The sequence below is a fragment of the Pseudomonas sp. BF-R-26 genome (genome assembly GCF_019947395.1).
Classification (GTDB): Bacteria; Pseudomonadota; Gammaproteobacteria; order Pseudomonadales; family Pseudomonadaceae; genus Aquipseudomonas; species Aquipseudomonas farris.
The window spans coordinates 169954-227294 of the sequence record NZ_JAGYGK010000011.1 but is presented as its reverse complement, the minus strand read 5'-3'; the positions used below and the strand labels follow the sequence as shown (position 1 = coordinate 227294).

At 59.3% G+C, this 57341-nt stretch carries 56 protein-coding genes (2 of these 56 only partly in view); 18 read left to right on the top strand and 38 right to left on the bottom strand.

Annotated features, from left to right (window positions below; all coding sequences use genetic code 11):
* From KGB18_RS18520 to trmJ, 14 genes are all read right to left on the bottom strand, one after another.
* Positions 1-694, bottom strand: partial view of a helix-turn-helix domain-containing protein gene (locus KGB18_RS18520; RefSeq protein ID WP_223570327.1) — the 5' portion only. Its footprint begins 326 nt before the window's first position; 694 of the gene's 1020 nt are visible here — the first part of the coding sequence; it begins with the start codon at positions 692-694; the stop codon falls past the left edge of the window.
* Positions 694-1452 carry a type IV pilus biogenesis/stability protein PilW gene (pilW, locus tag KGB18_RS18515; RefSeq protein ID WP_007903601.1) on the bottom strand — a complete coding sequence of 253 codons (759 nt, stop codon included), beginning with the start codon at positions 1450-1452 and terminating at the stop codon, positions 694-696. The genes KGB18_RS18520 and pilW overlap by 1 nt, the downstream gene beginning before the upstream one ends.
* A 12-nt stretch (positions 1453-1464) precedes the next feature.
* On the bottom strand, positions 1465-2613 hold the full coding sequence (gene rlmN, locus KGB18_RS18510; RefSeq protein WP_007903600.1) for a 23S rRNA (adenine(2503)-C(2))-methyltransferase RlmN: 1149 nt from the start codon (positions 2611-2613) through the stop codon (positions 1465-1467).
* 28 nt (positions 2614-2641) lie between these two features.
* Positions 2642-3067 (bottom strand): nucleoside-diphosphate kinase, encoded by a 426-nt coding sequence (ndk, locus tag KGB18_RS18505; protein WP_007916882.1) that lies wholly within the window; start codon positions 3065-3067, stop codon positions 2642-2644.
* Between the two features lie 92 nt (positions 3068-3159).
* Positions 3160-3360 carry a Fe-S cluster assembly protein IscX gene (iscX, locus tag KGB18_RS18500; protein ID WP_050681789.1) on the bottom strand — a complete coding sequence of 67 codons (201 nt, stop codon included), beginning with the start codon at positions 3358-3360 and terminating at the stop codon, positions 3160-3162.
* 14 nt (positions 3361-3374) lie between these two features.
* Entirely contained in the window at positions 3375-3716 is a 342-nt protein-coding gene (gene fdx, locus KGB18_RS18495) for an ISC system 2Fe-2S type ferredoxin (RefSeq protein WP_123719422.1), read from the bottom strand.
* Complete coding sequence (gene hscA, locus KGB18_RS18490) at positions 3716-5581, bottom strand: Fe-S protein assembly chaperone HscA (RefSeq protein WP_123358115.1); 1866 nt, start codon at positions 5579-5581, stop codon at positions 3716-3718. Before hscA ends, fdx begins: the two co-directional genes overlap by 1 nt.
* Positions 5582-5632: 51 nt before the next feature.
* Complete coding sequence (gene hscB, locus KGB18_RS18485; RefSeq protein ID WP_030129844.1) at positions 5633-6154, bottom strand: co-chaperone HscB; 522 nt, start codon at positions 6152-6154, stop codon at positions 5633-5635.
* A gap of 8 nt (positions 6155-6162) precedes the next feature.
* On the bottom strand, positions 6163-6486 hold the full coding sequence (iscA, locus tag KGB18_RS18480) for an iron-sulfur cluster assembly protein IscA (protein WP_093426158.1): 324 nt from the start codon (positions 6484-6486) through the stop codon (positions 6163-6165).
* Between the two features lie 34 nt (positions 6487-6520).
* Positions 6521-6907, bottom strand: a complete 387-nt coding sequence (gene iscU / locus KGB18_RS18475; protein WP_003443374.1) for a Fe-S cluster assembly scaffold IscU — start codon at positions 6905-6907, stop codon at positions 6521-6523.
* Positions 6908-6991: 84 nt separating this feature from the next.
* The gene (locus tag KGB18_RS18470; protein ID WP_123719423.1) at positions 6992-8206 is read right to left on the bottom strand and encodes an IscS subfamily cysteine desulfurase; all 1215 of its coding nucleotides are present in this window, start codon (positions 8204-8206) and stop codon (positions 6992-6994) included.
* A 50-nt stretch (positions 8207-8256) separates the two neighbouring features.
* Entirely contained in the window at positions 8257-8748 is a 492-nt protein-coding gene (gene iscR / locus KGB18_RS18465; RefSeq protein WP_007903581.1) for a Fe-S cluster assembly transcriptional regulator IscR, read from the bottom strand.
* A gap of 240 nt (positions 8749-8988) precedes the next feature.
* Complete coding sequence (gene cysE, locus KGB18_RS18460) at positions 8989-9765, bottom strand: serine O-acetyltransferase (RefSeq protein ID WP_007903579.1); 777 nt, start codon at positions 9763-9765, stop codon at positions 8989-8991.
* Positions 9766-9767: 2 nt separating this feature from the next.
* On the bottom strand, positions 9768-10538 hold the full coding sequence (trmJ, locus tag KGB18_RS18455) for a tRNA (cytosine(32)/uridine(32)-2'-O)-methyltransferase TrmJ (RefSeq protein ID WP_223570326.1): 771 nt from the start codon (positions 10536-10538) through the stop codon (positions 9768-9770).
* A gap of 146 nt (positions 10539-10684) precedes the next feature.
* Between trmJ and suhB the strand changes: the two genes are divergently transcribed.
* Positions 10685-11503 (top strand): inositol-phosphate phosphatase, encoded by an 819-nt coding sequence (gene suhB / locus KGB18_RS18450; protein WP_064679568.1) that lies wholly within the window; start codon positions 10685-10687, stop codon positions 11501-11503.
* A gap of 280 nt (positions 11504-11783) precedes the next feature.
* Here the strand turns inward: suhB and rplS are convergent, their stop codons facing one another.
* From rplS to ffh, 5 genes are all read right to left on the bottom strand, one after another.
* Positions 11784-12134, bottom strand: a complete 351-nt coding sequence (rplS, locus tag KGB18_RS18445) for a 50S ribosomal protein L19 (RefSeq protein ID WP_003175895.1) — start codon at positions 12132-12134, stop codon at positions 11784-11786.
* A 45-nt stretch (positions 12135-12179) separates the two neighbouring features.
* Positions 12180-12953, bottom strand: coding sequence for a tRNA (guanosine(37)-N1)-methyltransferase TrmD (trmD, locus tag KGB18_RS18440; RefSeq protein ID WP_177409327.1), 774 nt, complete (start codon positions 12951-12953; stop codon positions 12180-12182).
* Entirely contained in the window at positions 12935-13471 is a 537-nt protein-coding gene (gene rimM / locus KGB18_RS18435) for a ribosome maturation factor RimM (RefSeq protein ID WP_123719424.1), read from the bottom strand. Before rimM ends, trmD begins: the two co-directional genes overlap by 19 nt.
* A gap of 5 nt (positions 13472-13476) precedes the next feature.
* The gene (gene rpsP / locus KGB18_RS18430; protein WP_003198088.1) at positions 13477-13728 is read right to left on the bottom strand and encodes a 30S ribosomal protein S16; all 252 of its coding nucleotides are present in this window, start codon (positions 13726-13728) and stop codon (positions 13477-13479) included.
* Between the two features lie 249 nt (positions 13729-13977).
* The gene (ffh, locus tag KGB18_RS18425) at positions 13978-15354 is read right to left on the bottom strand and encodes a signal recognition particle protein (RefSeq protein WP_223570325.1); all 1377 of its coding nucleotides are present in this window, start codon (positions 15352-15354) and stop codon (positions 13978-13980) included.
* 210 nt (positions 15355-15564) lie between these two features.
* Between ffh and KGB18_RS18420 the strand changes: the two genes are divergently transcribed.
* From KGB18_RS18420 to KGB18_RS18410, 3 genes are all read left to right on the top strand, one after another.
* Complete coding sequence (locus KGB18_RS18420; protein WP_123719425.1) at positions 15565-16377, top strand: inner membrane protein YpjD; 813 nt, start codon at positions 15565-15567, stop codon at positions 16375-16377.
* A gap of 12 nt (positions 16378-16389) precedes the next feature.
* Positions 16390-17634 carry a transporter associated domain-containing protein gene (locus KGB18_RS18415; RefSeq protein ID WP_123719426.1) on the top strand — a complete coding sequence of 415 codons (1245 nt, stop codon included), beginning with the start codon at positions 16390-16392 and terminating at the stop codon, positions 17632-17634.
* 343 nt (positions 17635-17977) lie between these two features.
* Positions 17978-19294, top strand: a complete 1317-nt coding sequence (locus KGB18_RS18410) for an MFS transporter (protein ID WP_223570324.1) — start codon at positions 17978-17980, stop codon at positions 19292-19294.
* A gap of 127 nt (positions 19295-19421) precedes the next feature.
* On the opposite strand, the gene purT is transcribed toward KGB18_RS18410, so the two are convergent.
* The 5 genes from purT to KGB18_RS18385 form a co-directional block, all read right to left on the bottom strand.
* Positions 19422-20603, bottom strand: coding sequence for a formate-dependent phosphoribosylglycinamide formyltransferase (gene purT / locus KGB18_RS18405; RefSeq protein ID WP_123719429.1), 1182 nt, complete (start codon positions 20601-20603; stop codon positions 19422-19424).
* Positions 20604-20692: 89 nt separating this feature from the next.
* Positions 20693-21160, bottom strand: a complete 468-nt coding sequence (locus KGB18_RS18400) for a VUT family protein (RefSeq protein WP_008014742.1) — start codon at positions 21158-21160, stop codon at positions 20693-20695.
* Between the two features lie 232 nt (positions 21161-21392).
* Positions 21393-21608, bottom strand: a complete 216-nt coding sequence (locus tag KGB18_RS18395) for a DUF1289 domain-containing protein (protein WP_007897551.1) — start codon at positions 21606-21608, stop codon at positions 21393-21395.
* Positions 21605-22129: a gamma carbonic anhydrase family protein gene (locus KGB18_RS18390; RefSeq protein WP_007954617.1), complete on the bottom strand. Its 525-nt coding sequence runs from the start codon at positions 22127-22129 to the stop codon at positions 21605-21607. The genes KGB18_RS18395 and KGB18_RS18390 overlap by 4 nt, the downstream gene beginning before the upstream one ends.
* 68 nt (positions 22130-22197) lie before the next feature.
* Positions 22198-22797: a CoA pyrophosphatase gene (locus KGB18_RS18385; RefSeq protein WP_052966546.1), complete on the bottom strand. Its 600-nt coding sequence runs from the start codon at positions 22795-22797 to the stop codon at positions 22198-22200.
* Positions 22798-22943: 146 nt separating this feature from the next.
* Here KGB18_RS18385 and KGB18_RS18380 point away from each other — a divergent pair, with 146 nt between their 5' ends.
* From KGB18_RS18380 to nagE, 7 genes are all read left to right on the top strand, one after another.
* The gene (locus tag KGB18_RS18380) at positions 22944-23495 is read left to right on the top strand and encodes an NUDIX hydrolase (protein ID WP_123719431.1); all 552 of its coding nucleotides are present in this window, start codon (positions 22944-22946) and stop codon (positions 23493-23495) included.
* Positions 23496-23560: 65 nt separating this feature from the next.
* Positions 23561-24064 carry a murein L,D-transpeptidase family protein gene (locus tag KGB18_RS18375; protein WP_123719432.1) on the top strand — a complete coding sequence of 168 codons (504 nt, stop codon included), beginning with the start codon at positions 23561-23563 and terminating at the stop codon, positions 24062-24064.
* A 474-nt stretch (positions 24065-24538) separates the two neighbouring features.
* Positions 24539-25270, top strand: coding sequence for a GntR family transcriptional regulator (locus KGB18_RS18370; protein ID WP_038981696.1), 732 nt, complete (start codon positions 24539-24541; stop codon positions 25268-25270).
* A gap of 70 nt (positions 25271-25340) precedes the next feature.
* A complete protein-coding gene (gene nagA / locus KGB18_RS18365; protein ID WP_223570323.1) occupies positions 25341-26447 on the top strand; it encodes an N-acetylglucosamine-6-phosphate deacetylase in 1107 nt (368 codons plus the stop codon).
* A complete protein-coding gene (locus KGB18_RS18360; protein ID WP_223570322.1) occupies positions 26428-27450 on the top strand; it encodes an SIS domain-containing protein in 1023 nt (340 codons plus the stop codon). The genes nagA and KGB18_RS18360 overlap by 20 nt, the downstream gene beginning before the upstream one ends.
* Positions 27451-27606: 156 nt before the next feature.
* The gene (gene ptsP / locus KGB18_RS18355) at positions 27607-30123 is read left to right on the top strand and encodes a phosphoenolpyruvate--protein phosphotransferase (RefSeq protein WP_223570321.1); all 2517 of its coding nucleotides are present in this window, start codon (positions 27607-27609) and stop codon (positions 30121-30123) included.
* A 42-nt stretch (positions 30124-30165) separates the two neighbouring features.
* On the top strand, positions 30166-31881 hold the full coding sequence (nagE, locus tag KGB18_RS18350) for an N-acetylglucosamine-specific PTS transporter subunit IIBC (protein WP_223570320.1): 1716 nt from the start codon (positions 30166-30168) through the stop codon (positions 31879-31881).
* 189 nt (positions 31882-32070) lie between these two features.
* Here the strand turns inward: nagE and KGB18_RS18345 are convergent, their stop codons facing one another.
* The 5 genes from KGB18_RS18345 to purL all read right to left on the bottom strand — a co-directional run bounded on the left by KGB18_RS18345 (position 32071) and on the right by purL (position 38758).
* Positions 32071-32469, bottom strand: a complete 399-nt coding sequence (locus tag KGB18_RS18345) for a DUF6124 family protein (protein ID WP_123719436.1) — start codon at positions 32467-32469, stop codon at positions 32071-32073.
* A gap of 260 nt (positions 32470-32729) precedes the next feature.
* Positions 32730-33182, bottom strand: a complete 453-nt coding sequence (locus KGB18_RS18340; RefSeq protein WP_038981687.1) for a hypothetical protein — start codon at positions 33180-33182, stop codon at positions 32730-32732.
* On the bottom strand, positions 33166-33804 hold the full coding sequence (locus tag KGB18_RS18335) for a DUF6036 family nucleotidyltransferase (RefSeq protein WP_223570319.1): 639 nt from the start codon (positions 33802-33804) through the stop codon (positions 33166-33168). The genes KGB18_RS18340 and KGB18_RS18335 overlap by 17 nt, the downstream gene beginning before the upstream one ends.
* A gap of 740 nt (positions 33805-34544) precedes the next feature.
* Complete coding sequence (locus tag KGB18_RS18330) at positions 34545-34856, bottom strand: YqfO family protein (RefSeq protein WP_007905538.1); 312 nt, start codon at positions 34854-34856, stop codon at positions 34545-34547.
* A gap of 5 nt (positions 34857-34861) precedes the next feature.
* On the bottom strand, positions 34862-38758 hold the full coding sequence (purL, locus tag KGB18_RS18325) for a phosphoribosylformylglycinamidine synthase (protein WP_123719437.1): 3897 nt from the start codon (positions 38756-38758) through the stop codon (positions 34862-34864).
* A gap of 274 nt (positions 38759-39032) precedes the next feature.
* Between purL and mltF the strand changes: the two genes are divergently transcribed.
* Positions 39033-40493 carry a membrane-bound lytic murein transglycosylase MltF gene (gene mltF, locus KGB18_RS18320; protein WP_123719438.1) on the top strand — a complete coding sequence of 487 codons (1461 nt, stop codon included), beginning with the start codon at positions 39033-39035 and terminating at the stop codon, positions 40491-40493.
* Positions 40494-40621: 128 nt separating this feature from the next.
* Here mltF and pdxJ read toward each other — a convergent pair whose 3' ends face one another.
* The 8 genes from pdxJ to lptF all read right to left on the bottom strand — a co-directional run bounded on the left by pdxJ (position 40622) and on the right by lptF (position 49100).
* The gene (gene pdxJ / locus KGB18_RS18315) at positions 40622-41368 is read right to left on the bottom strand and encodes a pyridoxine 5'-phosphate synthase (RefSeq protein WP_008004962.1); all 747 of its coding nucleotides are present in this window, start codon (positions 41366-41368) and stop codon (positions 40622-40624) included.
* Positions 41369-41466: 98 nt separating this feature from the next.
* Positions 41467-42156 carry a DNA repair protein RecO gene (gene recO / locus KGB18_RS18310; protein ID WP_123358192.1) on the bottom strand — a complete coding sequence of 230 codons (690 nt, stop codon included), beginning with the start codon at positions 42154-42156 and terminating at the stop codon, positions 41467-41469.
* 171 nt (positions 42157-42327) lie between these two features.
* Positions 42328-43230: a GTPase Era gene (gene era, locus KGB18_RS18305; RefSeq protein ID WP_008073130.1), complete on the bottom strand. Its 903-nt coding sequence runs from the start codon at positions 43228-43230 to the stop codon at positions 42328-42330.
* Positions 43223-43912: a ribonuclease III gene (gene rnc / locus KGB18_RS18300; RefSeq protein WP_052966248.1), complete on the bottom strand. Its 690-nt coding sequence runs from the start codon at positions 43910-43912 to the stop codon at positions 43223-43225. Before rnc ends, era begins: the two co-directional genes overlap by 8 nt.
* 184 nt (positions 43913-44096) lie before the next feature.
* Entirely contained in the window at positions 44097-44951 is an 855-nt protein-coding gene (gene lepB / locus KGB18_RS18295; RefSeq protein WP_123719440.1) for a signal peptidase I, read from the bottom strand.
* A 5-nt stretch (positions 44952-44956) separates the two neighbouring features.
* The gene (lepA, locus tag KGB18_RS18290; RefSeq protein WP_038981674.1) at positions 44957-46756 is read right to left on the bottom strand and encodes a translation elongation factor 4; all 1800 of its coding nucleotides are present in this window, start codon (positions 46754-46756) and stop codon (positions 44957-44959) included.
* Positions 46757-46927: 171 nt separating this feature from the next.
* Positions 46928-47989: an LPS export ABC transporter permease LptG gene (lptG, locus tag KGB18_RS18285; RefSeq protein WP_123719441.1), complete on the bottom strand. Its 1062-nt coding sequence runs from the start codon at positions 47987-47989 to the stop codon at positions 46928-46930.
* Positions 47982-49100: an LPS export ABC transporter permease LptF gene (lptF, locus tag KGB18_RS18280; protein WP_123719442.1), complete on the bottom strand. Its 1119-nt coding sequence runs from the start codon at positions 49098-49100 to the stop codon at positions 47982-47984. The genes lptG and lptF overlap by 8 nt, the downstream gene beginning before the upstream one ends.
* 295 nt (positions 49101-49395) lie before the next feature.
* On the opposite strand from lptF, the gene KGB18_RS18275 reads away from it, so the two are divergent.
* From KGB18_RS18275 to rlmF, 5 genes are all read left to right on the top strand, one after another.
* Positions 49396-50886, top strand: coding sequence for a leucyl aminopeptidase (locus KGB18_RS18275; protein ID WP_123719443.1), 1491 nt, complete (start codon positions 49396-49398; stop codon positions 50884-50886).
* Positions 50887-50944: 58 nt separating this feature from the next.
* Positions 50945-51373 (top strand): DNA polymerase III subunit chi, encoded by a 429-nt coding sequence (locus KGB18_RS18270; RefSeq protein WP_008072051.1) that lies wholly within the window; start codon positions 50945-50947, stop codon positions 51371-51373.
* An 8-nt stretch (positions 51374-51381) separates the two neighbouring features.
* Positions 51382-51771, top strand: a complete 390-nt coding sequence (locus tag KGB18_RS18265; protein WP_008072054.1) for a hypothetical protein — start codon at positions 51382-51384, stop codon at positions 51769-51771.
* A 233-nt stretch (positions 51772-52004) separates the two neighbouring features.
* Positions 52005-54851: a valine--tRNA ligase gene (locus tag KGB18_RS18260; RefSeq protein WP_123719444.1), complete on the top strand. Its 2847-nt coding sequence runs from the start codon at positions 52005-52007 to the stop codon at positions 54849-54851.
* A gap of 263 nt (positions 54852-55114) precedes the next feature.
* Positions 55115-56137: a 23S rRNA (adenine(1618)-N(6))-methyltransferase RlmF gene (rlmF, locus tag KGB18_RS18255; protein WP_007905515.1), complete on the top strand. Its 1023-nt coding sequence runs from the start codon at positions 55115-55117 to the stop codon at positions 56135-56137.
* Between the two features lie 213 nt (positions 56138-56350).
* Here rlmF and KGB18_RS18250 read toward each other — a convergent pair whose 3' ends face one another.
* Complete coding sequence (locus tag KGB18_RS18250) at positions 56351-56632, bottom strand: HU family DNA-binding protein (RefSeq protein WP_007905514.1); 282 nt, start codon at positions 56630-56632, stop codon at positions 56351-56353.
* Between the two features lie 396 nt (positions 56633-57028).
* On the opposite strand from KGB18_RS18250, the gene yejK reads away from it, so the two are divergent.
* Positions 57029-57341: the 5' end (the start) of a nucleoid-associated protein YejK gene (yejK, locus tag KGB18_RS18245; protein ID WP_038981666.1), read on the top strand. The gene runs 692 nt beyond the window's last position; the window shows 313 of its 1005 coding nt (coding positions 1-313); it begins with the start codon at positions 57029-57031; its stop codon lies beyond the right edge, outside the window.

Sequence of the window (57341 nt, the reverse complement as noted above, 5' to 3'; positions counted from 1 at the left end):
CTGGTGTCGCCGGTGTCGCAACAACCGGAGCAGTGCTGTGGGCCGCAGGCGTTACTGCTGGGGCCGCTGGCGCTGGAACCGGTGCGCTCGTTTCGGCACTGACTGACTCCTCGGCCGAAGTCTCGGACTGAGGCAGCGCAAGAGGCGTTTCACCTTCAGCCTGACCTTGAGCAACAGCCTGGTCTTCCGGCTCGTCCAGTGGATGGATCTGGGTGGTGCCGTCGGCGCCTTCGACTTCAACGTGTTCCGGAGCCAGGCCGGTCAGGTCCTTGGTGCGCAATGAGGTTTGATCCTGCCACCAGACAAAACCACCGCCAATCACTGCGAGCAGCAACAGCAGGCTGACAATTCGCAAAATGGTGTGGGAAACCCGAACCGGCTCTTCGATACGCCCCAGGCTGTGGACGTTGCTGCCTTGGGAGTCGGTGCCGGTGGATTGGTCGAACTGCTGGACCAGAACGGTTTGGTCCATGCCGAGCAATTTGGCATACGCGCGAATATAGCCACGGGCAAAGGTGTGCCCAGGCAGCTTGTCGAAAGCGCCGGCTTCCAGATTACTCAGGGAATTGACGGTGAGGTTGAGCTTGAGGGCCACTTCGGCCAGCGACCAGCCATTGCTTTCGCGGGCCTGGCGCAAAGTCTCACCGGGGTTAACGCGATTCGCTGCTACAACTTCGGGATGCGCCGCTTTCATCATTGCTCCGACAGGTATTGCTGATATTCCGGCGTACCGGGATAGAGTCGTTTTAATTGCAGGCCAAAACTGGCGGCCTTGTCGCGATCTTCGAACACTTTTGCCAGCCGAACGCCGAGCAATAGACTACGTGCATTTTGTTCGGTGAGCAGGCTAAAACGGTCGTAATAGTCACGCGCGGGCACATAATGCCTGTCTTCGTAAGACAACTCAGCCATTTCCAGCAATGCACGTGGCTGTTGGCGATTCAAACGCAGGGCTTTTTCCAGTTGCTGGCGGGCCAGATCACGCTGGCCAAGCTTTGAAGCGGTCATGCCCAGGTTTTCGAAAACCCGTGAACGCTCAGGATACAGGGTATCGGCGGCGGCCTGTTCGAAGCGTTCGTAAGCCTCTTTGTAACGTTTCTCTTCGAAAAGAAAACTGCCGTAGTTATTCAGGATTCGCGCATCGGCGGGACGCGAAGACAGCGCCTTGCGAAAATGCTGATCGGCCAGTTCCGGCTCCATCTCGGCCTGGAACACCAGCCCCAAGGCCGCGTTGGCGTCAGGATCCGAGCTATCCAGGTCCAAAGCCTTCTTTAACGGGACTTTGGCACGCTCGGTCATGCCCTGCTGCAGATACCCCAGGCCCAGCTGCACGTAGGCGGCACGCGCTTCATCACGGCCCTTGCTGGTCTTCATCGGGTTGAAATCGCCCGACAGGACACAACCAGCACAGAGGCTGGCCAACAGCACAAGCAGCGCGAAGCGCAGGGACATAGAGATCCTCTCTTAATTATTGTTCGCGGCGTTTGTTGCGATATCGTTTTCGGCGCTCAACTCGCGCACGGCGATATAACGTTCGCTGCGACGGGTGCGATCCAGCACCTGCCCTACCAATTGGCCACACGCGGCATCGATGTCTTCACCGCGGGTGGTGCGTACGGTGACGTTGAAGCCTGCATGGTGAAGCTGATCCTGGAAACGGCGAATCGCGTTGTTGCTCGGGCGCTCGTAACCGGAATGCGGGAACGGGTTGAACGGAATCAGGTTGATCTTGCACGGAATGTTCTTGAGCAACTCGATCATCTCAACGGCATGTTCAACCTTGTCGTTGATGTCCTTGAGCAAGGTGTACTCGATGGTCAGCACGCGCTTTTCGCCCAGGGACGACATGTAGCGCTGGCACGACTCGAGCAGCATCTTAAGCGGATATTTCTTGTTGATCGGCACCAATTGGTTACGCAATGCGTCGTTTGGTGCGTGCAGAGACAACGCCAGGGACACGTCGATATGCTTGGACAGCTCATCGATCATCGGCACCACGCCCGAAGTGGACAGGGTCACGCGGCGCTTGGAGATCCCGTAGCCCAGGTCATCCATCATCAGATGCATGGCGGCCACGACGTTGTCGAAGTTCAGCAGCGGCTCACCCATGCCCATCATCACCACGTTGGTGATGGCACGGTCGGCGGTCGCCGGGATGCTGCCGAACGATTTATTGGCAATCCAGACCTGACCGATCACTTCGGCGGCGGTGAGGTTGCTGTTGAAACCTTGCTTGCCGGTGGAGCAGAAACTGCAATCCAGGGCACAGCCTGCCTGGGACGAAACGCACAGAGTGCCGCGTTTGCCCTGGGGAATGTACACGGTCTCGACGCAGCTACCGGACGCCACGCGCACCACCCACTTACGGGTGCCATCGGTGGAGATGTCCTCGCTGACCACTTCGGGGCCGCGGACTTCAGCAATGGCCTTGAGCTTGTCGCGCAAGGCCTTGCTGACGTTCGTCATGGCGTCGAAATCATCAACGCCAAGGTGGTGAATCCATTTCATTACCTGACCGGCACGGAAACGCTTCTCCCCGATTGAGTCGAAGAATTTTTCCATTTCCTGTTGAGTCAGACCCAGCAGGTTGGTTTTTACAGTCGATGTAGTCATGGATTCACCTTCACTCTTAAGCCAATGCTTAGCGAGTGGTTACTTCAGTAGCTGCGAAGAAGTACGAGATTTCGCGAGCAGCAGCGGCTTCGGAGTCCGAACCGTGTACAGCGTTGGCGTCGATGGAATCAGCGAAGTCAGCGCGGATGGTGCCGGCAGCAGCTTCTTTAGGGTTGGTAGCGCCCATCAGCTCACGGTTCAGAGCGATAGCGTTTTCGCCTTCCAGAACCTGAACGACAACCGGACCGGAGATCATGAAAGCAACCAGGTCGCCGAAGAAACCACGAGCGCTGTGCTCAGCGTAGAAGCCTTCAGCTTCAGCTTTGGACAGTTGCTTCAGTTTCGAAGCTACAACGCGCAGGCCAGCTTTTTCGAAACGAGTGGTGATCTCGCCGATAACGTTTTTTGCAACAGCGTCAGGCTTGATGATGGAGAAAGTACGTTGAACAGCCATGGTGTAACTCCAGAAACGGTAATTTGTGAAAAATTAAACCCGCGAATTATACGCGGGTTCTTTGGTATTGCCTAACTGCGTACGGTGCAGACTCAGTCTGCTTCTTCGATCCAGGCGGCCTGAATGGCTTCAAGCACCTTCTCGCCACCGCGGGTCGGATCATCACTGAACTCCGGCAACGCCAGCACCCATTTGTGCAGATCGACGAAGTTCACGTAACGCGGGTCCACATCTGGCTTGGTTTCAGCCAGCTGGATCGCGATTTCAAGCACATCAACCCATTTCAGACTCATGTCGGTTCCTTGAATCAGTGCGGCGCTTCGGCTGCATGGTTGAGCGAGTATTTCGGAATTTCGACGGTCAGGTCTTCAGTCCCGACGATCGCCTGACAGCCTAGACGCGAATGCGCTTCCAGACCCCAGGCCCGATCAAGAAAATCTTCTTCCAGCTCATCCGCCTCTTCCAGCGAGTCAAAACCTTCGCGGATGATGCAATGGCAGGTAGTGCAAGCGCAGACGCCGCCACAGGCGCTTTCCATCTCGATATGGTGTTCATGGGCCAGTTCGAGAATGGATATACCGGGCTCAGCCTCTACAACCATGCCTTCCGGGCAGAACTTCTCGTGTGGCAGAAAAATGACCTGCGGCATCAGTTATCCTCGATTTCATTCAGGTTGCGCCCCGCCAGAGCGGCTTTCACCGTCGAGTCCAGGCGGCGGGCAGCAAAGGCATCGGTCACCTGCGACAGACGCTTGGTCTGCTGCTCGATAGCGTAACCATCGGTGCCTTTCATCAGTTCGGTCAGTTCCTGCATCTGCAATTCGATGACCATGCGCTCTTCGGCGTCGAGCAGGCGTTCGCCGTCAACCTCCAGAGCGCCCTGCACCGCCTCGATCAGGCGCTGGGCATCAACTTGCTGCTCACGCAATACGCGGGCGACTTTGTCGTCGTTGGCGTGCTGGAACGAATCCTTGAGCATTTTGGCGATTTCGCCGTCGGTCAGGCCGTAGGACGGTTTGACCTGGATGCTGGCTTCGACGCCCGAACCCAATTCGCGGGCCGAGACACTGAGCAGACCGTCGGCGTCGACCTGGAAGGTCACGCGAATCTTCGCCGCGCCGGCCACCATCGCCGGAATACCGCGCAATTCGAAGCGTGCCAGGGAACGACAGTCGCTGATCAACTCACGCTCGCCCTGCAATACATGGATCGCCATGGCCGACTGGCCATCTTTATAAGTCGTGAAGTCCTGGGCCCGGGCGACGGGGATGGTGGTGTTGCGCGGAATCACCTTCTCCATCAGGCCGCCCATGGTTTCCAGCCCCAGGGACAACGGAATCACGTCGAGCAACAGCAGTTCGCCGCCGTCACGTTTGTTGCCAGCCAGGGTATCGGCCTGGATCGCAGCACCGATGGCGACGACTTGATCCGGATCGATTTCAGTCAGCGGTTCGCGACCGAAGGCGTGCGCAACGGCTTCGCGGACACGAGGCACGCGCGTCGAGCCACCAACCATGACCACAGCGTGAACGTCTTCCAGTTCGATACCGGAATCACGCACAGCGCGGCGGCAGGCTTTCAGGCTGCGAGCAACCATCGGCTCGATCAGCGCATTGAAGGCTTCACGGGTCAACTCAGCCTTCCAGTCGCCATAAGCAACTTCGACGGACGAGCAATTGGTCAGGGCTTCTTTGGCCGCACACGCGGTTTGCAGCAGATTACGTTGCGTACCCGGATCGAGATCGGCCGACAGACCGGCGCTCTCGATGATCCAGCCAGCAATAGCGTGATCGAAGTCATCGCCACCCAAGGCGCTGTCGCCGCCGGTAGCCAGCACTTCGAACACACCGCCGGTCAGGCGCAGAATCGAAATATCGAAAGTACCGCCGCCCAAGTCATAAATCGCGACCAGGCCTTCGGCGTGCTGATCCAGACCGTAAGCGACCGCGGCGGCGGTTGGCTCATTGAGCAAACGCAGCACGTTCAGACCGGCCAGCTTGGCCGCATCCTTGGTGGCTTGACGCTGAGCATCATCGAAATAGGCCGGAACGGTGATCACCGCGCCAACCAATTCGCCACCCAAGGTCGCTTCAGCGCGCTGACGCAGTACCTTGAGGATATCGGCGGAAACTTCGACCGGGCTTTTCGGGCCTTGCACAGTGTCGATGAACGGCATGTGCGACTCGCCGTCGACAAAACGGTACGGCAGTTGATCGCCCAATTGCTTGACGTCGGAAAGACCACGACCCATCAAGCGTTTGACCGACAGCACGGTGTTCAAAGGATCGGACGCGGCGGCCAGTTTGGCCGACTCGCCGACTTCGACGCGATCGGCGTGATAGCGCACGGCAGACGGCAGGATGACCTGCCCTTGCGCGTCGGCCAGAGGCTCGGAAAGACCACTGCGCAATGCAGCGACCAGCGAATTGGTAGTGCCCAAGTCGATCCCCACAGCCAGACGACGCTGGTGCGGTTGAGGACTTTGGCCGGGTTCGGCGATCTGCAGTAGGGCCATCGTTATCAGGACTTATCTGTATATCAGGCGTGCGACCGGAGCGGCACTGGGTTAATCGTCGAGGCGCTCTTCTAACTGGCGCACTTCGTAGGTGAGCTTGTCGAGGAACTGCATGCGTCGCATCAGGCGTTCGGCCTGCTCACGTTGCGCTGCATCATCCCAACAGGCTGCGAAGCTTTCGTTCAGTTCATCCTGCGCGGTCTTCAGGCGACGCTTGAACACTGCAACACCCGCGAGGTCGGCGCTGTCTTGCAGGTCTTCGAGCTCTTCACGCAGCTCCATCTGCTGCAGAAGAAACTCCGGATCATGCACCGTGACCTCCAGCGGCAGCTCACGACCGCCCATGGCGAGCAAGTAGCGCGCGCGTTTGGGGGGGCTTTTGAGCGTCTGATAGGCCTCGTTGAGGCTCGCGGATTGCTCGAGCGCCAGCCGCTGCTCACGCTCGGAAGCGTCGGCAAAGCGGTCCGGATGAACACCACGCGCCAACTCACGGTAGCGCGTGGCCAACTGCTCGAGATCCAGACGGAAGCTCGGCTGCAGTTCAAATAAAGCGAAATGACAAGGAGTTCCCACAAGCAGCCTCAGATGTTGAAGCTTTCGCCGCAGCCACATTCACCGCGCACGTTGGGGTTGTTGAACTTGAAGCCTTCGTTCAACCCTTCCTTGACGAAATCGAGTTCGGTACCGTCCAGGTAGGCGAGGCTTTTCGGGTCGATGATCACTTTCTCGCCGTGACTTTCGAACACCTGATCCTCTGCCACCACCTCGTCGACAAACTCCAGCACGTAGGCAAGGCCGGAACAGCCTGTGGTGCGAACACCCAGACGAATCCCTTCACCTTTGCCGCGCCCGTCGAGGGAGCGTCGCACGTGTTGAGCAGCCGCTTCTGTCATGCTGATAGCCATCGGTGACTCCTTACTCGTCGCCAAATCTTGAAAGTCAGATCAAGCCTTTCTTCTGCTTGTAGTCGCGAACGGCCGCTTTGATAGCGTCTTCAGCAAGTACGGAGCAGTGAATTTTTACTGGCGGCAGAGCCAGTTCTTCGGCCAGCTGAGTGTTCTTGATGGTCTCTGCTTCATCCAGAGTCTTGCCTTTCATCCACTCGGTCGCCAGGGAGCTGGAGGCGATCGCCGAACCGCAGCCGTAAGTCTTGAACTTGGCGTCTTCGATGATGCCTTGTTCGTTGACCTTGATCTGCAGGCGCATCACGTCGCCGCACGCCGGAGCGCCGACCATGCCGGTGCCGACATCAGGATCTTCCGCGTCCATCTTGCCGACGTTGCGCGGGTTCTCGTAGTGGTCGATGACCTTTTCGCTGTAAGCCATGATTCTTAATCCTCACTCATCAGAGAGTCGCTCTTAAGCCCTGCGAACCGTAGTTTTACAGGGCCGGTTTGCGGCGACTTGAAATCAGTGTGCCGCCCACTCGATTTTCGAAATGTCGACACCGTCTTTGTACATGTCCCACAGCGGCGACAGGGTGCGCAGCTTGGTAACGGCCTCGCAGACTTTCTGCGCGGCGTAGTCGATTTCTTCTTCGGTGGTGAAACGGCCGAAGGTAAAGCGAATCGAGCTGTGTGCCAGTTCGTCGTTGCGGCCCAGGGCGCGCAATACGTACGAAGGCTCAAGCGATGCCGAGGTGCAGGCCGAACCGGACGAAACCGCCAGATCCTTGAGCGCCATAATCAGCGACTCGCCTTCAACGTAGTTGAAGCTCAGGTTCAGGTTGTGCGGTACGCGGGAAGTCATGCTGCCATTGACGTACAGCTCTTCGAGGCCTTCGACCTGCTTGAAGAAACGATCGCTCAGGGCTTTGATGCGTACGTTCTCGGCAGCCATGTCTTCCTTGGCTACACGGAAAGCTTCACCCATGCCAACGATCTGGTGGGTCGCCAGGGTGCCGGAGCGCATGCCACGTTCGTGACCGCCGCCGTGCATGGTCGCTTCGATGCGAACACGCGGCTTGCGGCTGACGTACAGTGCGCCGATGCCTTTAGGGCCGTAGGTTTTGTGGGCAGAGAACGACATCATGTCGACTTTCAGTTTCGACAGGTCGATCTCGACCTTGCCGGTGGACTGAGCGGCGTCGACGTGGAACAGGATCCCCTTGGAGCGGGTCAGTTCGCCGATGGCTGCGATGTCGTTGATGGTGCCGATTTCGTTGTTCACATGCATGATCGACACCAGGATGGTGTCGTCGCGCAGGGCAGCTTCAACCATCTCTGGAGTAACCAGACCATCTTCGCGAGGGTCGAGGTAGGTCACTTCGAAACCTTCACGCTCCAGTTGGCGCATGGTGTCGAGGACAGCCTTGTGCTCAATCTTGGTGGTGATCAGGTGCTTGCCTTTGGTGGAGTAGAAATGCGCCGCACCCTTGATTGCCAGGTTGTCGGACTCGGTGGCACCGGAGGTCCAGACGATTTCACGCGGGTCGGCGTTAACCAGGTCAGCGACCTGACGACGAGCGTTCTCGACGGACTCTTCAGCTTTCCAGCCGAACACGTGGGAACGGGACGCCGGGTTACCGAAGTTTCCGTCGACCAGCAGGCATTCACTCATCTTTTGCGCGACACGTGGATCAACCGGGGTCGTCGCAGAGTAATCAAGGTAAATCGGCAATTTCATGGACTATCTCCTAAATCAGGCTGGCTGGCGTGCCGCTAGCTCTTTGGCTGTCATTCGACGGCGGACGCTTCAATCTTGTCCAGGCGTGGCGCCTTGCTGTTGCAACGACGCTGGTCCTGACGCTGGGCTACTTCTTGCACCTCACGGCGAGTTACAAGGTCAGCCAAGCTGATACCGCTCAGAAATTCGTGAATCTGCAGGCTCAGATCGCACCACAAGTGGTGGGTCAAGCAGGTGTCGCCTTGATGGCAATCACCTTGGCCCTGGCATTTGGTTGCATCGACCGATTCGTTGACCGCATCGATCACCTGGGCGACCTGGATGCCCTGCATGTCTCGGGACAATTGGTAGCCACCGCCCGGACCGCGAACACTGGACACCAGATTGCTGCGGCGCAATTTGGCAAAAAGCTGCTCGAGGTAGGACAGGGAGATGCCTTGGCGCTCGGAGATATCGGCCAGGGACACCGGCCCGTGCTGCGCGTGCAACGCCAGGTCAAGCATGGCGGTCACGGCGTATCGGCCTTTTGTAGTCAGTCGCATGGACAATTACCACGGAGTTCGGAATGGGGCGAGTATGCAATTCCCGAGTATTTAAGTCAACTATAAGACCTAGTACTTTACTCAGGTTTACCCGCAAAAGAGCGCGCGCATCATAGCAAAGGCTGGCGGCGTACAGCCAGCAATTGCGCGTTATCGTTCATCGCGAGCAGGCTCGCTCCCACAGGAAACCGCATTTCAAATTTGTGGGAGCGAGCCTGCTCGCGATGAAGTTGACTCGGTTTAGCTGGCCTGGCTCTGATCCTTGTCCTTCACACAGGCAAAGTCTTCTTCGCGCAGCTCAGGCAGATCTTTCGCACAGTAATTGCTACCCAGGTCCTTCAGCGCCCCGCACATCCCTTCAAGTCGACCATCTACAGCCTGCAGATGATCGAGCAACTGGTTAATGGCTCGGGCCACCGGGTCCGGCATGTCTTCGCCGACACCATAGGCATCGAAACCGATCTTCTCGGCCATGGCCTTGCGCTTGGCGTCCTGCTCTTCATCGGACTTGACGATGATCCGTCCCGGAATCCCCACCACCGTCGCCCCAGGCGGAACCGCCTTGGTGACCACGGCATTGGAACCCACCTTGGCCCCGGCACCCACCGTAAACGGGCCGAGCACCTTGGCGCCCGCCCCGACCACTACGCCGTCTTCCAGAGTCGGGTGACGCTTGCCCTTGTTCCAACTGGTGCCGCCAAGGGTCACGCCCTGATACAGGGTGACGTCGTTGCCGATCTCGGCGGTCTCACCGATAACGATGCCCATGCCATGGTCGATAAAGAAGCGACGACCGACCTTGGCACCCGGATGAATCTCGATCCCGGTCAACCAGCGACCGAAGTTCGATACCAGCCGCGCCAGCCATTTCCAGCCCATACCCCACAACGCTGACGACAGGCGATGGATCCAGATGGCGTGCATGCCCGGGTAGCACGTCAGAACCTCAAAAGCATTACGCGCCGCCGGGTCACGATGGAAAACACTTTGGATATCTTCACGCAAACGCTCGAACATCATTAATCCTTCCGCCTTAGAAGCTCGCCACGGGCCGCTTTCTGGGTTTCCGTGAGGATGCCACGCAATATATTCATTTCCGCCCGGCTGACCGAGCTGCGTCCGTACAACCGGCGCAGGCGCGCCATCAAGTGCCGTGGTTTTTCCGGGTCGAGAAATTCGATGGCCACCAGCGTCTGCTCCAGGTGCTCATAGAATCGCTCCAGCTCATCCATGGTCGCCAGCTCACCACTTTTGGTGGATGCCACTTCATCCTTCTCGACCTTGCTCGGCTGACCAGCAGCCGCCAACCAGGACATGCGCACCTCATAGCTCAACACCTGCACCGCTGCCCCAAGGTTCAGCGAACTGAACTCAGGGTCTGATGGGATGTGCACGTGATAATGACATCGCTGCAGCTCTTCATTGGTCAGGCCGGAATCTTCACGACCGAACACCAATGCGATCTCGGCACCCTGCCCCGCCTCTTCGACCACCTTCACACCGCATTCGCGAGGATCGAGTAACGGCCAGGGAATGCGACGATCGCGGGCGCTGGTGCCAAGCACCAGATTGCAGCCGACCAAGGCATCTTCCAAAGTGGCGACGACCTGAGCATTTTCAAGGATGTCACCGGCGCCGGACGCACGCGCATCGGCTTCGTGATGCGGGAACAACCGCGGTTCGACCAGCACCAGCCGCGACAGGCCCATGTTCTTCATGGCACGCGCAGCCCCGCCGATATTTCCGGGGTGACTGGTATTGACCAGGACGACACGAATGTTTTGCAGCAAGGGAGGCGCTCTCGAACACAGAATTAGGGAGCAGAATCTTACAGTTCATCCTACCGTTAAGCTACGAAAGCGAACACCGACCTTCACCTGTAGAAACTTTCTGATAGAATGCCCGGCTTTCTTTAACAACCTTAGGTGACACATCCATGCAGCCCATGCTGAATATCGCGCTGCGCGCCGCCCGCAGCGCCAGTGAATTGATTTTCCGCTCCATCGAGCGCCTGGATACCATCAAGGTCGACGAAAAAGACGCCAAGGATTATGTATCCGAGGTGGATCGCGCCGCCGAACAGAAAATCATCGATGCGCTGCGCAAGGCTTACCCTAATCACTCGATCATGGGTGAAGAAACCGGCATGCACGCCGGTAACGGCATCGAAGGCGAAGAGTACCTGTGGATCATCGATCCGCTGGACGGCACCACCAACTTCCTGCGCGGCATTCCTCACTTCGCTGTCAGCATTGCCTGCAAATACCGTGGCCGCCTGGAGCACGCTGTTGTTCTGGACCCGGTTCGCCAGGAAGAATTCACCGCCAGCCGTGGTCGCGGCGCCCAACTGAACGGTCGTCGCCTGCGCGTCAGCGGCCGCACCAGCCTGGACGGCGCCCTGCTGGGTACCGGCTTCCCGTTCCGTGACGACCAGATGGACAACCTCGACAACTACCTGGGCATGTTCCGCGCCCTGGTTGGCCAGACCGCCGGCATCCGCCGCGCTGGCTCGGCGAGCCTGGACCTGGCCTACGTAGCTGCCGGCCGTTTCGATGCATTCTGGGAGTCGGGCCTGTCCGAGTGGGACATGGCTGCAGGCGCCCTGCTGATCCAGGAAGCTGGCGGCTTGGTGAGCGACTTCACCGGCGGTCACGACTTCCTTGAGAAAGGCCACATCGTCGCCGGCAACACCAAGTGCTTCAAAGCAGTACTGACGGCGATCCAGCCGCACCTGCCAGCTTCGCTGAAGCGTTAAACGCTCGAAGCATCTCAAGAAAACGCCCCGACTTGTTCGGGGCGTTTTTTTTGCGCAGAAAAAAACCCAACGTCGCACAATCCCTGTGCCCGCGAAGGCGGCGTACCAGGCAACATCAATGTCGACTGACACACCCTCTTCGCGGGCAAGTCGGATCGCCGCACCGCTCGCCCCTACAGGCTCCGCACCATAACGAAAAATGCCCCGTATCTTTCGATACGAGGCATTTTCTTGAATCGCCAGCCTGAACAGGCTGGCGTTTCGGCATCGGAAGCTGGACTTAAGCCAGTTTTTCCTTGATGCGAGCTGCTTTACCAGACAGGTCACGCAGGTAGTACAGCTTGGCTTTACGTACGTCACCGCGACGTTTAACGGCCATGCTGTCGATTTGCGGGCTGTAGGTCTGGAAAGTACGCTCTACGCCAACACCGTTGGAGATTTTACGAACGGTGAAAGCACTGTTTACGCCGCGGTTACGCTTGGCGATAACTACGCCTTCGAACGCTTGCAGACGCGAACGATCGCCTTCCTTCACTTTCACCTGAACGACAATGGTGTCGCCCGGGGCAAAGGTAGGGATCTCTTTGGTCATCTGCTCTGCTTCGAGTGCAAGGATGATTTTGTTAGTCATGCTGTGCTCCTAAGGTAAATCGTCGGATCTACCATCGATACGTTGTTAACTATCGTCCCGCTCGCGGATGTATTCCTCGAGCAGCTTCTTCTCTTCTCCAGAAAGCGAGCGGCTTTCCAGAAGATCGGCGCGTCGTTCAAAGGTCCTACCAAGGGACTGCTGTAAACGCCAACGCCGGATATGCGCGTGATTGCCACTTAGCAATACGTCGGGAACACGCTGATCCGCATACACCTCCGGTCGGGTGTAGTGCGGGCAATCCAGCAAACCATCCGTAAAGGAATCTTCCTCGGCGGAGTCCGCATGCCCTAAAGCTCCAGGCAGCAGTCGTGTAACCGCATCGATCAGGACCATCGCCGGCAGCTCACCGCCAGACAGTACATAGTCGCCAATCGACCACTCTTCATCGACATGAGCATCAATAAAACGCTCGTCAATGCCTTCATAGCGGCCGGCAATCAGGATCAATGCATCCAGATTCGCCAACTCGCGTACCGCCGACTGAGTCAGTTGACGGCCTTGGGGGGACAGGTAAATTACCTTCGCCGCCTCCCCGACTGCTGCCTTGGCCTGAACCAACGCATCTTCCAGGGGCTTGATCTTCATCACCATGCCCGGACCACCGCCAAATGGGCGATCATCCACAGTGTGATGTCGATCCGTCGTGTAGTCTCGCGGATTCCAACAGGTAAGCTGCAACAGCCCCTGTTTCACCGCCCGACTGGTGATGCCGTACTCGCTGATGGCGGAGAACATCTCGGGAAACAAACTGATCACTTCTACGCGCAGGTTAGCCACGTTTAGAAGTCCGCATCCCATTCCACCTTCATCTCGCCTGCGGCAAGGTCGACAGCCAACACGCATTGCTCCGTATAGGGCAACAGGCGTTCGCGATCATCCAGGCTGCCAGCGCAAGGCTTGACCACCATTACATCATTGGCGCCGGTTTCCAGAAGATGATCGATTTTCCCGAGCAATTGCCCGAGTTGATCAATAACCTTCAGACCTTCCAGCTGGTACCAGTAGTACTCGCCGTCGGTCAATTCAGGGAACAGGTTGCGCGGCACACAGATCTCATAACCAGCCAGAAGACGTGCTTCTTCACGATCATCAAGACCCTTGAGCTTTGCGACCAGGAACTTGTCGCTCCCACGTCCACTGACCAGCTCGACCTGTTTCACATTACCTTCGCGCTTGAGCGTCCAGGTTTTGTACTGCAACAGGTTTTCAGTCGGATCAGTAAAGGAATACACCTTCACTTCGCCGCGAACGCCATGAACAGAATAAATTTTGCCAATAACGATCAAATCATCGGCAATAGCTGGCGTCGCGTTCATATTGCTCAGGCCGCAGCCTTAGCAGATTCCTTCAACAACTGAGCAACGCGCTCAGAAGGTTGTGCACCAACGCTCAGCCAGTAGGCTACGCGCTCTTGGTTCACGGACAGACGAACTTCTTGACCACGAGCAACAGGGTTGAAGAAACCAACCTGTTCCTTGTGCGAACCGTCGCGCGGGTTGCGGCTGTCGGTTACGGTCAAGTGGTAAAACGGGCGCTTTTTGGAGCCGCCAAGGGCAAGACGGATTGTTAGCATGTGAACATCGTTCCTGTAGTCGGTGCTGCAAATCTAAAGGCACAGCGGGCATAGGTGCCCGAAAGGCCGCATATTCTAAGGAATATCCGGACTTTTGCAAATGTCTTTTTCCGGCGGCCTATCGGTCGCCATCCAGATTTGCTATAGAGCCGTCGTTGAAAACGGCCAGTCAGCTCCCGCCAAGTGCGGGTTTGCTGGAGATCCCACTTCCATGTGGGAGATGCAAGGGCAAGCCCTTGCGTGAATACTTTACATCTTTGGCATGCCGCCGCCGGGCAACATACCGCCCATGCCGCGCATCATTTTGGCCATTCCGCCTTTCGCGGAGAACTTCTTCATCATCTTCTGCATCTGCTTGTGCTGCTTGATCAAGCGACCGATGTCCTGCACCTGAGTGCCGGAACCCATGGCGATCCGGCGCTTGCGCGAACCGCTGATCAGCTCAGGGTCGCGGCGCTCGGCCGGGGTCATGGAGTTGATGATGGCTTCCATCTGCTTGAACTGCTTCTCTGCCGCGCCCTGGGCGTTGCCCATTTGCGCCAGATTCACACCGCCGATGTTCGGCAGTTTGTCCATGAGGCCGCCGAGGCCGCCCATGTTTTTCATCTGCTGCAGCTGATCGCGAAAGTCTTCAAGATCGAAGCCCTTGCCCTTCTTCAGCTTCTTGGCCAGTTTATCGGCCTTGTCTTTGTCGAGGGTCTGTTCGGCCTGCTCGATCAGGCTGAGCACGTCGCCCATGCCGAGGATGCGTGAAGCGATACGCTCAGGATGGAACGGTTCGAGCGCTTCGCTCTTCTCGCCCATACCGATGAACTTGATCGGCTTGCCAGTGATGGCACGTACCGACAGCGCGGCACCACCACGGGCATCGCCGTCGACCTTGGTCAGGATCACACCGGTCAGCGGCAGTGCATCGCCGAAGGCCTTGGCCGTGTTGGCGGCGTCCTGGCCGGTCATGGCATCGACCACGAACAGGGTTTCGACCGGGTTGATTGCGGCGTGCAGCGCCTTGATCTCGCCCATCATCTCTTCGTCGATGTGCAGACGACCGGCGGTATCGACGATGACCACGTCGATGAATTTCAGTTTTGCTTCTTTAATAGCTGCTTGCACGATGTCGACCGGCTTCTGGCTCAGGTCGGACGGGAAGAAGGTAACGCCAACTTCACCCGCGAGCATTTCAAGCTGCTTGATCGCCGCCGGACGGTAAACGTCCGCGGACACGACCATGACCGACTTCTTCTTGCGCTCTTTAAGGAAGCGCGCGAGTTTGCCGGCGGTGGTGGTTTTACCCGCCCCCTGCAAACCGGCCATCAACACGACGGCAGGAGGAACGGCGCTCAGGTTCAAGTCTTCGTTGGCCGCGCCCATCAGGCTTTCGAGTTCGGCCTGGACGATTTTCACGAAGGCCTGGCCCGGCGTCAGGCTGCGCGACACCTCGGTGCCAACAGCGCGTTCCTTGACCGAGTTGACGAAGTCTTTGACCACCGGCAAGGCGACGTCGGCTTCGAGCAACGCCATGCGCACTTCGCGCAGGGTGTCTTTGATGTTGTCTTCGGTCAGCTTGGCCTTGCCGGTGACATGGCGCAGCGTCTGCGAGAGACGGTCGGTTAAGTTTTCAAACATTGCGCGATCCTTTCAGGCCCTGTGTAGACCGGGATAATGGCGGCCCAGACCGGAATAAACATGTGCTCGGCGAGCCTGCGGCGTGGGCAGGTCGCGGATTATAGCGAAGACTGCGTCTGGCGGACACCTCGCCGTCAGGTTGCTTGGTCTTTCGTGCTGTGGGGGTTCTATGCCAAACTCAGCGCCTTTCGGGCTTGCCTAACAGGATTTATGCTCCCCTTGTCACCCAGTTTGCTTACCACCCTCGCCGCCGCCTGCTTATATGCCGCTGCGACCCTCTATCAAGGCACTCGTCTGGCCACCGGCGCCAAGGCGAACAAGCGCCTGCTGGTCACGCTCGGTGTGCTGGCCGTGCTCGCCCACAGCGTCAGCCTGATCACCTATCTGCTGACACCGATCGGCCTGGCCCTGGACTTTTTCAGCGCCGCCAGCCTGATTGCCGCGGCGGTCATCGCCCTGACCCTGCTGGCCTGCTCGCGAATTCCGGTGGAAAACCTGCTGCTATTGCTGTTCCCGCTGGGCGCCGCCACCGTGGTGCTGGCACAGTTCGCCCCCGCTGGCACGGTGCAGATCATTAACGAAGAGCCAGGCATCCTCGCCCACATCCTCTTGTCGATCCTCGCTTACGGCATGTTCACCATCGCGGTGTTCCAGGCTTTGCTGCTGCTGGTTCAGGACCATCAGCTCAAACACAAGCATCCGTCCGGGCTGATCAAGAATTTCCCGCCGCTGCAAACCATGGAAAGCCTGCTGTTTGGTTTCCTCTGGGCCGGCTGGAGCCTGCTGTCGCTGTCGCTGATCTCCGGCTGGCTGTTCGTCGAGAACCTGTTCGCCCAGCACCTGGTGCATAAAACCCTGCTAGCGTGCCTGGCCTGGATCGTGTTCAGCGTGCTGCTTTGGGGGCGTAACCGCCTCGGCTGGCGCGGACACAAAGCCATCCGCTGGACCCTTGCCGGTTTTTGCCTGCTGATGCTGGCGTACTTCGGCAGCAAGCTGGTCCGCGAATACATTCTGCATATCTGACGGGCGGCATTAATGGACGACTTGCCCATAGGGCCGATGCTCGCGGTGCTGGCCCTGCTGATTTTATGGTCGGGGCTGTTTACCGCCATCGAAATTGCACAACAGCAATTGCTGGCGCAGCGCACGGCCTCGCGCTCGAGCGACAAACCGCCGGCCAAGCTGAACTTCCCACTGAACAGCCTGATCCTCTGCAACACCCTGTGCCGCGCATTGGTGGTGGTCATCAGCACCTTGCTGGCGATTTTCACCTGGGCACAAAACGGTCCATGGATTGCCTGCCTCGGTGCCAGCGCGGTGCTGCTGGTGTTCGCCGACTACCTGCCGCGCACCCTGGCCGTGCGCTATCCGGATGCTGTTCTGACCCTGGGCAACACGCTGCTCGGCATACCCTTGAAGATCGTCTACCCGGCGGCCTGGTTACTCAATGCCATCAGCCAACTGCTGATGCGACCATTCGCCCGCAAAATCAACGTGGTGCAGCAAAGCGAAGACGAGATACCGGCAGATCGGCGCGACGATCACGAACACGCAGCCAGTCGCCCGCATTCACTGTCAGGTATCCACGCGCTGGATAACATCACGGTCAACGATATTCTTGTGCCGCGCAGTGACGTCGACGGAATCAATCTGGACGATTCCCTCGAAGAAATCATCGAGCAACTGCGCCATAACAGACGCACCCGCCTGCCGGTATTCCACAGCGACATCAATCAGGTCGAAGCGGTGCTCAACACCCGCCAGATCCGTCATTTGCTGCCGGACTCAAGCCTGACTCTGGAAGCGCTGCTGGCAGCCAGTCACGAACCGTACTTCGTACCGGAAAGCACCCCGCTGCAGCTGCAATTGCTGAACTTCCACAAGCAGCAGCGACGTTTGGGCATGGTGGTCGACGAATACGGAGAAGTGCTGGGCATCGTGACCCTGGAAGACATTCTCGAAGAAATCGTCGGTGAATTTGAAAGCCAGCACAACCTGGATAATCCGCACATCCAACCGCAGGCCGATGGTCGCCTGGTCATCGAGGGTGCGGCGTCGATTCGCGAATTGAACAAAAGCCTTGGCTGGCACTTGCCCAGCGATGGTCCGAAAACCCTCAACGGGTTGGTGACCGAGGCGCTGGAAACGATTCCCGACAGTGCGGTTTGCCTGAAGATCGGGCGTTATCGGCTGGAGATTCTGGAGACGGAAGACAATCGCGTCACGCGGGTGCTGATCTGGCATACCAGTTCCACGCCTGCGATTGCCTCTAGCCGTTAGATAGTTAAAAGATCGCAGCCTCGCTTCGCTCGACAGCTCCTACAAGGGAGTGCATTCCAAACTGTAGGAGCTGTCGAGCGAAGCGAGGCTGCGATCTTTTTCAATATCCATACCCTTGTTCAATCATTAGCCGCCTTCCTATAATCAAGCCGCTTACCCAAGCTCCCGCCGAACCACGTGCTTACCCCGCACGCAGCAGGTTCCGGCCAGATCATCGACGATATCCGCACCACTGCGACGACTGTTCCTACCTTGAACAGCGACCGTGCCTCCACCCACATCCCTGGGTATTCGACCATAATAATTCGCTCCACTGGGGCACATGACTGTCAGGGATTACCGCATGACGACCAGCACAACGTTCAGCGACACCGCGCCTGTCCAACCAACAAACTCCGCCACCCGAGTAGCCACCGCGAGTTTCATTGGCACGGCCATCGAGTTCTACGACTTCTACGTCTATGCCACCGCAGCAGCGCTGGTGATCGGGCCGGTGTTTTTTCCGCAGACCTCCGGCACCGCCCAGATGCTGTCGGCGTTCCTCACCTTCGGTATCGCCTTTCTTGCGCGGCCACTGGGTTCGGCGCTGTTCGGCCATTTCGGTGACCGCATCGGGCGCAAATCGACACTGGTCGCCTCCCTGCTATTGATGGGCGTGTGTACCACGCTGATTGGCGTGCTGCCGGGTTACGACAGCATTGGCGCCTGGGCGCCGATCCTGCTTTGCGCGCTGCGCTTCGGCCAAGGCTTGGGGCTAGGCGGTGAATGGGGCGGTGCCGCATTGCTGGCCACGGAGAACGCGCCCAAAGGCAAGCGCGCCTGGTACGGCATGTTCCCGCAACTCGGCCCATCGATCGGGTTTCTGGCGGCCAACGGCCTGTTCCTGACTCTGGCCATGAGTCTGAGCGACGAGCAGTTCCGTTCGTGGGGCTGGCGAATTCCATTCCTGCTCAGTGCTGCGCTGGTGATGGTGGGCTTGTACGTACGCCTCAAGCTCCACGAGACCCCGGTATTCGCCAACGCCATGGCTCGCCAGGAGCGGGTGAAGATCCCGTTGGTCGAGCTGTTCAGCCAATACTGGGCGCCGATGCTGCTGGGGGCCGGCTCGATGGTGGTGTGCTACGCGCTGTTCTATATCTCGACAGTGTTTTCGCTGAGCTATGGCGTGGCGACGCTCGGCTACACCCGCGAAACCTTCCTCGCTCTGCTGTGTTTCGCCGTACTGTTCATGGCGGCCGCGACACCGCTGTCGGCCTGGGCGAGTGATCGTTACGGGCGCAAACCGGTGCTGATCATCGGTGGCGTGCTGGCGATTCTGTCCGGATTCCTGATGGAACCGCTGCTGACCCAAGGCTCGACCTGGGGTGGGGCGCTGTTCCTGTGCATCGAACTGTTTCTGATGGGCGTGACGTTTGCGCCAATGGGCGCGCTGCTGCCAGAGCTGTTTCCGACCCACGTACGCTATACCGGCGCATCGGCGGCCTACAACCTGGGCGGGATTGTGGGAGCCTCGGCTGCGCCGTTCTTTGCACAGAAACTGGTGGCGATGGGCGGTTTGAGTTATGTCGGCGGGTATGTGTCGGGGGCGGCGGTGCTGAGCTTGATTGCGGTGTTGTGCCTGAAGGAAACGCGGCATAACGATTTGAATCGGGTTGCCTGATAAAACGCCATCGCGGACAAGTCGAATCGTCGCACCGCCGCTCCCACAGGATTTCAGGTGTACACAAAATTTGTGATCAACCGAAAACCCTGTGGGAGCGGGCTTGCCCGCGATAGCTGCGACTCAGTTACAGCTCTACCACGACAGCCTGAGAAGCACGGGTCGCTTTCGCCCGTGCAGCCTCGATCGACTCATCACGCGCCAACGCCACACCCATCCGACGCTGGCCATTGACCTCAGGCTTGCCGAACAGACGCAACGCAGTATCCGGCTCGCTCAGCGCAGCGCCCAAATTGGCGAATGCGGTTTGAGTCGACTGCCCTTCCACCAGAATCACCGCCGAAGCCGAAGGCCCGAACTGACGGATCAAGGGAATCGGCAGGCCCAGGATCGCCCGTGCGTGCAGCGCGAACTGCGACAGGTCCTGGGAAATCAGGGTCACCAGACCGGTGTCATGCGGGCGCGGCGAGACTTCGCTGAACCAGACCTGATCACCCTTGATGAACAACTCGACGCCAAACAGACCACGGCCACCCAGGGCTTCGGTCACCGCTTTGGCAACGCGCTCGGATTCAGCCAGAGCAACCGGGCTCATGGCTTGTGGCTGCCAGGATTCCTGATAGTCGCCCTTCTCCTGACGGTGGCCAACCGGCGCACAGAACGTAGTGCCACCGACGTGACGCACGGTCAGCAGGGTGATTTCGTAGTCGAAGTCGATGAAGCCTTCGATGATCACGCGGCCTTTACCGGCGCGGCCACCTTCTTGAGCGTAATCCCAGGCCTTCTGCACGTCATCGACGCTGCGCAGCAGGCTCTGGCCTTTGCCCGAGGAACTCATGACCGGTTTGACCACGCATGGGAAACCCAGATCTTCGACAGCCTTGCTGTAGTCCTCGAAGGTGTCGGCGAAGTAGTACGGCGACGTTGGCAGGCCCAGCTCTTCAGCGGCCAGGCGACGGATACCTTCGCGGTTCATGGTCAACTGTGCGGCGCGAGCGGTTGGGATCACGGTGAAGCCTTCGGACTCCAGCTCTACCAGGGTCGCGGTGGCGATGGCTTCGATTTCCGGCACGATGAAGTCCGGTTTCTCGGCTTCGATCACTGCACGCAGGGCGGCGCCGTCGAGCATGTTGATCACATGGCTGCGATGGGCGACTTGCATGGCCGGCGCATTGGCGTAGCGATCGACGGCAATCACTTCAACGCCCAGGCGTTGCAACTCGATCACCACTTCCTTGCCCAACTCACCACAGCCACACAGCAATACGCGGGTCGCGGTTGGCGACAATGGAGTTCCGATACGGGTCATCTCAGGTCCTCAAGAAGCGGATCATCGAGGGAAGCACGCTTCCCATGGGGAGAAAGCGCGGCATTTTACATGAACCTGAGGGTTTGGCTTCAGCTGACGACGGCCTGATTACGCAAGCGCCAGGCCATGATCAGCCACACGACTGTCACACCTGCGAACTTCGAGCCCATGGCGGTGAGGATCACGGCCGGAGTGAACGCATCGATCATGCCGAAGAAGATGAAGGTGTCCAGCGGGATGCTCAGCGCCGAACTTATCCACAGGCGATCATGCAATGGACGCTTGGTTATGCTGAACACCAGCCAGTCGATGCACTCCGACACGGCGAATGCGATGGCGCTGGCCAGCGCGATGGATGGGTCGGAAGTGACGTAGGACAGCACCAACGCCACCAGCATCGCCGCGATCGCGCCGTGGCCGAAACGGGTTTGCACCATGTCGCGCAGGACGAACACCAGCCCACCCCAGGCCGACCAGATGATGTCCAGGTGCGGGGCGCTGGAAAAGGCGTAATTGATCAGCACGACGCTGCTGATGTAGGCGATCAGGAAGAGCATGGGGCGGGGGGATACCTGTCAATTTGGTGCACAGGGTACTTCATCTTCAGCGCACAGATCACGGCGAGGGAGCTTTGTGGCGAGGGGGCTTGCCCCCGTTGCACTGCGTAGCAGTGCTAAAACGTGCAACTGTTTTCTACCTGAATCACCGCGCGTACCGACTTTACGACTGCTGCGCAGCCGAACGGGGGCAAGCCCCCTCGCCACAAAAACCGCGCTAACCACAAAAAATTCAGGAGTCAGACTTGGAAGGCAACATCCAGATCAACCCACTCGACTTCGCCCGCTCATGACACAACCCCAACACCTTGCGCCGCTCTGCGTTGTCCATCCGGCTCCAGCGGGTGATTTCTTCCACCGTGCGCTGACACCCGGTGCAAATGTCATCCTCATCCAGCGCACAAATATTCACGCATGGCGATGGAACCGGTCGTTCAGTGGTGCTCATTCTTCCTGCTCGACCAGATCGCGGGCGTAACGCTGCGAGTTGTGCACATAGTGGGCGGCGCTGGCTTCGAGCATCTTCTTTTGCGGCTCGGTCAATTCGCGTACGACCTTGCCCGGTGAGCCCATGACCAGTGAACCGTCCGGAATTTCCTTGCCCTCACCGATCAGCGAGTTGGCGCCGATGATGCAGTTCTTGCCGATTTTCGCGCCGTTGAGGATCACCGCGTTGATGCCGATCAGGCTGTAATCGCCCACCGTGCAGCCATGGAGCATAGCGTTGTGGCCAATGGTCACACCGGTGCCAATGGTCAGCGGGTAGCCCATATCGGTGTGCATCACGGTGCCGTCCTGCACATTGCTGTTCTTGCCGATCAGGATCAATTCGTTGTCGCCACGCAACACGGCGTTGAACCAGACGTTGGCGCCCTCTTCCAATTTGACCTTGCCTACCAGCACGGCATTGGGGGCGACCCAGCTCTGCGGATGGGTCTCGACGCGGGCGTCGCCCAGGCGGTATTTCATCTTATTGTCCTCAAGGCCAGACAGGCTCACTAGCGAAAAGAAAGACTCACGCCATACGCGCGACGGCTTCAGGTTTTGATAAAACTCTTGGGTGGTTGATGCAGGCTGATTTTCGCGTCATAGAGCAGGTTGATCAACTCGACGATCATTATCGCCGTCAGCCCCCAGATCTTGTACTCGCCATAACGGTAGCTCGGCACGTACCAACTGTGGCCCTGATAGTCGATGCGATGGGTGTGCTCTCGTGGATCCTTGCGGAAGAACTCCAGCGGCACGCTGAACACCGCGGCGATCTCGGCATCGTTGGCCAGGTATTCGACGAAATCCGGAATCACGCCAACATAGGGCGTGACCTTGATGCCATGCAGGGAAATCAGTGGACTCAGCGGGCCGATCACTTCGACCAGCCCCGGTGGCAGGCCGATTTCTTCTTCGGCTTCGCGCAGGGCGGTAAAAATCAGGTCTGGGTCTTCGGGGTCGCGTCGACCGCCGGGGAAGGCGACTTCGCCGCCATGGGTCGAGAGCCCGCTGGCGCGAAGGGTCAGAACCAGTTCCGGTTCGTCACTGCGCGTGATAGGCACCAATACCGCGGCTTCAGGGAAACGCAGGTCGGTTTCCAGCGTACGCGGCGTGTGATTGCTTACCCGGTGCAGTAGCTCGTCCAGCATGAGTCTTCTCGATCTGTGCCTTACCCTGCATCATGCACCAATCGCACCGGCCGCCCAAGCCCCGAACAGCCTCATGTCGCGAAACGACAACTTGCCGACCGACACCGCTGCACGCCAAGATAGGCGCAGCATTCAGGAACCCAAGCATGAAATTTTGCAGCCAATGCGGTAACCCGGTGATCCAGCGTATTCCCGAAGGCGATTCGCGCCTGCGTTTTGTCTGCGATAGCTGTCATACCATCCATTACCAGAACCCCAATATTGTTGCCGGTTGCGTGCCGGTCTGGGGTTCGAAGGTGTTGCTGTGCCGTCGCGCCATCGAGCCACGGCTCGGTTACTGGACCCTGCCCGCCGGGTTCATGGAGAACGGTGAGACCATCGAACAGGCCGCCATTCGCGAAACCGCCGAAGAAGCCTGTGCCCGGGTGCGCAACCTGAGCATCTATACGCTGATCGACGTGCCACACATCAGCCAGGTGCATGTATTCTTTCGCGCCGAGCTGGTGGACCTGGATTTTTCCGCAGGGCCCGAGAGCCTGGAAGTGCAACTGTTCGAAGAAGCCGACATCCCTTGGGGCGAACTGGCTTTCCGCACGGTGGGGCGTACCTTAGAATGCTTCTTCGCTGACCGGCGGACCGAGGTCTACCCCGTGCGGTCCGAATCGATTCCGCCGCTGGTCCAGCCTGCCATCATTTAACGCGCCTACACATAAAAGCATCTATAAAATACATAATCGCGACACCTCTTAGGGATATCGTTTCAATGCGCTGGTTGCTTGCCGTTTTTTGCTTGTCGTTCGTCGCTGTCAGCCAGGCTTCCTCCACGGAAACGCTGGACGGCAAAGTCATCGAAAAAGTTCTGGTTCTCAAATCTGCCCACCAGTTGCAATTGATCAATGACGGCAAGCCGATCAAGACCTATCGCATTTCCTTGGGTAAACGCCCCAAGGGGCAGAAGCTGATGGAGGGCGACAAACGCACCCCCGAAGGTTTTTATTGGGTCGACTGGCGCAAGATCAGCGATCGCTTCAACCTGGCGATGCACATCTCCTACCCTAATATCAGCGACGCCGCCCGCGCCCGGCGCGAAGGCGTCGAGCCTGGTGGCATGATCATGATCCATGGCACCCCAGACACCGAAGACAACCCGGAAGACCTGTTCCATACGCTGGACTGGACCGACGGCTGCATTGCCATGCGCAACATGGACATGCGCGAGGTGTGGGGTCTGGTGCCGGATGGCACGATGATTGAGATTCGTCCGTAACGGCTACCTTCACTGGCGAGGAGCTTTTGTGGCGAGGGAGCTTGCTCCCGCTGGGCTGCGAAGCGGCCCCAAAGTTCTATCTAAAACCGCATTCGCTGATTCGAGGGCCGCTTCGCGCCCCAGCGGGAGCAAGCTCCCTCGCCACAAAAGCATCGCCTTACCTTTCCTTCATGTTCTGGCCGCTACCTTCGGTCGGCATCGAAAAAATAATTTCAAAAGATCGCAGCCTTCGGCAACGCCTACCGGGTAGATACCAATTCCCTCTGTAGGTGCTACCAAAGGCTGCGATCTTTGCTTTCAAAATCCCCTCCCCCTAATACCACTTAGAACCCGCCCACATTCAAAGCCCCCAGCAAGTCAAGCTTTGCTGCGCCAACAGCAAAGTACTGGCATTGACATGGTATTTAAGTGGTATTAGGTTTCGTCCCACAACCGGGCGACAACAATCCTACATCCGCATCGGACCAAACCTAAATGAATGACCTCCAGGCCCTACGCCCTGACGACACCCAGCCCACGCCGCTGTACCTGCAACTGGCGCGCAATCTGGAAGCGGCGATCCATGCCGGCCAGTGGAAAGCCGAACAGGCGATGCCATCGGAACGCAACCTCAGTGAACTGTTGGGCATCTCTCGCGTTACCGCACGCAAAGCGCTGGAAGTGCTGTTCGAGCAAGGACTGATTCGGCGCAATCAAGGCTCTGGCACGTTCATCACGCCACGCCTGGAACAACCGCTGTCGCGCCTCTCGGGCTTCAGTGAAATGCTCCGGCTCAAGGGTTTCGTCCCCGGCTCGCAATGGCTGGAACGGGAAATCACCCCGCCGACCCACGAAGAACTGATTCGCCTGGGCCTCTCGCCGAACGACAAGGTCGCGCGACTCAAACGCTTGCGCAAAGCCGACGACACAGTGATGGCGATCGAGATGAGCACCCTGCCCGCCTCGATCATTCCCAAGCCGCAAGCGGTGGGCGATTCCCTTTATGAATACCTCGACGGCATCGGTAAACCGGTGGTCCGCGCCCTGCAACACATTCAGGCGATCAACGCCTCGGACGAATTCGCCGCGCTGGTGGGCATCGCTCCCGGCACCGCCATGCTGCTGATGACCCGGGTCGGCTACATGGAAGACAACACGCCAATCGAAGTCACCGACACCTATTGCCGCAACGACTACTACGACTTTGTCGCAGAGCTCCGTAGATGAAGAGCTCCGCAGATAAAGAGCTCCCTCGATAAAGAGCTTCGTGGCCAAAACGAGCAAACGAGAACCGATCATGTCCGAAGACAACATCCTCACCGCCCACGGCTGGGTTCGCGGCCGGCTGATCCACGAACACGGCAAGGTCGTGTCCATCGAAGGCCAGCCGTGCGATCCGGCGGACAACGACCTGCCTTACCTGCTGCCGGGTTTCATCGACCTGCACGTTCACGGCGGCGGTGGCAAAGACATCATGGAAGGCGCGCCAGCCTTCGAAACCATCACCAGAACCCACGTGCGCTTCGGCACCACGTCGCTGCTGGCGACCACCATGACTGCGCCGAACGAAGAGATTTCGCGAGTGCTCAAGGACCTCGGCGAGTTCTGCGAGCACCGGCCCAAAGGCAGCGCCCGGGTCCTCGGCGTGCATCTGGAAGGCCCATACATCAACCCCGGCAAACTCGGCGCTCAGCCGAATTTCGCCCACACCGCGTTGATGGCCGAAGTCGAAGAATACCTGGCGCTGGCGCCGATCCGGGTGATCACCATCGCCCCGGAAATCGCCGGCCACGACGGTTTGATCCGCGCCCTCAGCGCTCGCGGCGTGCGTATGCAAATCGGCCATACACTGGGCAGTTATGAGGAAGGCGTCGCCGCGCTTGCGGCCGGGGCCAGCAGTTTCACCCATCTCTACAACGCCATGAGCCCGCTGCATCACCGCGAGCCGGGCATCGTCGGCGCGGCGCTGGCCCACGCCAAGTATGCCGAGCTGATTCCGGACTTGTTGCACGTGCACCCCGGCGCGATCCGCGTGGCCCTGCGCTCGATCCCGTGCCTGTACTGCGTCACCGATTCCACCGCTGCGGCCGGCATGCCCGACGGTGAATACAAACTCGGCAGCCACACCGTGACCAAATGCCTGGGCGGTGTGCGCCTACCCGACGGCACGCTGGCCGGCAGCACCCTGACCATGGATCAAGCCCTGCGCAACCTGGTGAAGATCGGTTTGCCGATTGCCGAAGCCTCGCAACGACTTTCGCAATTCCCCGCCGACTACCTCGGCCTTCAAGAACGCGGACGCCTGCAACCCGGCGCCTGGGCCGACTGCGTGCGGCTGGATCGCTCACTCACACTGACCGCCGTCATGGTCGAAGGAGAAGACATTGACTTCAAAAATGCTTGAAGAGGCTCTGTCCTCGTTCGAGGCCGTGCACGCCCAATTGCAGCAACTCGACCCGCAGATGATCGAAATCGCCGGGCGCCTGCGTCGTCAGCCGCCGCAAGTGGCGATGACTGTCGCTCGCGGCAGCTCCGACCATGCCGCGAGCTACTTTGCCTACCTGACCATGCAGCAACTGGGCATTCCGGTGGCGTCGTTGCCGATGTCGGTGGTGACCATGCAGCAAGCGCCGTTGAAGGTCAGCGGCCAGGTCGCGTTCGCCTTCTCGCAGTCGGGGCAAAGTCCGGATCTGGTGAACAGCCTGCGTCTGCTGCGCAAGCGCGGTGCCCTGAGTATTTCGATGGTCAACGCCGAGAACTCGCCTTTGGAGGCTGCCTGCGAATTCAGCCTGCCGCTGTGCGCCGGCACCGAAAGCAGCGTCGCCGCGACCAAGAGTTTTATCGCCACCCTCACCGCCAGTGCCCGCCTGATCGCCCACTGGAAAGAAGACGTGGAGTTGCTGGACGCAGGCCTTGCCCTGCCGGAAGGACTGCGCGAAGCGGCAAAACAGGACTGGAGCCTGGCCATTGATGCGTTGCGCGATTGTCAGCGCTTGATGGTGATCGGCCGTGGCGCCGGTTTCGCCATCGCCCAGGAAGCGGCCCTCAAATTCAAGGAAACCTCAGCGATCCAGGCCGAAGCCTTCAGCAGCGCCGAAGTCCGGCACGGCCCGATGGCGTTGATCGACGAAAACTACCCATTGCTGATCTTCGCCCCGCGTGGCGCCGAGCAGGCCGGGTTGCTGAGCCTTGCGGCGGACATGCGCCAGCGCGGCGCCCGCGTGCTACTGGCCGCGCCGGATGACGTCGCCGAACGCGACCTGACCCTGAGCCGCGCCGAACACCCGGCCCTCGACCCGATTCTGGCGATCCAGAGTTTCTACGTCATGGCCGCAGGCTTGGCCGTCGCCCGAGGCATGGACCCGGACCAGCCACGTCATTTGAGCAAAGTGACGCGCACGCACTAGTCGAACGGCAAGCGAACAACCCTGTAGGAGCTGTCGAGTGAAACGAGGCTGCGATCTTTTGATCCTGGCTTTGAACAGATCGCAGCCTCGTTTCACTCGACAGCTGCTACAGGGCGAGTTGATCCGAACCGTAGTTTTTATTGATGAGACCGAGCCATGCACAACAACAATAAAGAGCTGACCCTCAGCGCCCCGCTCAGCGGCCCGGTGCTCACACTCACCAAAGTCCCGGACCCGGTGTTCGCCAGCGGCGCCATGGGCGACGGGATCGCCATCGATCCGCTGAACGACACCCTGTACTCGCCCTGTGAAGCAGTCGTGACCCACGTCGCCCGCACCGGTCACGCCATCACCTTGCGCGCCGATAACGGTGCCGAGTTGCTGCTGCACCTGGGCCTCGATACTGTCGAGTTACAGGGCGTCGGTTTCTCGATGCTGGTCAAGGAAGGTGCGCGCGTCAGCAATGGCCAGCCGCTGCTGCGTTATGACCTGGACCAAGTCGCGCAGCAGTGCAAAAGTCTGGTCAGCCTGATGATCCTGACCAACAGCCAGGACTTTCAGGCGCGGCCGATAACGCTGAAATCGGTGAAGGTTGGCGATCCGCTGCTGCACATCGTGCCGAAAGTGGCCAATGGTGTGCAGATCGACATTGAGGTCGTCGGCATCGAGGTTCAGGGGCATATTCATGTCGCCCATCGCGGAGGCCTGCACGCCCGGCCTGCCGCGCTGATCCGCCAGACCGCCCAACAGTTCACAAGCAAATCCTGGCTGCACTTCGCCGGTAAATCGGCGGCTTGCGACAGTTTGATCGGCCTGATGGGCCTGGCCGTCGGTGAGCAAGATGAAATCCGGGTCAGTTGCCAGGGACCGGACGCCGAAGCCGCGCTGCAAGCCCTGTTGGCAGCGTTATCCACAGCCCTGGCCGATGACAGCCACGCCGCTGCGCCAGCACCGATGATCCAACGCAATCGCCCTGCCGAAGCGGGCGTGCTGCACGGTGTGTGCGCAGCTCCCGGCCTGGTGGTCGGGCCGTTGTTTCGTCTGAACTCGATCAGTCTGCCAATGGATGCCGGCAATCATGATCCCGAGCAACAACGGCAAAGTCTGGACACAGCACTGACTGGCGTGCGCAGCGACATCGACGCCACTCTGACCCAAGCGAAGAAGCACAAGAATACTGACGAAGAAGCCATCTTCGCCGCGCACCTGGCGCTGCTCGAAGACCCGGCGCTGCTTGATGCGGCTTATCAGTCCATCGACCAGGGCATCGCCGCGACTCACGCCTGGAGCCAATCCATCGACGTGCAGTGCGAGGTGCTTCAGCAACTCGGCAGCCCGTTGCTGGCCGAACGCGCCAACGACCTGCGCGACCTCAAACAACGTGTGCTGCGGGCCCTGCTCGGTGAAACCTGGCATTACGACGTGCCGGCCGGCGCCATCGTCGCGGCCCATGAACTGACCCCGTCCGACTTGTTGCAACTGAGCCAGCAAGGTGTGGCCGGGTTGTGCATGGCCGAGGGTGGCGCGACTTCCCATGTGGCGATTCTCGCTCGCGGGAAAGGCTTGCCGTGCATGGTTGCACTGGGTTCGACGCTGCTCGATCAGGAGCAAGGCCAAGCGGTGGTGCTGGATGCCGACGGCGGACGTCTCGAACTGACGCCCAACGCCGCGCGCCTGGCCGAGGTGCATCAGGCGCAACTCGATCATCAACAACGTCGTGCGCTTCAACAGTCTCAGGCTCACACCCCGGCACTGACACTTGATGGTTTGCAAATCGAAATCGCCGCCAACGTCGCTTCCAGCGCTGAAGCAGCCGATGCACTGGCAAACGGTGCCGATGGCGTCGGCCTGCTGCGCACCGAATTTCTGTTTGTGGACCGCAACACGGCGCCGGACGAACAGGAACAACGCATCGCCTATCAAGCCGTGCTCGATGCCATGGGCGACAAGTCGGTGATCATCCGCACCATCGACGTCGGCGGCGACAAGCAACTCGACTATTTACCGCTTCCGGTCGAAGCGAATCCGGTCCTCGGATTACGCGGCATTCGCCTGGCTCAGGTCCGCCCGGAACTGCTGGATCAGCAACTGCGCGCGCTGCTGCAGGTCAGCCCGTTGTCGCGCTGCCGGATCCTGCTGCCGATGGTCACCGAGGTCGATGAACTGCTGCACATCCGCCAGCGTCTCGATGCGCTGTCCAGCGAACTCGGCCTGATCCAACGCCCGGAGCTGGGCGTGATGATCGAAGTCCCGGCCGCCGCATTGCTGGCCGAGCAACTGGCCGAACACGCGGACTTCTTGTCGATCGGCACCAACGATTTGTCCCAATACACCCTGGCCATGGACCGCGACCACGCCGGCCTCGCCTCGCGGGTCGATGCGCTGCACCCGGCATTGCTGCGGCTGATCGCCCAGACCTGCGCCGGTGCGGCGGTGCATAACCGTTGGGTCGGTGTCTGCGGCGCCCTCGCTTCCGATCCGTTGGCCACGCCCGTACTGATTGGCCTGGGGGTCAGCGAGTTGTCAGTGAGCCCGGGGCAAATCGGGGAAATCAAGGACCGCGTCCGCCACCTCGATGCTACCCAATGCCGACGCATCAGCCAGGACCTGCTCAAGCTGAGCAGCGCCAGCGCGGTGCGTCACGCTTGTCACCAGCAATGGCCGCTAAGCTGAACAACAGCCACTAAAAACAACAAGAACCCAGGGAGATCCGCCATGTACCAATACTTCATCGAAGGCCTGCAGCGCCTCGGTCGTGCGCTGATGCTGCCGATCGCGATCCTGCCGATTGCCGGGTTACTGCTGCGCCTCGGCGACACCGACCTGCTGAACATCGCGATCATCCACGACGCCGGTCAGGTGATCTTCGCCAACCTGGCATTGATCTTCGCCATCGGCATCGCGGTCGGTTTCGCCAAGGACAACAACGGCACCGCAGGCCTGGCCGGGGTTATTGGCTATCTGGTGATGATCTCCACCCTCAAGGTGCTCGATGCGAGCATCAACATGGGCATGCTCGCCGGGATCGTCAGCGGCCTGATGGCCGGCGCGCTGTACAACCGCTTCAAAGACATCAAGTTGCCGGAGTACCTGGCGTTCTTCGGCGGACGGCGTTTTGTGCCGATCGTCACCGGGTTCGCCGCCGTCGGCCTGGGCGTCGTGTTCGGGTTCATCTGGCCACCGATCCAGCACGGCATCAATGGCTTCGGCGCGTTAATGATGGACAGCGGCAGCTTCGGTGCTTTCGTCTTCGGCGTGTTCAACCGCCTGCTGATCGTCACCGGCCTGCACCACATCCTCAACAACATGGCGTGGTTCGTGTTCGGCAACTTCACCGACCCCACCACCGGCGCCCTGGTGACAGGCGACCTGTCGCGCTACTTTGCCGGCGACCCGAAAGGTGGCCAGTTCATGACCGGCATGTTCCCGATGATGATCTTCGGCCTGCCCGCCGCCTGCCTGGCGATGTACCGCAACGCCCTGCCGGAACGGCGCAAAGTCATGGGCGGGATATTTCTGTCCATGGCCCTCACCTCGTTTCTGACGGGTGTAACCGAACCAATCGAATTCGCCTTCATGTTCCTCGCGCCGATGCTGTATCTGGTCCATGCGCTGTTGACCGGCTTGTCGATGGCGATCACCAACCTGCTGAACATTCACCTGGGCTTTACCTTCTCAGGCGGCTTCATCGACATGGTTCTGGGCTGGGGTGAATCCACCAATGGCTGGCGGGTGGTTCCGGTGGGGCTGGCGTATGCGGTGATCTACTACGTTGTGTTTGATTTCTGTATTCGTCGGTTCAATTTGAAGACGCCGGGGCGTGAAGATGTGCCGACTGGCGACAAGGTGGTGGTCGCCGAGAATGAACGCGCCGGGGCTTACATCAAGGCGCTGGGCGGTGCGCAGAATTTGATCACGGTAGGTGCGTGTACGACACGGTTGCGACTGGACATGGTTGATCGCAACAGGGCATCCGATGCGGACTTGAAAGCGTTGGGGGCGATGGCTGTTGTTCGTCCGGGTAAAGGTGGAAGTTTGCAGGTCGTAGTTGGGCCGATGGCAGACAGCATTGCCGATGAGATCCGGCTGGCAATGCCGGCTTTGGGACGCGCGGTTATCGCCTCCCCCGCCGCCGTTGTCGACGTACCTGAAACTGCCAGTGTGGCGAACACAGAAGCCGAGCAATGGCTGAAGGCACTGGGCGGCGGCGACAACGTACTGCAAATGGATTGCGTGGCCATGACCCGGATTCGGCTGCAACTGGCGGATGGCAAGGCGTTGTCGGAGGGTCAGTTGAAAGCGCTTGGTTGCATGGGTGTCAGTCAGTTGGAGGGCGGGGTTTGGCATTTGCTGATTGGCGACAAAGCGCCGAGTTTGAGTTGTGCGCTGGAAGCTTTGGTTAATCGCAGTGAGGTGAGTGCCAAGGTTTAGACTTTGGGCGCCTGAGAGTCGGCTTTCGCGAGCAAGCCCGCTCCCACAGTAGATCGGCGGCGTTCATAATTATTGTGACCGACTCGGTCAAAATGTGGGAGCGGGCTTGCTCGCGAAGAGGCCCTCACGAACACCACAAATCTCAAAGCCCGCTGACCGTCACAGGTCCAGCGGGCTTTTTTTATCGTGCTACACCTGCGGGTCCAGATGATCCAACACGCGATTCACCGACAACTCCGCCAGAGAAATCATCTGCTGAATGCCCAAGGCCAGATTGCAGCTTGGGCCGGTTAGATCGAACGCCAACTCACTGGCCATGACATTCGCCGAAGCCAGGGTTTCACAGGCATGGGCCAGCAGGGTTTCGGAATCTACGTTGGGCGCGACCACGAAAATCGTACTTGGACGCTGATCGGCTTTGGCCTTCTTTTGGGAAGGTGGCGCGAGATAGTGATCGAGTGCACGGATTGCGGCGTCGTGGAGCTTTTTGGAATTGAGGCAGGCGTAGGGGGAAACGGATTCGTTTTCCATGTTTGTTTCCACATCTTCTACGTCTGTTTCTGGGAGATCGGGATTGTCTTTGATCATGGTGGAGCTCCTAAAAAATTGGAGCGACCGACATCACTTATTGATGCGGCGCCTATAAGCGCCTAACGATTCTTCAGGCTTGCAGTCCCGGTCACTGCATTGGCAGCGACAGCCAAAGGTTAGAGAACCCACTTCCGACGGACAACCTGAAAGTATTGTGGGAAGGTTCTGATGTTTTGCCTGATGAATAAACGCCATCACTTATCCAAGTGGACAGCAAAAACCCGGCCTAGGCCGGGTTCTTGTAATGCAGCTTAAGCTCAGGAAAACGTAGCGCGCTGTTCAGCCTCGTAGTGCCGAGTCTGGAAAGGCATGAGGGATTGAGCCTTCAAGCCAAGGCCTTCATTCAGCCCCCAAGCAATGGCGAGTTCATCACGGCGCCGACGAAGCGGTACGGTTGCTTGCGGTATCACTTCATGCTTGGAAGTCGAGTGTGCAAAAAGCTCAATAGCGTTAAGGGTTTCCGACACGCGGCTATCAGACACGCAGGCAAAGCGAGTGAATCGTTCGAGCAGATAACCTGCACGTCGAACTTCCACCTCATCAGAGTGGCAGTTCAGGAACGCTGTCACCTCACTTTCAAGATTCAATTTCGAGTACCAAACAGCTTTAGCCGCGCTCACAAGCGCCGCGTCATCTGCTTGATTTAGAGGACGTTTGACCAATGTGTCCAAGGCGGATGAGAGGACGTGGCCGTTAGCGGGCTTCGTCATCTGTATTCTCCAAGTAGTCTTGCAAAATATGGGTAAGAACGGATGCTGGTGGCTCTTTGTTGCCAACATATACATCAATCGCCTGCAATGCCAGTCGACGAAGCTCGGTGGTCACTATGAAGCCAGCCCGGAGAAGCATCATGATATCGCCAACGTCTTGATCTGTGGCCCTGCCCAGTTTGGAGATGGCAATGTCGATAGGTGCCGCAATGTGAACGTGCAACGGAGACTCAACCGGGAACTCTATGAGAGGAATACTCCGTCCCCAGTAATCCTCGTGAATGGGACCAAAACTTGTGTTGTATTGAAGGTCATAGTTCAGCTCCATCAATCGACCGGTTCGCTCATCGACAAATTGCTCAGGAACCTCCGCGAGCAAGGTCTGAAGATGGAGGCCTTCAGGGACAGAAGCTTCATAAATCTCGGCATCGACGTCTGTGGAAACACGATGATTTGTGTAGAGGTGAACGGCGCACCCACCGAACACGATGACTTTCACCGCCCCTGATTCTGCGCTCTCAAGTGCCAGCTCTGCTTCGACGGATTTGAACATCGAAATCAAGGCCCGTCCCAACGCCGTGTTCGTATTAACGCGGGGAGTGATTACGTCAGGCAATATCATTTTTTTGAACCTCAATCACTGATATGGGCGCCTGGCAAACTATCTGGCAGCTTGAATTGGCAGCGATACCGAAAGGTTAGAGAGGCCACTTCCGACGGACAACCTGAAAGTATTGTGGGAAGGTTCTGATGTTTTTTCTGATCAATAAACATCGTTGCCTGTAAGGCCGTCTTCGCGGGCAAGCCTCGCTCCTACAAGGGGGGCGGTGTATGTCTGAGAGAGATTGGTCGGCTGTCAGGCCGCCATCGCGGGCAAGCCCGCTCCCACAGTGGAGCGGTGTGCACCCGCCTCTCACCACTCAACAGGCCGAGCGTTAGCTCGCCTGCCGCTTTTGATCTGGCTTTTGATTTTGATCCACCCGCCCCTTCGGGAGGCTGAGTGGAGGTGTTCATCTGGGGATTGGCGCGCAGCGCCGTTCGACGCAGTCGAACCCATCGCATGTAGGTCGTAGCGAAGCAGACCGTAGGGCGATGCCCCCAGATGGATACCGGAGCGAAGGAACGCCGAGCCTTAGCGAGGGGCCGGACGCTTGGGGCGAAGACCTTTGCTTCCTTTGGGGCGTTTGCCAAAGGGAGGCGCCGTAAGGGCGAAACCATAAGCCGCCGTTACCGCAGCAATGGATATGTACTCAATCAACAAAAACCTGGTCGGCCCTAAGGCCGCCACGCCCTAAATCGCAGCCAATAAAAAACCCGCTGAAATCACTTTCAGCGGGTTTCTCATTTCAGCGGCCAGGAAGATCAGAAATCTTCCAACCGCCACACCTCGTAAGCCGGCGTTTCATAGGGATGGCTCTCTTTCAGAGCCACCACCACCGCCCGAATCAACTCATCGCTGACCACAAGCTCAACCTTCCATTCCTCAACCTGCTCGACCTGCCCCGCTTCGCCAATGAACGGCTGACTGCCATCCAGTGGACGAAACTGACCCAACCCGAACACCTGCCACGCACAATGATCATAAGCCCCGATCCGCCCACCACCGGCAGCGAACACAGCACTCTTGACCACCTCGACATGACTGGCCGGAACAAAAAAACCGAGCTTGTACACGGCGCTTAGTTAACCCACACGCGAGCATTACGGAACATACGCATCCAAGGTGCGTCTTCGTTCCAGTCTTCCGAACGCCACGAGTTCTGCACGGCGCGGAATACACGCTCCGGGTGCGGCATCATGATGGTCACGCGACCGTCACGGCTGGTCAAACCGGTGATCCCGCGCGGCGAGCCGTTCGGGTTGGCCGGGTAGTTTTCGGTGACCTTGCCGTGGTTGTCGACGAAACGCATTGCCACGCAACCCGACAGATCAGCTTCCAGCAACGCTTCTTCGCTAGCGAATTCGGCATGGCCTTCGCCGTGTGCGATGGCGATCGGCATGCGCGAACCGGCCATGCCCTGCAGGAAGATCGAGTTCGATTCCTGGATCTGTACCATCGCCACGCGAGCTTCGAACTGCTCGGAACGGTTACGCACGAAGTGCGGCCAGAACTCGCTGCCCGGGATCAGCTCGTGCAGGTTGGACATCATCTGGCAACCGTTGCACACGCCGAGGGTGAAGCTGTCGTTACGTTCGAAGAAGCCCTGGAAGGCATCGCGAGCGCGGCTGTTGAACAGCGCGGACTTGGCCCAGCCCTCACCGGCACCCAGTACGTCGCCGTAGGAGAAACCGCCGCAAGCCACCAGACCTTTGAACTCGTTCAGGTCGACACGGCCGGCCAGAATATCGCTCATGTGCACGTCGATCGCGTTGAAACCGGCGCGGTCGAACGCGGCCGCCATTTCCACCTGACCGTTGACGCCCTGCTCACGCAGCACGGCAACCTGTGGGCGGATGCCTTTCTTGATGTAAGGCGCGGCGACATCCTGGTTGACGTCGTAGCTGAGCTTGACGCTCAGGCCCGGGTTGTCTTCTTCCAGCAGCACGTCGAACTCTTGTTCGGCGCAGTCGGCGTTGTCACGCAGACGCTGGATCTGGTAGCTGGTCTCGGCCCACTGACGTTGCAGCAGACGACGCTCACCTTCGAACACGGTGTCGCCGTTGAAGGTGATGTTGATCTGGCCGTTGTTCATTGGCTGACCGATCACCGAAACGCAGTCACTCAGGCCAGCTGCGCTGAACTGCGCGAGGATGTCTGGAGTGGCGTCCTGGCGAACCTGGATCACAGCGCCCAGTTCTTCGTTGAACAGGATCGCGGCGATGTCGGCGGAGGTTTCTGCCAGACCGTCGAGGTTCAGGCTCAGACCGCAGTGGCCGGCAAAGGCCATTTCCACCACGCTGGTCAGCAGACCACCGTCGGAACGGTCGTGGTAAGCCAGCAAGTGACCGTCGGCGTTGAGGCCCTGGATCACAGCGAAGAAGGCTTTCAGGTCTTCGGCGTCATCGACGTCCGGGGCCTGCTTGCCGAGTTTGCCGTGAACCTGAGCGAGGATCGAAGCGCCCATGCGGTTCTGACCGCGACCGAGGTCGATCAGGATCAGGTCGGTGGTGCCCTTGTCCATGCGCAGTTGCGGGGTCATGGTCTGACGGATGTCAGCCACGGGCGCGAAACCGGTCACGATCAGGGACATCGGCGAGGTCACGGTCTTGTCGACGCCTTCGTCGTTCCAGCGGGTGGCCATGGACATCGAGTCCTTGCCTACCGGAATGGTGATGCCCAGCTCAGGGCACAATTCCATGCCGACCGCTTTCACGGTGTCGTACAGACGCGCGTCTTCACCCGGGTGACCGGCGGCGGACATCCAGTTCGCCGACAGTTTGATGTCGGAGATTTTGGCGATGCGCGACGCCGCGATGTTGGTCAGGGTTTCGCCGATGGCCATGCGGCCCGACGCCGGAGCGTCCAGCAGAGCCAGCGGAGTGCGCTCGCCCATGGCCATGGCTTCACCGGTGTAGACGTCGAAGCTGGTGGCGGTGACGGCAACGTCAGCCACCGGAACCTGCCACGGACCGACCATCTGATCACGGGCCACGAGGCCGGTGATGGTGCGATCGCCGATGGTGATCAGGAAGCTTTTGCTGGCCACGGCCGGGTGATGCAGAACGCGCTCGACGCAGTCGGCGATCTCGAGGGTCGACGGATCGAAATCGTCGCCCAGCTCGTTTTCGCGAACGGCCGAACGGTGCATGCGCGGGGCTTTGCCCAGCAGCACTTCGAGAGGCATGTCCACCGGGCTGTTGCCGAAGTGGCTATCCGTGACAGTAAGCTGCGGTTCGGCAGTGGCTTCGCCGACCACGGCAAACGGGCAACGCTCACGTTCGCAGATCGCCTGGAAGCGTTCGAAGTCCGCCGGGCCGACTGCCAGAACGTAGCGTTCCTGGGATTCGTTACTCCAGATTTCGTGCGGGGCCATGCCCGGCTCGTCGTTTGGAATATTGCGCAGTTCGAAGCGACCGCCACGGTTGCCGTCGTTGACCAGTTCCGGGAAGGCGTTGGACAGACCGCCCGCGCCGACGTCGTGGATGAAGCTGATCGGGTTTTTGTCACCCAACTGCCAGCAACGGTCGATGACTTCCTGGCAGCGACGTTCCATTTCCGGGTTTTCGCGCTGTACGGATGCGAAGTCCAGATCCGCCGAGCTGGTGCCGGTGGCCATGGAAGAGGCAGCGCCGCCGCCCAGGCCAATGAGCATTGCCGGGCCGCCGAGCACGATCAGTTTGGAGCCGACGGTGATCTCGCCTTTCTGTACGTGTTCGGCACGGATGTTACCCATACCGCCGGCCAGCATGATCGGCTTGTGGTAACCGCGAACTTCGTCGCCACGCGGGGTGGTGATCGATTGTTCGAAGGTACGGAAGTAGCCGGTCAGGGCCGGACGACCGAATTCGTTGTTGAACGCGGCGCCACCCAGTGGGCCTTCGATCATGATGTCCAGCGCGGTAACGATGCGCTCAGGCTTGCCGTACGGCACTTCCCACGGCTGTTCGAAGCCCGGGATTTGCAGGTTGGACACGGTGAAACCAGTCAGGCCAGCCTTGGGCTTGGCGCCGCGACCGGTTGCGCCTTCGTCACGAATCTCACCGCCGCTACCGGTGGACGCACCCGGGAACGGGGCAATCGCGGTCGGGTGGTTGTGGGTTTCGACTTTCATCAGGATGTGCACCGGTTCCTGCACCGCGCCGTACTGACGGGTTTCAGGGTCCGGGAAGAAACGGCCGGCAACGGAGCCGACGATTACCGAGGCGTTGTCCTTATAAGCCGACAGAACACCTTCGCTGTGCATCTGATAGGTGTTCTTGATCATGCCGAACAGGCTTTTTTCCTGGCTCTGACCGTCAATGTCCCAACTGGCGTTGAAGATCTTGTGACGGCAGTGCTCGGAGTTCGCCTGGGCAAACATCATCAATTCGATGTCATGCGGGTTGCGCTTCAAGCCGACGAAGGCGTTGACTAAGTAGTCGATTTCGTCTTCGGCCAGGGCCAGGCCCAGTTCGGTGTTGGCTTTTTCCAGCGCGGCGCGGCCGCCACCCAACACGTCGATCGCGGTCAGGGGCTTGGGTTCGGCGTGGCTGAACAGGCCGGCGGCTTGTTCAAGGTTGTCCAATACGATCTGGGTCATGCGGTCATGCAGCGCGCCTGCGATCAGCTGCGCGTCGGCATCGCTGAACTGGCCGGCGACGTAGAACGCGATACCGCGCTCCAGGCGCTGGATCTTGGTCAGGCCGCAGTTGCGAGCGATGTCGCTGGCTTTACTGGACCACGGCGAGATAGTGCCGAAACGTGGCAACACCAGAAACAGACGACCGGTTGGCTCTTGTACTGGAACGCTTGGGCCGTACTTCAGAAGGCGCGCAAGCACCTGCTGTTCGTCGCCGGTCAGGACGCCGGTAACTTCGGCGAAGTGAGCGAATTCAGCATACAAGCCACTGACAGCCGGAACCTTCTGGCTCAGTTGCTCAAGGAGTTTGCTGTGGCGAAAGGCAGAAAGGGCAGGAGCGCCGCGCAGGATCAACATCTTCGGGACAGCCTCGGGAAGGGGTGTGCTTTGAGGCCGTGCATTCTAGCCTAAACCGCCCGCGACAGCACCCGAAACGGTATGCGCGGCTATACCCGAACGTCGGGCGGGGTTTTCGGACCTGTAACAGGTGCGTGCCGAGGGATATTTTTTCTGTCACAAAATACCGCTCGGGCCCATTCCTGCGGGCTCCGGAGCGGTTTTCAGTTGCTTAGCAGACAAGCCCTTCGCTGTCGAGATATGGCGCTCGTGGTCCTTTGCGTATACTGCGCAGATGTTTTCCCCAACGGCTTTGCGTCCGCGGTACGCCAAATGGCTGATCGCAACCGGACTCTTCCTGGTGCTCAGTGGCTGTGTTGATAAACCCAACACGCTGGAGCGCGTAAAGGAGGATGGCGTGCTGCGGGTGGTCACCCGTAACAGTCCCGCCACCTACTTTCAGGATCGCAACGGTGAGACCGGCTTCGAATACGAGCTGGTGAAGCGCTTCGCCGACGATCTGGGGGTGGAACTCAAGATCGAAACCGCCGACAACCTCGATGACCTGTTCAATCAGGTGGGCAAGCCTAATGGCCCGGTGCTGGCTGCTGCCGGTCTGGTCAGCAGCGAGCAACGCAAACAACAGGTGCGGTTTTCCCACTCTTACCTCGAAGTCACCCCACAGATCATCTACCGCAACGGTCAGTCACGGCCGACCGACGCAGGCGATCTGGTCGGCAAGAAGATCATGGTGCTCAAGGGCAGTACCCACGCCGAGCAATTGGCAGAGCTGAAAAAGAAATATCCCGGCATTGAATACGAAGAGTCCGACGCGGTCGAAGTCGTCGACTTGCTGCGCATGGTTGACGAAGCTCAGATAGATCTGACGCTGGTCGATTCCAACGAAGTCGCGATGAACCAGGTGTACTTCCCCAACGTGCGGGTCGCCTTTGATCTCGGTGACGCCAGCAATCAGAGCTGGGCCGTGGCCGCCGGCGAAGACAACAGCCTGCTCAACGAGATCAATACCTATCTCGACAAAGTGAAGAAAAACGGCACCCTGCAACGGCTCAAGGATCGCTATTACGGGCACGTCGACGTGCTGGGTTACATGGGCGCCTACACCTTCGCCCAACATCTGCAGCAACGGCTGCCCAAGTACGAACAACACTTCAAGACATACGCCAAGAAAGAGAAAGTCGACTGGCGTTTGTTGGCGGCAATCGGTTATCAGGAATCGCTGTGGCAAGCGGCGGTCACGTCCAAGACCGGCGTGCGCGGATTGATGATGCTGACCCAGAACACGGCGCAAGCCATGGGCGTGTCCAATCGACTCGACCCCAAGCAGAGCATCATGGGCGGCGCGAAGTACCTGGCTTACATGAAGGAGCAATTGGACGAATCGATCCAGGAGCCGGATCGTACGTGGTTCGCGCTGGCGGCCTACAACGTCGGCAGCGGTCACCTGGATGACGCACGCAAACTGGCGGCCAAGGAAGGGCTGAACCCGGACAAGTGGCTGGATGTGAAGAAAATCCTGCCGCGTCTGTCCGAGAAAAAATGGTTCAGCAAAACCCGTTACGGCTACGCCCGAGGCGGCGAGCCGGTGCACTTCGTAGCGAACATCCGTCGTTACTACGACATCCTGACGTGGGTCACGCAGCCGCAGCTGGAAGGCAATCAGGTGGCTGAGGGCAACCTGCATGTGCCGGGGGTCGACAAGACCAAGCCGAGCCAGGAAACCCCTCCGCTTTAAATCTTCGCTGTCTTCAAAGACGCCATCGCGGGCAAGCCACGCTCCCACAGATCCGCGTCGAGTAAATAATTGTCGTTCAACTCGGACCTGTGGGAGCGTGGCTTGCCCGCGATGGCAGCGCCGCCGATCTAGCCTTTCAAAGCGGCAGCCAGAATCAATGCCTTCATTTCCGACACCGCCGACTTGAACCCGACGAACAACGCATGGGCCACCAGCGCATGGCCGATGTTCAGTTCGTTGATGCCTTTGATCGCCGCAACCGCCTCGACGTTGTGATAATGCAGGCCATGACCGGCATTGACGATCAACCCCTGGGCCAGACCGAATGCTACGCCATCGGCCACGCGCTTCAGCTCTTCAGCGACTTCGGTTGGCGTCTCGGCGTCCGCATAACGCCCGGTGTGCAATTCAATGGCCGGCGCACCGACACGGCGGGACGCTTCGATCTGCCGCTCGTCCGCGTCGATGAACAGCGACACTTCACAGCCGATCTTCGCCAGGCGATCCACCGCTGCCTTGATCCGTGCCTCCTGCCCTGCCACGTCCAGACCGCCTTCGGTGGTCAGCTCCTGACGGGTTTCCGGAACCAGGCAAATATGCGCCGGGCGGATGCGCTCGGCGAACGCCATCATTTCTTCGGTGACGCCCATTTCGAAGTTCATGCGGGTTTGCAGCACGTCCTTGAGCAGCAGCACATCGCGCTCTTGGATGTGCCGACGGTCTTCGCGCAGGTGCACGGTGATGCCGTCAGCGCCCGCCTCTTCCGCGTCCAGCGCTGCCTTGACCGGATCCGGGTAGCGAGTGCCCCGGGCCTGACGCAGGGTGGCAACGTGGTCGATGTTCACGCCAAGAAGAATGCGATTGCTGGTGGTCACGGAAGCGCTCCTGAAATAAGGGAAAGTTCGGTGCACAGCATACACGGGGAGCTTGGGTCTGTTGACGCAAGCATCAACAGTTCCTATGGCTTGAGAAACTATGGCTTGCGAAACAACTCGCGACTGACCAGAGGACGACCGCCCAGATGAACGGCCAATGCCTGACGCATCAGGCGCTTGGCAGCGGACAGCGCACCGGGCGCGGACCAGTCGGCATCGGCCATGGCCAGCAGCTCGATGCCGTTGAACAGACCCGGTTGCAGCAGATAGACCCGCTCCAGGCCCGCATCCACTTGCAAGCGATAGAGACCGTCCGGCGCGATGGGGTCGCCATGGATGTCGGCATTCAACGCAAAGCCGTAGCCGAGGTCGTCAAGCAAACGCCATTCGAAGGAGCGCAGCAAAGGCTCCAATGGACGGCCTTCGGCCAAGGCGAGCAAGGTCGCGGCGTAGTGATCGAAAACCGCGGGGTGAGGGTCTTCGGCGGGCAGCAGGCGAATCAGCAATTCGTTGAGGTAGAGGCCGCTGAACAGTGCCTCGCCGTTGAGCCAGGTGGAAACACCGGCGCTTTCCATGCGACCGACGTTTTTCAACTCACCCCGACCACGGAACTCGACTTCCAGCGGCACGAACGGCCGCGCCAATGTCCCGGCCTTACCCCGTGCGCTACGCAACACCGCCCGTAGCCGACCTTGCGGCGTAAGGAAATCCACCAGCGCACTGCTTTCGCGGTAGGCGCGGCTGTGGAGGACGTAGGCGGGTTGGCCGATGGGCTGGGTTGGGGACATGGAAATCGCAGTTCTCAATGAAGGAGCGCAGTTCTACAAACAACCAAAACCAATGTGGGAGCGGGCTTGCCCGCGATGGCGGACTTACATTCAACATCTCTGCTGAATGTTACATCCTCATCGCGGGCAAGCCCGCTCCCACAGGGTTCTACGGTGCAGCGCAGACCGGGTTTACAGATCGCCGTAACCCAGCGAACGCAGCGCACGCTCGTCGTCAGACCAGCCGCCCTTAACCTTGACCCACAGGTTGAGCATGATCTTGGAGTCGAACAGCAGCTCCATATCCTTGCGCGCCTCGGTGCCGATGCGCTTGATGCGCTCGCCCTTGTCGCCAATGATGATTTTCTTCTGGCCGTCACGTTCGACGAGGATCAACGCATGAATGTGCAGGGTTTTGCCCTGCTGCTTGAACTCTTCGATTTCCACGGTGATCTGGTACGGCAGCTCGGCGCCCAACTGGCGCATGATTTTCTCGCGCACCAGTTCGGCGGCGAGGAAACGGCTGCTGCGGTCAGTGATCTGATCTTCCGGGAAGAAGTGATCGTTTTCCGGCAGGTGCTCGGCGATCACTCGTTCCAGCGCGTCCAGATTGTGCCCGTGCTGGGCCGAGATCGGCATGATCTGCGCGTTCGGCAGCTGCTCCTGCAACCAGCTCAGGTGCGGCATCAGCTCGGATTTGTCTTCGATACGGTCGGTCTTGTTCAGCGCCACGATCAGCGGGCCGGTCACGTATTGAACGCGCTCGAGGACCATCTGGTCTTCGTCGGTCCACTTGGTGCGGTCAACCACGAAGATCACCACGTCGACGTCTTTCAACGCCGCCGAAGCGGTCTTGTTCATGTAGCGGTTCAGGGCCTTTTCGCCGCCCTTGTGCATGCCCGGGGTGTCGACGTAGATCGCCTGAACGGCGCCTTCGGTCTTGATGCCGAGCATGTTGTGACGGGTGGTCTGCGGCTTGCGCGAGGTGATCGCCAGCTTCTGACCCAGAATGTGGTTCAGCAGCGTGGACTTGCCCACGTTCGGACGGCCGACGATGGCAACATAGCCACAGCGAGTTGCGGTTGAATCAGTCATGGCCATTCTCCACGCCCAGGGCAATCAGTGCTGCGGCGGCCGCTACCTGTTCGGCAATACGACGACTCACACCCTGACCTCGGCTTTTTTCATTCAGTAAGATGATTTCACATTCGACGAAGAACGTCCGGCAATGCGGCTCACCCTGGATATCCACCACTTCGTAACGCGGCAGCTCACAACCACGGGACTGCAGGAATTCCTGCAGGCGGGTTTTCGGATCTTTGTTGGTGTCGACCAGCGTCAGGCCTTCGAACTCTCCGGCCAGCCAGGCCAGCACGCGCTCGCGCGCCATGTCCATGCCGGCGTCCAGGTAGATCGCACCGATCAGCGCTTCCAGGGCATCGGCCAGAATCGACTCGCGACGGAAACCGCCGCTTTTCAATTCGCCGGAGCCCAGGCGCAGGTATTCGCCCAGGTCGAAACCACGGGCCAGTACGGCCAGGGTCTCACCTTTCACCAAACGGGCGCGCAAACGCGACAACTGGCCTTCGCGGGCCAGCGGGAAGCGATCGAACAGCGCCTCGCCAGCAACGAAGTTGAGGATGGCATCACCGAGGAACTCCAGGCGTTCGTTGTTGCGCCCGGCAAAGCTGCGGTGAGTCAGGGCCAGGACCATCAGCTCCTGGTCTTTGAAGGTGTAGCCGAGCTGACGCTCTAGACGGCTTAAGGAGACGCTCACGGTTTACCCACGCTGAGTTCGTGGCTGGATTCCACCGCCATCGCCGTGGTGCGGCGCAGGCTTGGGACAATTAACGCTGTGTTCAAAAATAACGTCCTGAATATCGTTGTTTTCATGCTTCTGTCGCCGATTATGCCGACTCCAGAAATGCATTCGGCGCTGTGTTCAACAGCGCCGTGTGTGATTACTTGATCAGGCCAACCCGCGAGAAATTCGGCAGGTGACTGAGTTTGGGTTCCGGCCAGCTCATCCAGACTGCGAAGGCCTTGCCGACGATATTCTTGTCGGGAACCATGCCCAGCAGATCCTTGGGAATAGTCGGATCATCCCAGTAGCGACTGTCGTTCGAGTTGTCGCGGTTGTCGCCCATCATGAAGTAGTGCCCGGCAGGCACGGTCCACGAACGATCCGGCGCTGCGCGGTAGCGGCTCATTTCCTTGCGGATAAGGTGCTCGGCGATGCCGAGTTTTTCCTTGTAGAGCTCTGCGCTGCCCAACGTGCCCGGCTCGGAGCCGACCAGTTGTTCGGCAATCGACTCACCGTTGACGAACAGACGCTTGTCAGCGGTGTAGCGAATCTGGTCACCCGGCAGGCCGACCACACGCTTGATGTAATTGACGTTCGGGTCGCTCGGGTAGCGGAACACCATGACATCGCCGCGCTGCGGATCACCGACTTCGATGACTTTCTTGTCGATCACCGGCAGGCGGATCCCGTAAGAAAATTTGTTCACCAGAATGAAGTCGCCGACGTCCAGGGTCGGTTTCATCGAGCCGGAAGGAATCTGGAACGGTTCCACCAGGAACGAACGCAGCACCAGCACAATGAACAACACCGGGAAGAACGACTTGCCGTATTCGACCAGCAGCGGCTCTTTGTTCAGTTTCTCGACCACCACCATGTCAGCCTGGCTGACGCTACCCTGGTAAGAGTTAATGGCAGCCCGGCGCCGTGGCGCCAGGAACAGCAGATCGAGCAACGCCAACAGGCCGCAGACGAACACGGCGATGACCAGCAACAGCGGGAAATTTAGTGACATAGGACCTAACTATCCAACCTGAGCACTGCAAGGAAGGCTTCTTGTGGAATCTCCACGTTACCGACCTGCTTCATGCGTTTTTTACCGGCCTTTTGCTTTTCCAACAGCTTGCGCTTACGGCTAACGTCACCGCCGTAGCATTTGGCCAATACGTTCTTTCTGAGTGCCTTGACGGAAGTCCGCGCAATGATCTGCCCGCCGATGGCGGCCTGGATCGCGACGTCGAACATCTGGCGCGGAATCAGTTCTTTCATCTTCTCGGTCAACTGGCGACCTTTGTAGTGCGCATTGTCGCGGTGCACGATCAGCGCCAGGGCGTCGACCTTGTCACCGTTAATCAGCACATCCAGTTTCACCAGATTAGCTGATTGATAACGGTCGAAATGGTAATCCAGCGAAGCATAGCCACGACTGGTGGATTTCAGACGGTCGAAGAAGTCGAGGACCACTTCGTTCATCGGCAAATCGTAGGTCACTTGTACCTGGGTACCGAGGAACAGCATGTCGTGCTGCACGCCACGCTTTTCGATACACAGGGTAATGACGTTACCCAGGTGCTCTTGCGGCACAAGGATATTGGCCCGCACGATCGGTTCACGCATGTCTTCGATCGACGACAGGTCCGGGAGCTTCGACGGGTTATCGACGTAAATCGTTTCACCGGTTTTCAGCAACAGCTCGAAAATTACCGTCGGCGCAGTGGTAATCAGGTCCAGGTCGTACTCGCGCTCCAGGCGCTCCTGGATGATTTCCATGTGCAGCATGCCGAGGAACCCGCAACGGAAGCCGAAGCCCAGGGCGTCGGAGCTTTCCGGGGTGTACTGCAGGGACGAGTCGTTGAGCGTGAGCTTTTGCAGCGCTTCACGGAAATCTTCGAAGTCGTCGGAGCTGACCGGGAACAGACCGGCGTAAACCTGCGGCTGAATGCGTTTGAAGCCTGGCAGCACGTCAACGTCTGGCGTGGAGCTCAAGGTCAGGGTGTCACCGACCGGTGCACCGTGAATGTCCTTGATACCGGCAATGATGAAGCCCACTTCGCCGGCCTTCAGGTCAACGGTGGCGGTGTGTTTCGGGTTGAAGACACCGACGCTGTCCACCAGGTGGATCTTGCCGGTGGATTTAACGAGAATCTTGTCGCCCTTCTTCACACGACCGTGACGCACGCGTACCAGGGAAACAACGCCCAGGTAGTTGTCGAACCAGGAGTCGATGATCAACGCTTGCAGCGGATCTTCGTAGTTGCCGGTCGGCGCAGGAATGGTGTGAACCAGACGTTCAAGCACTTCGTCGACGCCCAGGCCAGTCTTGGCAGAGCACTCGACAGCATCGGTGGCATCGATGCCGATGATTTTTTCGATTTCTTCTTTGACGCGGTCCGGATCGGCCTGTGGCAGGTCGATCTTGTTCAGGACTGGCATGACTTCCAGGCCCTGCTCGATCGCCGTGTAGCAGTTGGCAACCGACTGCGCCTCAACGCCCTGACCGGCATCGACCACCAGCAATGCACCTTCACAGGCCGCCAGCGACCGGCTGACTTCGTAGGTGAAGTCAACGTGGCCGGGGGTATCAATGAAGTTCAGCTGGTACTTGATGCCATCGCGAGCGGTGTAATAAAGGGTGACGCTGTGGGCCTTGATGGTGATCCCGCGTTCACGCTCCAGGTCCATGGAGTCCAGCACCTGGGCTTCCATTTCGCGCTCGGCAAGGCCGCCGCACATCTGGATGAAGCGATCGGCCAGCGTCGACTTGCCATGGTCAATGTGGGCGATGATGGAGAAATTGCGGATATGACTCAAATCACTCACGGATCAACACTCAAAAAGGCTGCAGGCATAGCCCGCCGAAAAATAGCCGGGAATTGTACCTGATCCACGGCGCAAGCGTCACGTTCGCAGGTCAGACGGCGCGTACAAAAACGCCCCGGTCTTGCGACAGGGGCGTTTTGAGTGACAAGCCACATCGGGAATAACCCGCGATCAACCAGCCCGGCGCAACAACCAGACCCCGGCCAGGGCACAGACACCGGCCGGTACCAGCACCGCAAACAGCGGCGAGAAACCGAATACCAGGCTCGAAGGCCCCAACAAATCCTGGACGATGCGGAAGGTGAAGCCCACCAGCACACCGGTAAAGACCCGCTGACCGAGGGTCACCGAACGCAGCGGGCCGAAGATGAAGGAAATCGCCATCAGCACCAATGCGGCGGTCACCAGCGGCTGCAACACCTTGACCCAAAATGCCAGCCAGTAACGACCATTGCTCAAACCCTGGTCAGCCAGGTAGTGGATGTAACTCCACAGACCGGTGATCGACAGTGATTCAGGCGCCATCACCACGGTGCTCAGCAGTTGCGGGCTCAAGGCTACTTCCCAACGCTCCTCCGGAATTGTCACCACTTCGGTGTTCTTTTCATGGAACAACGTGGTCGTGACATCGCTCAGTTGCCAGTGATCCGTGTCGAATTCCGCGCGCTTGGCGAAGCTCGAAGACAGCATGTGGCGTTGATCGTCGAAGCGATAACGGGTCACGCCGTACAGCAGACCATTGGGTTGCACAGAGTTGACGTGAATGAACTCGTCACCCTGCCGGTGCCACAGACCGTGCTTGGCGCTTTGCGCGTCGCCACTGCCCTGGGCCAGCGAGCGGTTGGCCTGAGCGGTGACTTCCGTGGCCGGCGCGACGTACTCGCCAATCACTAACCCCACCACCATCAAAAGCAGCATCGGCTTCATGACAGCCCAGACTATCCGCCCCAGCGACACGCCCGCAGCACGCATGATGGTCAGTTCACTGTGGCTGGCCAGACTGCCGAGGCCGATCAGGCAACCGATCAGCGCCGCCATCGGCAACATGTCGTACAGACGGCGTGGAGCGGTCAGCAGCACGTAGCTCAGGACATCCATCAGCGTGTAGGTATCGCTGACCTCACTCATCTCATCGATGAAGGCAAACAGCGTTGCCAGACCGAGGATGATCCCCAGCACTGCCAGGATCGCGACGAATACGCTGCTACCGATGTAGCGATCGAGCTTATCCACGGGCCACCTCCAGCGCGCTGCGGCGACTCGCCATTTTCAAGCGCAGCGGCTCCCAGTACAGCAAGCCCAGGCCAATGGCCAGGAAGATCGCATGTACCCACCACAAGCCCAATGCCGCCGGGATCTTGCCCTTTTCGAGGGCGCCGCGAGCGGCAATCAGGATGGTCAGGTAAGCCATATAAAGAAGAATCGCCGGCAGCAGCTTGAGGAAACGGCCCTGACGCGGGTTGACCCGCGACAGCGGCACCGCCATCAGGGTCACGATGAAGACCAGCAACGGCAGAGACAGACGCCATTGCAGTTCGGTGCGCGAGCGGATGTCATCATTGCCCAGCAGGGAGCTGGTGGTCATTGCATCGCGGTCGGTAACTTCGTCGCTGACGTCCGGCTTGGGCAGCAATACGCCGTACTCGTCGTATTTGATGGCGCGGTAATCGGCCTGACCCGGATTACCGTCGTAGCGGTAGCCGTTGTCGAGAATCAGGTAGCGGTTACCGTCGGGGCGAATTTCCTGGCGCCCCTTCTCGGCCACCAACACGGAAATTCCACGATCCTTCTTATCGGAATTGATGTTCTTCTGCGAAATGAATACGCCGCCAAGGTTGATGCGGTCATCCGACAGTTGTTCGGTGTAGGTCACTCGAGTGCCGTCGCGCAAGGCCTGGAAGCGGCCTGGCTCAAGGGTATCGAATTCAGTCAGTGCGTCCTGTTTGTTCAGCAGCAACTGGAACTGGTTGGCACCCTGTGGCGCCAGGCTCAGGCTCAACCATGCCACCACCAGCGCAACCAGCGTGGCCGGAAACAGGGTGATGCGAAACAGTCGCTGCTGGCTCATGCCAGTGGCGGACAGCACGGTCATTTCGCTGTCGAGGTACAGACGACCGTAGGCCAGCAGGATGCCGAGAAACAGCCCCAAAGGCAGAATCAACTGCAGGAAACCCGGCAGACGGAAACCCATGATCAGGAACAGCGAACCCGGATCCAGAAGGCCAGATGCCGCCTGGGCGAGGTACTTGATGAAGCGTCCGCTCATGATGATGACCAGCAGCACGGCGCTGACGGCGCTCAAGGTCAACAGGACTTCGCGGGATAGATAACGGAAGACAATCAAACCAGACACTCCAGGGTTGTCAGGCTAAGCGGCCAAACAAACAAACGTATCGGTCGGCCCGCAGAGCAGAGCCGCCGAAAAAGATGGCGCATTATCCTGTGATTGGGTGCGCCTGTCACTGCGCACGCTCAAGCAGACACCTGAACCACCGAAGTTCGCACGACCGAGGGTTGTCAGGCGCCGGTAGCGAGGTTCAAACTGCGGCCTTTGTCGCTGGCACTGCACCTGCGTCTTTCTATTTATAAGCAAGACTCTGCGCGTCGCGCACTTTGACCATTAATTCAGGGACCCAGACATGGAACTGGTTGTAAAAAGCGTTAGCCCGGAAACGTTGAAGACCGCCACGCTGGTGGTCGCCGTCGGCGAGGGCCGCAAACTCGGCGCCGTTGCCAAACAACTCGACGAGCTGAGCGGTGGCACCATCAGTGCCGTGCTCAAGCGCGGCGACCTGGCCGGCAAAGTCGGCCAGAGCCTGTTGCTGCACAGCCTGCCTAACCTCAAGGCCGAGCGCGTGTTGCTGGTAGGCGTGGGCAAGGATGAAGAGCTGGGCGATCGCCCGTTCCGCAAAATCATCGCCGGCATCCTCAACACCCTTAAAGGCCTGGGTGGCAGCGATGCAGTACTGGCCCTGGACGAAGTCGTGGTCAAAGGCCGCGACAGCTATGGCAAGACCCGCCTGCTGGCCGAAACCCTGGTGGATGGCGAGTACACCTTCGACCAGTTCAAGAGCCAGAAAGCCGACCCGCTCTCCTTGAAAAAAGTCACCCTGGTGACCATCAAGGCAGCACAGGCCGAAGTCGAACGCGCCGTGGCCCACGCCACCGCAATCGCCAATGGCATGGCCTTCACCCGTAACCTGGGCAACCTGCCGCCAAACATCTGCCACCCGACGTTCCTGGGCGAGCAAGCCAAGAACCTGGGCAAAGAATTCAAGAGCCTGAAAGTCGAAGTCTTCGATGAGAAGAAGATCAAGGACCTGGGCATGGGCTCGTTCTACGCCGTCGGCCAGGGCAGCGCCCAGCCGCCGCGCTTGATCGTCATGCAATACAACGGCGGCAAGAAATCCGAGAAGCCATACGCACTGGTCGGCAAAGGCATTACCTTCGACACCGGCGGCATCAGCCTCAAGCCGGGCGCCGGCATGGATGAAATGAAGTACGACATGGGCGGCGCCGCCAGCGTGTTCGGTACCCTGCGTGCCGTGCTTGAGCTGAAACTGCCGATCAACCTGGTGTGCATCCTGGCCTGCGCCGAGAACATGCCGAGCGGCAACGCTTCGCGTCCGGGCGACATCGTCACCACCATGAGCGGCCAGACCGTGGAAATCCTCAACACCGACGCCGAAGGCCGTCTGGTGCTGTGCGATGCCCTGACCTACTCCGAACGCTTCAAGCCGCAAGCAGTGATCGACATCGCTACCCTGACCGGCGCTTGTGTCGTCGCACTGGGTTCTCACACCTCGGGCCTGCTGGGCAACAACGACGAGCTGATCGGCCAACTGCTGAGCGCCGGCCAATCCGCCGACGACCGCGCCTGGCAACTGCCGCTGTTCGATGAATATCAAGAGCAGCTGGACAGCCCGTTCGCCGACATCGCCAACATTGGCGGCCCGAAAGGCGGCGCCATCACCGCTGCCTGCTTCCTGTCGCGCTTCACCAAGAACCTGAACTGGGCGCACCTGGACATCGCCGGCACGGCCTGGACCAGCGGCGGCAAGGACAAGGGCGCCACTGGCCGCCCGGTTCCCCTGCTGACCCAATACCTGCTGGACCGCGCCAAAGCCTGAAACCGATGACCCAGAGGGCGTCACTTTCCGGTGACGCCCTCTGGGCTCAGGAACCGCAATGACCAAAGTCGACTTCTATATCCTGCCCAGCGCCGATCCTTCGGCACGGCTGGATTTCGCCTGCAAGCTCACCGAAAAAGCCTGGCGCATGGGCCACCGCATTTACCTGCACTGCAGCGATGCCGCCCAGCGTGATGATCTCGATGCACGTTTGTGGGCCTTCAAGGGCGAAAGCTTCGTGCCCCACGGTCCCGCCGAAAGCGAGCCGGAGGGTTTGATTGTCCTGGGTCTTGGCGATGACTGCGGTCAGCATCAGGATCTGCTGGTCAATCTCGACCTGAAAGTCCCGGTATTTGCCAAACAGTTCGCCCGCGTGGCGGAAGTGGTGGTGGAAGATCCGACGATTCGTTCGGCTGCGCGGGAGAGTTTCCGTTTCTACCGCGAACAGGGCTATCCTCTGCAAGATCACCGTTTACAGCGACTCTGAGCATTCCGATGGACACTCCAAAACCGCAGCAAAATTCCGCGCATCTGCTGGATGACCTCGAGTCGATCCGCCAACTGCTCGGTGATGACAACCTGCAACCGCCCTTGCTGACCGACACGGTCATTGAAGGTGATCAGGAACAGATCCCCATGCTGTTCGACACGGTCGGCAATGCGCCGCAACCGGTCGAAACGACACCGCCGCCCGCCCCAGCCGCGCAACCGTCGCCTGCCGCCAGCAAAGGCCCCGACGCCCTGCTGCACCTGGACAGCGAACTGCGCGCCGCCGCGCTATTGATCATGCAAGACGTGATCGACGACTTCGCCCCGCACATCGAAACCGAAATCAAACGCCGTCTAGATGCGCGGATGGAACGGTTGTTGAGCCAGTACGAGTAACCCCAATTCCCGGTGTGTACGGGCTTGCTGTGGCGAGGGGGCTTGCCCCCGTTCGGCTGCGAAGCAGTCGCAAGATCTGGGCATGCGGTCCGCCAGACCACCACGGTGGCAGGTTTTGGGGCCGCTTCGCGACCCAACGGGGGTAAACCCCCTCGCCACAGTCGCCCTACGCCCCATGCCCCGCTATACTTGCCGGCTTTTCCTGAATAAATGCCAATAGGGTCCCGCCGCGCATGGATAAGACCTACCAGCCGCACGCCATTGAAACTTCCTGGTACAACACTTGGGAGTCTGAGAATTACTTCGCCCCGCAAGGCGCGGGCGAGTCCTACACCATCATGATCCCGCCGCCGAACGTCACCGGCAGCCTGCACATGGGTCACGGCTTCAACAACGCGATCATGGACGCCCTGATCCGTTTCCGCCGCATGCAGGGTCGCAACACCCTGTGGCAGCCGGGTACCGACCACGCCGGTATCGCCACGCAAATGCTGGTGGAGCGCCAACTCGAAGCCCAAGGCCAGAATCGCCATGATCTGGGCCGCGAAAAATTCCTCGAGAAAGTCTGGGAATGGAAGGATCAGTCCGGCGGCAACATCAGCCGTCAGATCCGCCGCCTCGGCTCGTCCGTGGACTGGAGCCGTGAGCGCTTCACCATGGACGACGGCCTCTCGGAAGCAGTTAAAGAAGCGTTCGTGCGCCTGCACGAAGACGGGCTGATCTACCGCGGCAAGCGTCTGGTCAACTGGGACACCAAGCTGCACACGGCGATTTCCGACCTCGAAGTGGAAAACCACGACGAGAAAGGTTTCCTGTGGAACCTGAAGTACCCGCTGGCCGACGGCGCCAAAACCGCTGAAGGCAACGACTACCTGATCGTCGCGACCACGCGTCCGGAAACCATGCTCGGCGACGCCGCCGTGGCCGTTAACCCGAACGATGAACGCTACAAAGCCCTGATCGGCAAATTTGTCGAGCTGCCGCTGGTTGGCCGCCGCATCCCGATCATCGCCGACGATTACTGCGATCCTGAATTCGGCACCGGTTGCGTGAAAATCACCCCGGCCCACGATTTCAACGACTACGAAGTCGGCAAGCGCCACAACCTGCCACTGCTGAACATCTTCGACAAGAATGCCCACGTGCTGCCGGCCTGTCAGGTGTTCAACCTCGACGGCAAGCTTAACGAAAGCATCGACGGCAAGATCCCGGCCGAATACGCCGGCCTCGACCGCTTCGAAGCGCGCAAACAGATCGTGGCTGCATTCGAAGCCGCCGGCCTGCTGGTCAGCGTCGACGATCATGCCCTGAAAGTGCCGAAAGGCGACCGCTCCGGCACCATCATCGAGCCGTGGCTGACCGACCAGTGGTACGTCTCTACCAAGCCATTGGCCGAGCCGGCCATCGCTGCGGTTGAAGACGGCCGCATTCAGTTCGTGCCGAAACAATACGAAAACATGTACTTCTCGTGGATGCGCGACATCCAGGATTGGTGCATCAGCCGTCAGCTGTGGTGGGGCCACCGGATTCCGGCCTGGTACGACGAGTCGGGCAAGGTCTATGTCGGTCGCGACGAAGCCGAAGTGCGTGCCAAGAACAACCTCGGCCCGGACGTTGCGCTGCAACAGGACAACGACGTTCTGGATACCTGGTTCAGTTCGGGCCTGTGGACTTTCTCCACTCTCGGCTGGCCGGAGCAGACCGAATTCCTGAAGAAATTCCACTCCACCGACGTGCTGGTGACCGGTTTCGACATCATTTTCTTCTGGGTTGCCCGGATGATCATGCTCACCATGCACTTGGTGAAAAACGAAGACGGCACGCCGCAGGTTCCGTTCAAGACCGTTTATGTGCACGGTCTGGTACGTGATGGCCAGGGCCAGAAGATGTCCAAGTCCAAGGGCAACGTCCTGGACCCGCTGGACATCATCGACGGCATCGAGCTGGAGGAGCTGGTGCAGAAACGCACCTCCGGCATGATGCAGCCGAAACTGGCGAAGAAGATCGAGAAGCAGACCCGCGACGAGTTCGCCGACGGCATCGCCAGCTACGGCACCGACGCCCTGCGTTTCACGTTCTGCTCGCTGGCATCGACCGGTCGCGACATCAAGTTCGACATGGGCCGTGTCGAAGGCTATCGCAACTTCTGCAACAAGATCTGGAACGCTGCGCGCTACGTGCTGGACAAAGGCGAAGACTGCGGTCAGAACGGCGAAGCCTACGAGCTGTCCCTGGCGGATCGCTGGATCATTTCGCAGCTGCAACGCACTGAAGCCGAAGTGACTCGTCAGCTCGATCAGTTCCGTTTCGACCTGGCCGCACAAGCCTTGTACGAGTTCATCTGGAACCAGTATTGCGATTGGTACCTGGAACTGTCCAAGCCTGTGCTGTGGGACGAAAATGCACCGGTCGAACGTCAGCGCGGCACCCGCCGCACGCTGGTTCGAGTGCTGGAAGTCGCGCTGCGTCTGGCGCACCCGTTCATGCCGTTCATCACCGAAGAAATCTGGCAGCGTGTCGCGCCGCTGGCCGGTATCGAAGGCAAGACGATCATGCTGCAACCTTGGCCAGTGGCCAACGAAGCACGCATCGATCAGGGCGCCGAAGACGACATCGAATGGCTCAAGGGCCTGATGCTCGGCACGCGTAACATCCGTGGCGAAATGAACATCGGTCCAGGCAAGCCGCTGAACCTGTTCCTGAAAAACGTCAGCGCCGAAGATCAGCGCCGTCTCACCGAGAACGAAGCGCTACTGAAGAAGCTGGCGCGTCTGGAATCGATCACCGTTCTGAAGGCAGGCGAAGAAGCACCGCTGTCCGCCACCGCTCTGGTTGGCGAGATGGAAGTGCTGGTGCCAATGGCTGGCCTGATCGACAAGGACGCCGAACTGGCTCGCCTGGACAAGGAAATCCTGCGTCTGCAGGGCGAAGTTCAGCGCGTCGGCGGCAAGCTGTCCAACGCCGGTTTCGTCGACAAGGCCCCGGCCGAAGTCATCGAGAAGGAACGCGCCAAACTGGCTGAAGCTGAACAGGCTTTGGGCAAGCTGGCCGAGCAACATGCGCGGATTGCCAGTTTGTAACGGCAAGTCGCAATGAAAAAGGGAGGCCCGCAACGGCCTCCTTTTTTATGCCCGCCTCTTTCCTCCACACACCAAAAATCCCTGTGGGAGCGGGCTTGCCCGCGATGGCGTCCTTGCAGCCACATCAATGATGGATGTGATGTCCTCATCGCGGGCAAGCCCGCTCCCACAGGGAACAGCGGCGAACTTTACAATTGGGTTCACAACGGCTGGATGTGGGACAATACCCGCCACTTTTAGCCATACCCGAATCGACAACGCCCATGAACGCCCCCCGCACACCAAGACCTGCGCGCAAGAAGCCTGACTCCGCTACCCCGGCCAAAGCCGTGGAACCCCGTGAGAAGGCCAGCCTGCATCCGCGCAATCGCCACCAGGGTCGTTATGACTTCCCGGCGCTGATCAAAACTACGCCGGAATTGGCGAAGTTCGTGATCATCAACCCGTATGGCAAGGAAAGCATCGACTTCGCCAGCCCGGACGCGGTTCGGGTGTTCAACCGGGCGCTGCTCAAGTCGTTCTACGGCATTGCCCATTGGGACATTCCGGCCGATTACCTGTGCCCACCGGTGCCGGGTCGCGCTGACTACGTGCATTTCCTGGCCGACCTGCTGGCCAGCGTCAACGACGGCGAGATTCCTCGCGGTGCGCCGGTCAAGGTGCTCGATATCGGCATGGGCGCCAACTGCGTCTATCCGCTGATCGGCTACAGCGACTACCGCTGGCACTTCCTCGGCTCGGAAATCGACCCGACGGCCGTGGCCGCCGCCAAAGCCATCGTGCAGTCCAACGGGCTGAACAAAGCCATCCAGCTGCGCCAGCAAAGCAATCCCAAGCACATTCTGCTGGGCCTGCTCGAGCCCGGCGAACGCTTTGACCTGACCATGTGCAACCCGCCGTTCCACGCTTCGATGGACGAGGCCACCAAGGGCAGCGAGCGTAAATGGCGCGCACTGGGCCGCGCCGATCCGAAACGCAAACTGCCGGTGCTGAACTTTGGCGGTCAATCGGCCGAACTGTGGTGCGAAGGCGGGGAAGCACGGTTTGTGACGCAACTGATCGCCGAGAGCGCGCATTTTCAACACAAAGTGCTTTGGTTCAGCACCCTGGTCTCGAAAGCCTCAAACCTGCCTGCGATCCAGACGGCGCTGAAAAAGGCTGGCGTGCTGGAAAGCCAGGTCGTGGAAATGTCGCAAGGGCAGAAGCAAAGCCGCTTCGTCGCCTGGACGTTCCAGACTAAAAGCGAGCAGCAGGTCTGGCGCGAACGTTGGGCGCGTAAAAGCTGAGTAATTGCTGACAAGCCAAATTACTGAGTGCTGAAATCCCTGTGGGAGCGGGCTTGCCCGCGAAAGCAGTGTGCCAGGCGTCAAAGAAGGCGACTGACACGCCGCCATCGCGGGCAAGCCCGCTCCCACAAGGATCGGCGGTGTTTGAAGAATTTATGGCACAAAAAAACCGTGCCCGGATTGCTCCGAAGCACGGTTTTTTTATAACAAGTCTTACTTGTTAACAGCGTCGGTCAGGCCTTTGGCCACAACCAGCTTGATAACTTTCTTGGCAGCGATTTCGATGGCAGCGCCAGTCGAAGGGTTGCGGCCGGTACGGGCAGGACGCTCAGTCACTTTCAGCTTGCCGATACCTGGCAGGGTGATTTCGCCGCCGTTTTCCAGCTGATCAGCAACGATTTGGCCCAGTTGGTCCAGAGCGTTACGCGCGGTGGTTTTTGGCGCGTCGATAGCTTCAGCGATGTCGGCGATCAGTTGGTCTTTAGTAAGAGCCATGTAATGTTCCTTCCCTATCAAATTCATATGGATTGCAGAGTGCAGTGTCAGCCATCGAGCCCGATCTTCTGGATCTGGCACCCTCGGCCATAACCACGACGAGTCGGGGTTATAGATACCGAAATCAGGGTTTGGTTCGACCTGACAAATGCTGAATGCACGCTTAACGCAGTGACTTCGCGTAAGACCGGGCAAAACTAGCACAGAGACGGGGAAATATCCGCCTCTAGCTACCCATTTGGTCAGCTTTATTGCTCTAAATCGGCAAAAAACTGCATAAGGGCCGGCGGACAGCTGCAAATTGCCCTTGGCACCACGCCAAAACCAGTGGTTGCGGTACACTGAGCGCTTTTTCGGGGGAGCACGCCCTCCTCTCTTCAATCAGCCGAGAAGCCCATGCCGATCCGTCATTGCATCGTCCACCTGATCGACAAAAAACCCGACGGCACACCCGCAGTTCTTCATGCCCGCGATTCCGAACTGGCCGAGTCCAGCGCCATCGAGTACATGCTTGCCGACCTCAACGAGAGCTACAACGCCAAACAAGGCAAGGCCTGGGGTTTCTTCCATGCCGAGTCCGGGGCGCATCCGTTCAGCGGCTGGCTGAAGGAATACCTCGACGGCGGTAAAGACTTCACAGCTTTCAGCCGGGTGGCGGTGGAACATCTGCAAAAGCTGATGGAAGAGTCGAACCTCTCTGTGGGCGGCC

Coding starts and splice junctions, on each gene's coding strand:
- nagE (WP_223570320.1), top strand. CDS start 30,166: ATGTACCAATACTTCATCGAAGGCCTGCAGCGCCTCGGTCGTGCGCTG.
- recO (WP_123358192.1), bottom strand. CDS start 42,156: ATGTCCCCAACCCAGCCCATCGGCCAACCCGCCTACGTCCTCCACAGC.
- purT (WP_123719429.1), bottom strand. CDS start 20,603: ATGACCCGTATCGGAACTCCATTGTCGCCAACCGCGACCCGCGTATTG.
- ndk (WP_007916882.1), bottom strand. CDS start 3,067: ATGGCTGTTCAACGTACTTTCTCCATCATCAAGCCTGACGCTGTTGCA.
- trmD (WP_177409327.1), bottom strand. CDS start 12,953: ATGGGATGCGGACTTCTAAACGTGGCTAACCTGCGCGTAGAAGTGATC.
- KGB18_RS18275 (WP_123719443.1), top strand. CDS start 49,396: ATGGAACTGGTTGTAAAAAGCGTTAGCCCGGAAACGTTGAAGACCGCC.
- KGB18_RS18265 (WP_008072054.1), top strand. CDS start 51,382: ATGGACACTCCAAAACCGCAGCAAAATTCCGCGCATCTGCTGGATGAC.
- iscA (WP_093426158.1), bottom strand. CDS start 6,486: ATGGCTATCAGCATGACAGAAGCGGCTGCTCAACACGTGCGACGCTCC.
- rpsP (WP_003198088.1), bottom strand. CDS start 13,728: ATGCTAACAATCCGTCTTGCCCTTGGCGGCTCCAAAAAGCGCCCGTTT.
- KGB18_RS18400 (WP_008014742.1), bottom strand. CDS start 21,160: ATGCTCTTCCTGATCGCCTACATCAGCAGCGTCGTGCTGATCAATTAC.
- KGB18_RS18395 (WP_007897551.1), bottom strand. CDS start 21,608: ATGAGCACCACTGAACGACCGGTTCCATCGCCATGCGTGAATATTTGT.
- KGB18_RS18345 (WP_123719436.1), bottom strand. CDS start 32,469: ATGATCAAAGACAATCCCGATCTCCCAGAAACAGACGTAGAAGATGTG.
- ffh (WP_223570325.1), bottom strand. CDS start 15,354: ATGTTTGAAAACTTAACCGACCGTCTCTCGCAGACGCTGCGCCATGTC.
- ptsP (WP_223570321.1), top strand. CDS start 27,607: ATGCACAACAACAATAAAGAGCTGACCCTCAGCGCCCCGCTCAGCGGC.
- KGB18_RS18270 (WP_008072051.1), top strand. CDS start 50,945: ATGACCAAAGTCGACTTCTATATCCTGCCCAGCGCCGATCCTTCGGCA.
- rimM (WP_123719424.1), bottom strand. CDS start 13,471: ATGAACGCGACGCCAGCTATTGCCGATGATTTGATCGTTATTGGCAAA.
- KGB18_RS18370 (WP_038981696.1), top strand. CDS start 24,539: ATGAATGACCTCCAGGCCCTACGCCCTGACGACACCCAGCCCACGCCG.
- suhB (WP_064679568.1), top strand. CDS start 10,685: ATGCAGCCCATGCTGAATATCGCGCTGCGCGCCGCCCGCAGCGCCAGT.
- rlmN (WP_007903600.1), bottom strand. CDS start 2,613: ATGACTACATCGACTGTAAAAACCAACCTGCTGGGTCTGACTCAACAG.
- pilW (WP_007903601.1), bottom strand. CDS start 1,452: ATGTCCCTGCGCTTCGCGCTGCTTGTGCTGTTGGCCAGCCTCTGTGCT.
- KGB18_RS18340 (WP_038981687.1), bottom strand. CDS start 33,182: ATGACGAAGCCCGCTAACGGCCACGTCCTCTCATCCGCCTTGGACACA.
- lepB (WP_123719440.1), bottom strand. CDS start 44,951: ATGTCACTAAATTTCCCGCTGTTGCTGGTCATCGCCGTGTTCGTCTGC.
- iscR (WP_007903581.1), bottom strand. CDS start 8,748: ATGCGACTGACTACAAAAGGCCGATACGCCGTGACCGCCATGCTTGAC.
- KGB18_RS18420 (WP_123719425.1), top strand. CDS start 15,565: ATGCTCCCCTTGTCACCCAGTTTGCTTACCACCCTCGCCGCCGCCTGC.
- KGB18_RS18250 (WP_007905514.1), bottom strand. CDS start 56,632: ATGGCTCTTACTAAAGACCAACTGATCGCCGACATCGCTGAAGCTATC.
- hscA (WP_123358115.1), bottom strand. CDS start 5,581: ATGGCCCTACTGCAGATCGCCGAACCCGGCCAAAGTCCTCAACCGCAC.
- KGB18_RS18335 (WP_223570319.1), bottom strand. CDS start 33,804: ATGATATTGCCTGACGTAATCACTCCCCGCGTTAATACGAACACGGCG.
- KGB18_RS18410 (WP_223570324.1), top strand. CDS start 17,978: ATGACGACCAGCACAACGTTCAGCGACACCGCGCCTGTCCAACCAACA.
- rlmF (WP_007905515.1), top strand. CDS start 55,115: ATGAACGCCCCCCGCACACCAAGACCTGCGCGCAAGAAGCCTGACTCC.
- KGB18_RS18260 (WP_123719444.1), top strand. CDS start 52,005: ATGGATAAGACCTACCAGCCGCACGCCATTGAAACTTCCTGGTACAAC.
- era (WP_008073130.1), bottom strand. CDS start 43,230: ATGACTGATTCAACCGCAACTCGCTGTGGCTATGTTGCCATCGTCGGC.
- KGB18_RS18385 (WP_052966546.1), bottom strand. CDS start 22,797: ATGCTGGACGAGCTACTGCACCGGGTAAGCAATCACACGCCGCGTACG.
- KGB18_RS18470 (WP_123719423.1), bottom strand. CDS start 8,206: ATGAAATTGCCGATTTACCTTGATTACTCTGCGACGACCCCGGTTGAT.
- iscU (WP_003443374.1), bottom strand. CDS start 6,907: ATGGCTTACAGCGAAAAGGTCATCGACCACTACGAGAACCCGCGCAAC.
- fdx (WP_123719422.1), bottom strand. CDS start 3,716: ATGCCGCAGGTCATTTTTCTGCCACACGAGAAGTTCTGCCCGGAAGGC.
- iscX (WP_050681789.1), bottom strand. CDS start 3,360: ATGAGTCTGAAATGGGTTGATGTGCTTGAAATCGCGATCCAGCTGGCT.
- KGB18_RS18415 (WP_123719426.1), top strand. CDS start 16,390: ATGGACGACTTGCCCATAGGGCCGATGCTCGCGGTGCTGGCCCTGCTG.
- KGB18_RS18380 (WP_123719431.1), top strand. CDS start 22,944: ATGAAATTTTGCAGCCAATGCGGTAACCCGGTGATCCAGCGTATTCCC.
- purL (WP_123719437.1), bottom strand. CDS start 38,758: ATGTTGATCCTGCGCGGCGCTCCTGCCCTTTCTGCCTTTCGCCACAGC.
- mltF (WP_123719438.1), top strand. CDS start 39,033: ATGTTTTCCCCAACGGCTTTGCGTCCGCGGTACGCCAAATGGCTGATC.
- nagA (WP_223570323.1), top strand. CDS start 25,341: ATGTCCGAAGACAACATCCTCACCGCCCACGGCTGGGTTCGCGGCCGG.
- KGB18_RS18375 (WP_123719432.1), top strand. CDS start 23,561: ATGCGCTGGTTGCTTGCCGTTTTTTGCTTGTCGTTCGTCGCTGTCAGC.
- rplS (WP_003175895.1), bottom strand. CDS start 12,134: ATGACTAACAAAATCATCCTTGCACTCGAAGCAGAGCAGATGACCAAA.
- cysE (WP_007903579.1), bottom strand. CDS start 9,765: ATGTTCGAGCGTTTGCGTGAAGATATCCAAAGTGTTTTCCATCGTGAC.
- KGB18_RS18390 (WP_007954617.1), bottom strand. CDS start 22,129: ATGAAATACCGCCTGGGCGACGCCCGCGTCGAGACCCATCCGCAGAGC.